Genomic DNA, 48951 nt, shown 5'->3' with positions numbered 1-48951 from the left:
TGATGCGAGTTTTAATTATAGCGCTGCCGCATATTGTGCAGATGCTATAGATCCAATCCCAACTATAACAGGTTTAACAGGCGGAACTTTCTCAAGTACAGTAGGTTTGTCGATTACCGCAGGCACTGGACTAATCGATGTATCGGCAAGTACACCTGGAACATATACAGTAACTTATACCACAGCAGGTATCTGTTCAAACACTAGTACCGCTAATGTTACGATTAATGCTTTACCAAATATACCAGTAATGACTACTAATAGTCCTGTATGTTCGGGTAGTGATGCAGTTTTCACAATTACAGGAACTCCAAACGATATAGTTACATATAATGGCTCAAGTGCAGGAAATGTTACTATTGGAGCTTTAGGAACGGTTACTATTACTATTAATAATATTACTGCAGCTGTTACAATAAATTTAGTAGATATAACAAACCCTAACTGTAATTTAAGTCTATCAATTAGTGAAACTATAGTAATCAGTTCAATTGACACTGATGGAGATGGTGTAATTGATTGTGATGAGGCAACTCCTTTAAATGGTGGAACACCAACCAATTCAAATGATTTTTGTAGCTATAATCCAGCTGATGTTACTCAAGTGCCAAGCATTGCATGGAATAATGCAGACTGTGATGGTGATGGTGTAACAAACGGCGATGAATTAACACCACCAGATGGAGAGAGTGCAACCGATCCACATGACCCATGTTCATACAGACCTTCAGATATTACCATAGCAGTAACAACTACAACAGATTGTACAGCTGAACTGGAGGTAACTAAATTAGCAGATGCACCAGATATAAAATTAGGTGATGAAATTAGATATACAATAGAAGTAGAAAATACAGGAAACGTGACTCTAACAAGTATAAACCTAGTAGACACCTTCACAGATATTAATGGTAGTCCATTAACCTTAACAGAAGAACCTGTGTTTGATGATGCCGATTTAGGAAGCGAAGAAGGTACCTTGTTAGTAGGAGAGATAGCCACTTATACGGCGACTTTTGAAATCACACAACAAGCTATCAATTCTGGAGGAGTTCGTAATAGTGTAGAAGCCTCAGGAATTAGTCCAAGCTTTGAGACTATAACAGATACAAGTGATGATGGGGATGATGTAGATGGTAACACGCTAGACGATCCAACGGAAACAGCCTTAGGATGTTTAATCGTTCTAAATGAATTCTCACCAAATGGCGATGGCGTTAATGATTTCTTAATCATAAACTGTATAGAGAACTATTCAAATAATAGATTAGAAATCTATAACCGTTGGGGTAACATTGTCTATAAGAAGACAGGGTATAACAATGAATTTGATGGAACTTCCAATGGTAGAACGACCATACAAGGGACAGATAAATTACCAGTTGGAACTTATTATTACGTATTAGATCTAGGTGAAGGCTCTAAGCCAAAAGTAGGTTGGATATATATAAACAGATAAAAAGTAAGTAAACAAATAACTAAAGAAATTAAAAATGATAGGACAATCATCATTAACAAGAAGTTTGATTTTAGTAGTGTTTGCTGCACTATTATCATTAGGGGCAAACGCCCAACAAGATCCTCAGTATACACAGTATATGTATAATACGATGAGTGTTAACTCTGCTTATGCAGGACAACGAGACGTGTTAAGTATCACAGGTTTATATAGGACGCAATGGGTAGGGATTGAAGGCGCACCAAAAACCATAACATTTGGTGCACATACCCCATTAAGAAACAAACGATTAGGATTGGGATTAAATATTGTAAGCGATCAATTAGGCCCTTCGAGTGAAACAAACTTAGATATTAATTTTTCGTATACTATTCCTATAAATGAAATTACCGATACCGAGTTATCGTTTGGTCTTAAAGGCGGATTTCATATACTAGACACCGATTGGAGTAAAGGCGTTTTTCAATACCCAGATCGTGTTTTTAATGACAATCTAAATTTGTTTTCTCCAACCATAGGAGCAGGTTTATATTTACATTCAGAAAAATGGTATGTAGGACTCTCTGTACCTAATTTTTTTACAACAGAGCACTACGATGGCATTCAAGAATCGATAGCAACCGAACGTTTACACTATTTTTTAATAGGAGGGTATGTGTTCGATATAAATGAAAACACGAAGTTAAAACCAGCTGCCCTAGTAAAAGGCGTATCTGGAGCCCCATTAATAGCAGACCTGTCTATAAATGCACTATTCAATGAGAAATTAACCTTAGGTTTTGGCTACAGATGGGACGATTCCATAAGTGGTTTAGCTGGATTTCAAATAAGCGATGGTCTATTTATTGGGTATGCTTACGATTTAACCACGACAGGATTGAATAATTATAATAGCGGATCTCACGAAATAATGTTAAGATTTGAATTGCAACAAATAGGAAGAATATTATCACCAAGATTCTTTTAAAAAGATAAAGGACATGAAAAAAAGAATATTACTACTACCGTTATTCACATTACTACTTGTAAATGTATCCTTTGCACAAAAGGGAGTAGCTAGAAAGGCAAAGAAGACATATAATAATTTATCATATGTAAAAACGACTGAAGAACTATTAGAAGTTGCAAATGAAGGGAATAGAGATCCAGAGTTATTAGAGAATTTAGCAAATTCCTTTTATTATAATGGGAAAATGGAAGAGGCCTCACAATGGTATGGAGAGTTAATAGCTCAAAAAGAGGAAACGATAAATCCTGAAAATTACTTTAGATACTCTCAAGCTTTAAAAGGTATAGGAGCTTATGATAAAGCAGATAAAATCTTAGAAGAATTTATAAGATTACAGCCAGAAGATTCCAGAAGTAAACTATTTCAAACAGACTATTTAGAAACGATTGAAAAACGTTCGGATGATTTTGAGATGAACAATCTAGAAATCAATACCCCATTATCAGATTTTGGAACTTCAATATATAAGGAACAATTAATATTTGCATCCTCAAGAGGAGAAGATGAAGAACTGTATAATTGGAACGAACAACCCTTTTTAGATATTTATGAATTAAATGCTAACGGAACAGCCACAGAGATAAAAGGTGATATAAATACTAAATACCACGAATCGTCGACTGCCTTTACAAAAGATGGCAAAACAGTATACTTTACAAGAAATAATTACTATAAAGGAGAATTCAAAAAGAATTCGAAGAGAATCCACGGCTTAAAAATATACAAAGCTGAATTGAAAGAAGAAGGTTGGACTAATATAGAACCATTACCATTTAATAGTGACGACTATAATGTAGCCCACCCAGCCCTTAATGTAGACGAGACAAAATTATATTTTGCATCCGACATGGAGGGAACTATTGGCGCATCCGATATTTATGTAGTAACAATAAATGAAGACGGTACTTATGGTGAACCAAAAAACTTAGGTTCTAAAATAAATACTGAAGGGAGAGAGAACTTTCCATATATAAGTAGCAACGGGACTTTATATTTCTCATCAGATGGTCACTCAGGTTTAGGAGGTTTAGATGTGTTCTTTTTTAAGAATATTGAAACAATAGCTAATTCAAATAATAAGACTATCAATATTGGGAAGCCAATCAACAGTTCGAAAGATGATTTTGAGTACATTATAAATGAAGCCAGCTATAAAGGGTATTTATCTTCAAATAGAAAAGGAGGAAAAGGGGATGATGATATTTATAGTTTTACAAGAAATCCATATCTGCAATACATAACAGGAACTGTAGTAGATAAAAACACAAACCAGGTTATAGTTGATGCAGATGTGTTAATTTATAATCACGCAAATGAATTAGTAAAAACATTAAAGTCAGATGCAAACGGTGAGTTTAGTTTGAAACTATCAGGAAGTCATAGTGATTACAAATCACAAGCAATAAAAGCAAACTATAAAGAAGGTGTAACAGCTTTTAATATCGACACAGATGAACTAGAGTTACAAATAATTATAAATTTAGAGCCAAATGAAGTCGATTTATTTAAATTATTAGATTTAAACCCTATCTATTTTGATTTTGATGAGTCGGTTATACGATCAGATGCAGAATTAGAGTTAGCTAAGGTTATAAATTACATGAAGGCGTATCCAAATACTAAAGTAGATATACGATCTCATACAGACTCAAGAGGAAATAAATCATATAACTTAGAGTTATCAAAAAGAAGAAATAAATCAACCATAGACTATCTTGTAAAAGAAGGCAGTATAGACGTGAGTAGATTAACAGGAGAAGGCTACGGTGAAAAAAGCCTAATAAATAAATGTACAACAGGTGTTAAATGTAGTGAAGAAGAACATCAAGCTAATAGAAGAAGTGAGTTTATATTAGTAGAAGACTAATAAAGGTCATTTAAATCTAAAAATTCTCCGACCCCTTGGGTCGGGGTTTCCAATTAACCTCTCCTTTGGAGAGGTCAGAACTGCAAAAAAAGGCAGTTCTGGGTGAGGCAAAATAACAAAATTCGATTTTTGTCTCTATAAAGGCAAAATGAAACTGGCGAAATACCCCTATGGCTTGCGGGGATAGTCAGTTTCAAGAATTTTTTTATTACAGATCTAACTAAAGAAGAAGCTGTCTAAAAAGTGTCATTCTGAATATTACCGAGAAACAAAATATATTTTGTTTCGAAGGTAGCAGCGAAGCTGTGAAGAATCTCTAAAAAAATAATAATAATGTTTTGTTTTTTAGATAAATAGGGTTCTTCGCTTTGCTCTGATGACAAAGTTCATCACTTTTTAGACAGCCTCTTTTGTTTTATAATTAAGCTTTCATTTTAAATTTCTAATTAGAATATGTTTTTTAATATTTACTTGGTATTTTTGCCTTTCTATGGAAGAAGAAAAAGTAATTCTTGTTAATGAAAGGGATGAACAAATTGGTTTGATGCCAAAAATGGAAGCTCATGAAAAAGCTTTGTTACATCGCGCATTTTCTGTTTTTATTTTTAATGATAAAAATGAGTTAATGTTACAACAACGGGCTTTAAATAAATACCATTCTCCTGGACTTTGGACTAATACTTGTTGTAGCCATCAACGTGATGGAGAAACGAATATTAAAGCAGGGCAAAGGCGTTTACAAGAAGAGATGGGATTTGCGGTAGATTTAGAAGAATCTATTTCCTTTATCTATAAAGCGCCATTTGATAATGGTTTAACAGAGTATGAGTACGACCATGTTTTATTGGGTAAATATAACGATGAACCAACTATTAATACAGACGAAGTAGCTAGTTGGAAATGGATGCCTATAGAGGATGTTAAGACCGATATATCAGTACAACCAGAATTATATACAGAGTGGTTTAAGGTTATTTTTGATAAATTCTACGAACATATAAATATTTCCAAATGAAAGTAACAGTTAGTAGAAAAGCACACTTTAATGCGGCACATCGTTTGTATAGAAAAGATTGGAGCTTTGAAAAAAATGATGCTGTTTTTGGAAAATGTAATAATCCTAACTTTCATGGTCACAATTACGAACTCATAGTTAGTGTTACAGGAGAGATTGATGTAGAAACAGGCTATGTTATAGATATGAAAATTTTAAAAGAAATTATTAAAATAGAGGTTGAAGATGCCTTTGACCATAAAAATTTGAATGTTGAAGTACCAGAGTTTAAAGACTTAAATCCAACAGCAGAAAATATAGTTGTGGTAATTTACAATAAAATGAGGTCAAAATTGGCATCACATTTAGAACTAGAGATCACACTTTTTGAAACACCACGTAATTTTGTAACCTATTCAGGAAAATAAATGAACAATACATTATACCCAATTAAATTTAACCCTATTTTAAAAGATAAAATATGGGGCGGACAAAAATTAAAAACCCTTCTCAATAAAAAAAGCGATTTACCAAATATTGGTGAAAGTTGGGAAGTTAGTGATGTAGAAGGAGATACATCTATAGTTTCAAATGGTAGTTTAGCAGGCCATTCGTTAAAAGATTTATTAGAAACTTTTAAAGGTCATTTGATAGGAGATAAAAACTATAAGACATTTGGAAACAAATTTCCATTACTTATTAAATTTATTGATGCTAAAGAAGATTTGTCTATTCAATTGCATCCTAATGATGAGTTAGCAGCTAAGAGACACAATTCTTTTGGGAAAACAGAAATGTGGTACACACTACAGGCAGATGAAGGTTCTAATTTAATTGTTGGCTTTAATGAAGACATGACCCCAGAAAAATATTTAAGCCATTTAGAAAATAAAACGCTTACAAAAATTTTAAATTTTGATAAAGTAAAAGTAGGTGATACTTATTTTATTGAAGTTGGTCGTATTCATGCTATAGGAGCGGGGGTAATGGTAGCCGAAATACAACAAACAAGCGATATTACTTATCGTGTTTACGATTGGGATCGCGTAGACGATGCTGGTAATGAAAGAGATTTGCATAATGATTTAGCAATTGATGCTTTCGATTTTAATATGCCTGATAATTTTAGAGTAGCATATTCTAAAACAGAAAACCAACCTAATGAAATGGTGAGTTGTCCATATTTTACAACAAACTATTTAAAAGTTACCGAAACACTTACAAAGAAAAATGACTATGATTCATTTTTAATATACATGTGTGTAGAGGGTGATGCAGAAATTTTGGTTAACGGTATTTCTGAATCTATAAAAAAAGGAGAAACCATATTAATTCCCGCAGCAATTACAAACTACGAAATTGCTTCTAAAAATGCGACACTATTGGAAGTTTATGTTTAATTTTGCAATCAAATAAAAATTACAGATTATGGCAAATGTTAGAGACCTAAAAAAAGACATTAATTATGTTTTAGGTGATATTATAGAAGCAGTTTACGTTTGGGAATACGCAAACACAGACAAAGACACAAAAAAGAGTGAAGCAATTATTGATGAAGCAATAGCTACTTTTGATGAATTAATAGTTAGGGTAAATACTAAAAGCGAAAATGCTAAAGCCCATTTTAAAGCAATTAATGCAGATTTAGAAGCTAAGGGTAGGGCTTTAATCGAAAAAGTCAATAATTTAGGATAATTTTTTAACGGACTTCTTGCAGGTATTAAATTAGATACTATATTTGCACCCGTTAAACAAGCCGATGTAGCTCAGCTGGCTAGAGCAGCTGATTTGTAATCAGCAGGTCGTGGGTTCGAGTCCCTCCATCGGCTCAAAATATAAAAGCGAAACAGGATTCAATTTTTTTGTAACAAAAAGCAATTTAATTGAAAAAGGATGAGAAGTTTATCCTGAGCGCAGTCGAAGGAAGTCCCTCCATCGGCTCTTAATAAAAACAAAAAAGACCTTTCATTTGAAAGGTCTTTTTTGTTTTTATATTATACTTCAGTTTTATTTTTCTGTAGCTTTTATATCATCAATAAACGATTGCAATTTTTTACCATATTTAGAATTTTTAACTTTTGGAGTTAAACTATTATTTATGGTGTCCAGGAAATTAATTCTGGCATTATAAATTTCTGTAAGGGCAAGATAAGGTGCTACTTCGCTATCCTTATTATTTAATGCAAAATTTACGGTATGTAGGTATTTTCTTTTTAATGCATTGTCAGACTCTTTTTCAATAGCTTTAATTTTTACTGTATCGTTGTTTTTTCGAGCCTCTAAGTGTTCTTTTATTAAATCTAAATTTCTATTATTTATTCTAGATATAATGGCTCTGTATTCTTCTAATGTTTTTTGTTGAGTAGAACCTTTAATTTTTGCATCATAAACAAAGTTTTTTAATGTTGTATTAATTTCTGTGATGCCTTTATCTGCAAAAAATGTAATTCTATCTTTTTCTGAGCTATTCTTGTCTAAATACAAGAAGAATATTTCTGGAGATTCTAAATTAGAATGTAACTCAAATTGAGAGTTACCATTTATTACTAAAGAATCAACTGTTACTAAAACAGTATCATTTGTTTTTTTAAGATAAATAATTCCCTTTTTTAAATCTTTAATATGTCCTTTAACTATTAAATCTGGCTGTTTTTCAGTACAAGAAATTATTAAAAGAGCTAAAAGTAAGTATGTGATTTTTTTCATGAATAGATTCGTTTTGTATATGGACAAATATCTTAATAATTATATTTTAAATACTAATTGCTTATAATTATTTTATATGGATCTTATTTTATGCTGTTTATATAAAAAAATAAGCTTTATTTTTTAGTTTGGCACGGATGTTGATGAGTATATAATAATTATATTTTACTTAAAAAGGTTTATTGAGTGGTTACTTTAGACTTAGAAATATAATTCATATTTTTGGTTAGTTAGTTAGTTAGTAAAAAAGCATTCCTTTTAGGAATGCTTTTTTTGTTTCTATTTAGTGATACTCGAGATTAAGCTCAAAAAATGTGTTTTGTACAAAATAAAGGCACAGAACTTTATTTTCTTTTGCCTTTTCACTAAATCAAAATGCGCTACTAATGTTGAGGAAATGATAAGTTTAAGAAGGTCTGCGGCGTTTTTCAAAATTATCTTCTGTAAAAACTTAAAGCTTATTTTATTTGCATATAACTTTAGTGAGATATCTAATATTTGAAACTCAAACCATGTATTTTGACGTTATATATGGTTATTTCATCAGTAAATGTTAAAATTTAGTGTATTTCATCGATTTTATGTGTGTTTTATCTTGTTTATTCGTTTTATAATTTTACTTTTGGAGTGTACTAAATAACACACTTTTTAGTTCAATGGATTAATTAATTAATATTTGCATTATGCTGTATGAAATAGGAAACTAAATCTAACTTCATAATAAAAAAAGCAAATTGAAAGAAAACCGAGTTTGAGGGAACTCGGTTTTTTTGTACCCTAATTTTTAATCCATAATAGATTTTTATATACATTAGCTTATAATTTAAAAAATGAAAAAATTATTTATATATCTATTTCTTTTCTATTGTGCTTTTTCTTTTGGGCAACTAGAAAAAGGGTTTGTATATGTTAGCGATATTATTCCAGATTTAGAAGTGGAGTTACGATATTACACTTCAAATAATTTTGTGGGAACACCTATTAACGGCTATCAATCAAATAAGCTTATATTAACAGAAGAAACTGCAAATAAGCTAAAACTGGTTCATGAGGAGTTGCAAGAACAGAATTTATGCTTAAAAGTTTATGATGGTTATAGACCACAGCAATCTGTAAATCATTTTATTCGTTGGGCTAAAGATTTAAATGATACCATAAATAAACACATATTTTATCCAGAAGTAAAAAAGAAGCATTTATTCAAAGAGCAATATATTGCTTCAAGGTCTGGACATAGTCGAGGTAGTACTGTCGATTTAACCATAATTGATGGTAATACAGGAGAGGTATTAGATATGGGAAGTGTTTATGATTTTTTTGGACAACAATCTTGGGTGAATTATAAAGACATTACAGATAAACAAAGAGCTAACAGGCAGTTACTACAAACTATGATGTTAAAACATGGTTTTAGAAACTACTCCAAGGAATGGTGGCATTTTACGTTGCGAGGAGAACCATATCCTAAGACTTATTTTGATTTTCCTATTAAATAAAAAAAACCTGCCTATTTGAAAAGCAGGTTTCATTTTTTGATTGATGAAAACTATATTATTCTTTATCTAGATTTTTAGTCATATTAAATCCTACAAATAACCCAATGCCAGCCATTAGGAAAATACTACCTACATAAAGCGGTTCTTCTTCCAGGCTTGTATAATTTTCTAGGATAGATGCAATGAATGTTCCCAATCCTACTCCCATTAATAATAAGGCTAGATTTAATATTAAAACTTTCCAAATAGGAGCCGTATAACTTTTGCTTTTTCCTTTAACAAAAATGGTGGCATCAGCTCCTTTTTCTATAAGAGCTAAACGCTCTTTGTTACGCGTTGAAAAATATAAATAAAATACTCCGAAGATCGCGCCAAATATTATTGGTACTATAATTAATTCTGATCCCATAATTGTTTATTTTTAATTGATTAATTTAAACGGTTCATAGCTTATGACGATAGGTTCTTAATTTTGGTTACACTTTTTTCAAAAAAAATATTTTTATTATAATGTAACCTTAAGGAATATATGGTCGTCTTAACTTAAAATGACCACCAACGACCAACACTATATCGATTTAATTATTGATGGCGACACGAATGCATTTGCTGTATTGGTAGAACGTTATAAGGATCTAGTATTCACTTTAACGCTTCGAATGCTTAAGAATAGGGAAGAGGCCGAAGAAGTAGCGCAAGACACCTTTATTAAAGTGTATAAATCATTAAATAGGTTTAAAGGAGATTCTAAGTTTTCAACTTGGATTTACAAAATTGCTTATAATACGAGTTTAGACAGATTAAAAAAGAACAAAAAACATTTTAATGATGTTGCTATTGATGAATTTACAGAGCATCAAATAAAAACAATAGATAATGCTTTAGATAATCTGGAGAATAAAGAAAGAGAACAAGCTATTCAAAATTGCATAGCTTTATTACCAGGTGATGATAGTTTTTTATTAACTTTATATTACTTTGAGGAGAGACCTCTAGAAGAAATTTCAAAAATTATTGGGTCAACGCTTAATAATGCGAAAGTTAAACTGTTTAGAAGCAGAAAAAAGTTAGCGACTATTTTAAAAGCGCGATTAGAACCTGAAATAATTGAACATTATGAACGAGAACGCAGATAAGTATTTAGAGGACTTAACTAAAAAAGTAATTAAAGAAACGCCTTTAGAGAATCCGTCTTTTAATTTTACTACTTCTGTTATGTCTCAAGTCACAGAAGAGTTAAGTAATAATAGTGTTACAGCGTATAAACCTCTAATATCTAAAATGGGATGGGGTATTATCTCTATAGTCTTTTTAGCTTTGATCGCATGTATGCTTTTCGATACTCAAGAAACGTCGACGCATTGGTTAAATTCTATAGATCTTAGCGTGTTGTACAATAATAAGGTAACAAGTGTGTTGTCTGGGTTTTCAATACCAAAAACACTTACTTATGCCGTTGTACTTTTTGGCTTGATGTTTTGTATCCAAATACCGTTATTAAAGAGTCACTTTAATCAAAGACTACAGAATTAAAGCCTTGTAAGAGCAGTAATGATATTTTTATGTTCAGGATATCTTGAAATAAGAATATCTCTTTTAGGGAGTTCAAAATCACTAAAATCGAAACCAGGAGAGACCGTACATCCTACCAAAGCATAGGCGTTTTCATCAATAACTTCTGCAGCAAACCAGTCTTTGGCTTTTACTACAAATTGAGGGTTTTGTCCTTTTTCGATATCATTTCCTATAATGGTGTTAGAATAAATACCAGCATCAGAGATTATATGAAGTTTTATTGGTGCCCCTTTATAAAAATGCCAGATTTCATCTTGTCTAATTCTGTGAAAGGCAGAAAAAGAATCAGAAGTTAAAAGAAAATAGATTGATGTAGCATAGTTTCTTTGTCCTGTAAAGCCTTCACCAAGATTTTCTTCGTTAATTAATCCGCCACTTCTATAAACTTCTTTAAAATAACCGCCTTCCGGGTGCGGTTGTAATTCTAATTTATCTACGATTTTTTGAATAGTATTCATGATTTAAACATTAGAGGTAGCGGTGGTGTTTAGTTTATCTTTTTTTGCTTGCTCTCGCATTTGTTTAATCGTTAATGTGCTTCCATCATGACTCCATCCTGGAGGGCCAAAAGCATACATAAACTTATCATATAAATTGGAACTCTTTTTCATATCATTCCAAATATCTTTATACTCATGCGTTAATATTATCAAGGGATTATAAGAATTTGGTGGTTTAGTAACCCCGTAAGCTATGTCAATATCATCATCTAATTCTTTCCAAGTACCAAATATTTTATCAAATATATTTAAAAACCCACCATGGTTTTTGTCCATATATTCTAAGTTTTTGGCATGATGCACTTGATGCATTGTATGGGTATTAAAAATTTTTTCGATAATCCCCAATTTAGGAACATATGTCGAGTGTAATTGAAATTGCCAAAGTGCTTCTATGCCTAAACAAACTATCACCATTTCTGGAGGAAAACCAATAACTGGTAACCACATATAGAATAAAGGTTTATATAAAATAGTGAACCAACCATTACGAACCGCGGTTCCAAGATTGAAGTTCTCAGAAGAGTGATGTACAATATGTGCTGCCCATAAAAAGCGAACCATATGATTTTGTCTGTGAAACCAATAATAGGTGAAATCATCTAAAAACTGACAGATTAGCCAAACGGGCCAAGTGTAACCAAAAGATTCCCATCCCATAATGTTGGTGCGTACACCATCAATTATTGGATTGCACAATTCGTATAGGTAATTAAAAATTATAATAGCAGAAATAGTTTTGATAAGAGGCGCTAACACTACCGATCCAATTCCCATGGTAAGGCTCGATGCTAAATCTTTCCATTTGTAAAGATCTTTCTTGTTGTGCGTTTTGCTATATGTAAGTTCGACTAAAATAAGCCCTAAAAAACAAGGAATGCCGTAAACTAAGGGATTTGTAAAATTCATTTATTTATGTTGAGAGACGGGTTTATAAAATTATAAAGTTAGTGTCGCTTTATTTTTTGTGAAGGTATTCATTATATAACGGAATTTTCAATAAATTAGTACCAACGTTTCTTTTTCTTTTTAGAAGCTTCGCTTTTACGTCCTTTTCTGTGTTTGCTACCTGTTTTTTTTGATTTATGAATCATTGGTTTTGCTTTTGGGTCTAAAGGGTAGGGATGCTCGTCAATAACGTCTATTTGAATCTGAATGAGTTGCTGTATTGTTTTTACGTAGCTTTTTTCATCTGCCGAGCAGAATGAGTAAGATGCCCCTGTATTTCCAGCTCTGGCAGTTCTTCCTATTCTGTGTACGTAAGTTTCTGGTACATTGGGTAAATCGAAATTTATAACAGCATCCAAATTGTTAATATCGATACCACGGGCAGCTACATCGGTTGCAATTAAAATGTTAACCTTGTTTGATTTGAAATTAATTAAAGCTTCTTGTCTTAGGTTCTGACTCTTATCACCGTGAATACTATCAACTTTATAACCATTTTTTAAAAGTGTTTGCTCTAATTTTTCAACACCATACTTTGTACGTCTAAAAATAAGAATACTACCTTTAATTGTGTTTCTTAATAAGTGTAAACACAGTTCAATTTTATTAGCCTTTGGTACATAATAAAGTAATTGGTTAATGTTTTTTGATGTTGATGAATTCGGAGCTACTTCAACACGTTTTGGTGCTTTTAGAATGGTGTTTGCTAACTGCTCTACTTTGTAGGGTATGGTAGCAGAAAATAATAGTATTTGTTTTTCTTTGGTACAAAGACGTTCAATTTTTTTTACGTCATCAATAAAGCCCATATCCAACATTAAGTCTGCTTCATCTAATACTAAAGTTTCTACATAATCTAAATTGGCAATGTCTTGTTTGTGTAAATCTAGTAAACGACCTGGGGTTGCAATTAAAATATCCACGCCTTTTTTCAGGGCATCCACTTGAGGTTCTATAGAAGCACCTCCATAAACCACTGTGCTTCTTAAGTTGGTATACGTGCTATAGTTTTTAAAGTTTTCTCCAATTTGTATGGCTAATTCCCGAGTTGGACTTACAATTAAAGCACGAATTTTTTTTCCTTTTTTTGATGCGTCTTGTTTATCATATAATAACTGCAAAATGGGCAGCGCAAAAGCAGCAGTTTTTCCTGTACCTGTTTGAGCAGAAACAATAACATCCTTTTTATTTAAAACTAAAGGAATTGTTTTTTCTTGAACAAGCGTTGGTTCATCATAACCAGTTTCTGCAATTGCTCTTAAAAGAGGGCGATTAAGTTGTAAGTCTTTAAATGACATAAAAGAATATTATGTCGCAAAGATACATCAAAATTAACTCTACTATTTTATGAGCTTTTTTATTTTCTCTCGTTTTCTTAAAGGTAGGGCTTCATTTTCTATGGCTAACTTGACTAATGCCTCGTTTTTGTTTTTTGAATACAGTAGATCGAAAAGCTGCCATGTGGTTAAACTATTTCTTGCTTGCTCGATTAGTTTGAGAGTATCTCCTTTTTTTACGAACCCTTCTTTTAAAATACGAACATAAGTGCCTGGGAAACCATGTGCTATAAATTCTTTTAACACATTTTGAGTTCCAAACTTAATACCGAATTTAAAACAAGGTTCACGAGGCTGTGTTACTTGTACTATAGTATCACCAACCTCATAAATATCGCCAATATAGATCTCCTTTTCGTTTAACCCAGAAACAGTCAGGTTTTCACCAAACATACCGTAATCCCAATCTAAACTTGGATATCGGTTTTTCCAATATGCGTAGTGTTCGTTTGAAAAGATATAACACGCTTTAAATATACCACCATGTACTTTTGTGTCTGATACTTCATCATCTTTTACATTTTCTTTCTCTAAGTAAATAGGTGAGTTTGTTGGTTTTTTGTAGATCCCAGTGGTTAATTCTTTTCCATTCCAAATAATGGATGTTGGTTTAGCAGTATTGGTAGAAAGGATTTTCATAGGTGTTTATATATATATATTGTTTTTACTTTTTGTTATAAGGGCAGGATTGAAAATAAGCTTGAAGATCAAATTTTCTATCTTCAAAGGTTTCTTGTAAAATTTTATAATGCTGGATTCTATCAATTCTAAAAGCGCGATAATCTTGTCGCAAGTGGCACCAAGCAATTAGGATCCATTTATATTGAGTAGAATACATGGCGTAGGGTTCTATTTTTCTGAAGGAAACATCGGTGTCATTCGCCTTACAGTAATTAATTTCTACATAATTAAAATTAGTGATAGCTAATTGTATTTCAGAAAGAGCATTACTAGAAATGTTTTCGTAAGTTGGATTAAAAACATGAATTTTACTTTGTAATAATTCACTTTTTTCTTGAATAGAGGTTCTAAAAACCGATTTAATTTTGGTTAGGGCTTCATTAAAATTTTCAACAAATGAAGCATCTTTAGATTGATTTACTAAAAGTTCTGCCGTAATTAAAGCATTGGCCTGTTTTTCGGTAAATTGTACTGGTGCCACAGAATAACCATCCATTAAAGAATAGCCTCTACCTTCAATTGTTGTAACAGGTACACCAGCTTCTTCAAGTTTTCTAATGTCTCTATAAATGGTTCTTATGCTAACATCAAACTTTTTAGCAAGCTCATTGGCTGTTAAAAGGCGTTTCGATTTTAACAGGGTTAGTATGGCTATGAGTCTGGATAGTTGAGACATAATAACAAAGATAGTGAACCGCTTTGCAATTCACTATCTTATACCATTTACCAATTGAATTTGATTACATTAAATTAATAACTGGTCGTTGTTTTTGATTGATTAAAAGATATATCACTTCCGCAATTTATTGGATTACATCATAGAATGTAACGCAATTCTATTGCCTTCGGTATCTATAAACTGCGCTATAAATCCATTCTCATTAATATTGGTTTTTGGCATTAGTATTTTACCACCATTAGGTTCTACCCTAGAAAGTGGTAAACCCAGATCGTCTCCACCATTTAAATATATGGTAGCTCCTTCAGTTGTTGGGGTTTGTCCTTCTCCTTGAATAATAGCACCTCCAACACCATTATTTTCCATATCGTAGTTGAAAATACCGTATTTAATAGTCTCGTCTGGCATGTGATGGTCTGTAATTTCTGTACCAATAACAGTAGCATAAAATTGTTTAGCTCTTTGATAATCTTTTACTGGAATTTCGAACCAGTTAACTGCATTTTTCATTTTTTAAATTGATTTATTTGTTAAACTTAATGCAAAGATATTTGGCTTAGTGACATAATATGTCAGGGGTGATTTTTTGTTAAATATTTTTTTTGGAGTTGATTTGAGCGGTTTATTTAACGGCTTGATATGGAGTCGATTTCATGTTTTAGTACTCTGTATTTACCTTAGTTTTTTATGTACCACTCTAGAGAATTCTTATAGAATAGGTTTTGTTGTTCAGGTTCTGTAAAGTTATTTTTTATAAGTTCTACATCTTTCATTGTAAATGGAATTTGCGCTCTTGTAGAGGGGAGGTCTGTTCCAAACATTAAAGATCTTGGATTAATGCTGTATATTTTTTTCATAATAGGAATAGGGTCAAAATCAATTCTCCCAAACCCAGTAGCCTTAATTTTTACTCCTCTTTCCGCCCAATAATATAATTCCTTTATGCCACTTTTTGATAATCCGAGGTGGTCGATAGAAAACTGTGGAATTTCCATTAGTATTGGCTTCAGCTCTTTTAAGTCTTTACTATCAACGTATAATTCTGTATGCCAGTTATATTTGTCGAAAAGAAGGTTCGATAGTTTGATTAAATTATCAATACCTTCAGAACCACCACGTTTAAGATTAAATCTAACAGCAACTATATTTGATCTGTTTAATCTGTCCAGATCTTTTTCTTCCATTTTTAATGGGATATTTGCCACTCCAAAATAATTATTTCCTAGTTTGCTAAGAGCGTCTATTAAATATTCTTGATGAAATTTTTGAAATGAACCAGAAACAATAGCGCCTCCAATAATTTCGATCTCTTTAGTTTTTTCTTGATAATCCTTAATAGTAAAATCGGGAGGCAGATAGCCATTATTTTTAAACAATGGGTATTTTGGGTTTATTATATGGAAGTGGGAATCAAATATTTTCATAAGTTAAACGAAGTTAAGATCTATTAAAGATAATTAATAGGGTCGAAGCTGCTTTTTTACTATATGTGTATATTTTTTAATTGAGCTATACCGTTCCAGCTACCTTTAGTGCTAAGTTTGCAGCTTTGCACATGCGTTGTAATTATATTATTCTAACGCATGTGCAAACTTTGCAAAAGCGGTTAAATTACTTTTGAGAGACAACCTGGTAGCAGAACGGATGATTTTACTCAACTAAGCAGCATTTGCTACGTTATTTGTTTTAATACATATTTCTATATTTTCAAGAACTGTTTTGGATGAAATTAATTCTCTATTGTTAAAATAAGTGGAAGGAAACAAAGCAAAGAACGCGTCAAATTTTTTTCTTGATAAAATATTTTTTCTGGAGTTGCAGTCTGGATTATTATAAATAATAGCAATAACCTTTAATCCTGTTTTGCAATGTTTTATAACGGCATTGTTTAGTCCAGATATACCTAGTAATGCAATTAATGTGGCTATAGTAGCGTAATGTGGCATTATAAGGTGGTGGTCTGGGGATGTATAGGCTTCTGTTTTTTTCATAGAATTAGATTTTACTTCTTTCTTTATTAGTGAGATAAACACTCGTTAAAGCCTGTAATGTGTGGAAACAAAAAAGGCGTGGAACTCAACTTATCGTATCAGAGGCACTAGTATACCGAGCAACAATAAGCGAGCCCACGCCTAAAGACGTGAGCATCTTACTTATCTTCTCGTTGCTTAAAAATTACTAGTTTTCTGATACGAGATTCAAAGCGATGACTTCAAATATTTTCTATACGAAGAATCGCAAATATAAAAATTACAGTTCAATACTAATAGAACTGATTAAAAAACAAATATAAAAATAATTATCATATTGTCAAATTTGACAATTATTATTTTGAAAAAAACCACAACTTCACAAAGTGAAGAAAACCAACAAAGCATATTACAAAGCGTTTGGAGAGCATCTGAAATTATTACTTGAAAAGTATAATAAAGATGTTATGACAGTTGCTTCAATAGGTAAAATAGAACCTAAGCAAGTTTATCGTGTGCTAAAAGGAGAGCATGGGGCTTCTATGAAAACAATCTTGTCTTTAGCTGAAGGCTTAGAAATCCATCCCAAAGAATTATTTGATTTTGAATTATAGAAAGATATTTAAATAGAATATTTTTTTAGCTTATTCTTACTCGGTACCAGTTGCAAACTGGCACTAGCAGGGTCATTGTTATACATAGTTTTCTTCAGTTAACCCGATAGCGCGGATTTGCAATCCGTGCCCATTTTTAAACTCAAAAAATATGTAATATGACAATATCAAGTTCGCTATCTAAACTAGCATAATTTCTTGCCGAACTAAAAACATAATCTTCCGGATTAGAAACAATTTTGTCATTCACAGGATTGTTATGAATATAATCTAATTTCTGCTTTATAAATTTATTTGACGAACATATTTCTGCATGGTAACCATCTTGCCAGACTTTATATTGTTGATTTCGTTTCAGATGGTCACATGCTTTGCTGAAATAATTAAGCATCCATTCTTTTCTACTTTCTGGGTAATTAATAATGGTATCTATAATTTTTTTAGAGGTGAATTTTTAAAAATCCCTCATAATATTTGATAGCAAGAAACCTTCTTTTGCTTTGCAGAGCATGTGTATATGACTAGGCATTATACAATAGGCATAAACTTCAAGACCTTTATGTTTTTGGCAATACCTAATGGCTTGAGTAATAACAAATTTTTGTTTAAGTCTGGTAAACACATCTATCCACCCTACAGTAGTTATGGTTATAAAATAACCAGTGTCGGTCATTGTTGCTTTATATTTTGTAGACATATTTTAATTTTTCTACAAAGTATAAAATTAATTGAATAAGTAGGGCACGGATTACAAATACACGCTATCGGGTCGAACATATTTCTGCATGGTAACCATCTTGTCAGACTTTATATTGTTGATTTCGTTTCAGATGGTCACATGCTTTGCTGAAATAATTAAGCATCCATTCTTTTCTACTTTCTGGGTAATTAATAATGGTATCTATAATTTTTTTAGAGGTGAATTTTTAAAAATCCCTCATAATATTTGATAGCAAGAAACCTTCTTTTGTTTTGCAGAGCACGTGTATATGACTAGGCATTATACAATAGGCATAAACTTCAAGACCTTTATGTTTTTGGCAATACCTAATGGCCTGAGTAATAACAAATTTTTGTTTAAGTCTGGTAAACATATCTATCCATCCTACAGTAGTTATGGTTATAAAATAACCAGCGTCGGTCATTGTTGCTTTATATTTTGTAGACATATTTTAATTTTTCGACAAAGTATAAAATTAATTGGATAAGTAGGGCACGGATTACAAATCCGCGCTATCGGGCTCTTTAGTTTTTTCTTGATAATCTTTAATAGTAAAATCGGGAGGCAGATAGCCATTATTTTTAAACAATGGGTATTTTGGATTTATTATATGGAAGTGGGAATCAAATATTTATCATAAGATAAACGAAGTTCGATGATTTTTTTGATTAATTCTAGTTTTATCAGAATAAAAAATCCATTCATAATTTGATAAAAAAATTAAGCAAATTTTTAATAGGAAGTCAACATTTATGCTATATTCGCACCATTCAAACCAAATCTCATTAATTATGAAAAAAAGTAAAACCTTAGTATTTTCAAGTTTAATTTTAACAATTTCTTTATTTATTTCTTGTGGAAGTCCTATAGAGGTTTCTCCTGAAATGCAGGGATTTATAACTGCAATTAGTGCTACAAAATCAATGGACGAATCTGCTGAAAAGTATGGATATTCGGCTGATGAAATTCCATTATCTTATTATGATCTAGGTAAAGCTACAGTTACAGCTTCTAATGTAGATGGAACTAAAACATGTTATGACTTAAGTGTTCAACATGGATTAATGAATAGTATTGTGATTGTTTGCTGGGAAAATGGAAAGATTGTTAGTGTTACTGATAAGGAATTGTAGTTAGTTTAAAAAACTCATTAAAAAAACCACATTGTGAAAACAGTGTGGTTTTTATATTATATATGCTAAAATTAGTTTAACGCATCAACTAGGGGGGGGAGCAGATGATTTTTAATAGAACCGAAGCTTCCTTTTTATTATATGTGTATAAATTATAGTTGAGCTATACTATTCTAGCTACCTTTAGCGCTAAGTTCGCAGCTTTGCATATGCGGACTTGTATCTTAAATCCGTGCTATCGGGGCAGTTACTGAGGACTAGCTTCGAATTGATAAAAAAACAGCACTTTTACAAACATGCCCCCGAAAAGTCTTTGTATCATTAGTTTCAAATCTCCCAAACTAATTATCAAGCAAGAGTTATTACTGTTTAATAAGTTTTCGGACAAGCTTAAAGTTCTCTCCAGATATCATAATGAAATAAACGCCATTTATAATTTGAGAATGACCAATTAATAAATTTTCAGCAGTACTTTTATTATCAAGTTCTAAAACTGATTGTCCAAAAACATCAACCAATTTAATACCGACCTTTTGATTAGATAATTGCGATGGAAATTGAATATTGAAATGATCAGTTGTTGGATTAGGAAAAACCTTAACATTAGATGCAATCCTTTGTAAATCATCAATCCCAGATAATTGAATATTTAAATAATCAGTTGTTGGATTATTAGGATGAACCTTAGTATTAGATGCAAGTCCAGGTAATGGGCAGTTGCTATCAGTCGGTGTTCCAGAAGCTTTCTTTATTGCAATAGCTCTTCTACCTTTTCCTGTTCTACCTTTTCCTCGAGATACCAATGCACAAACACTAAACCAATGTTCCTCATCTGGATCTAATCCTGTTACTTCAAAAGTATTAGTATTGGTAATTCCGACAATATCCATGTATTTTTCACCAAGCACACTTATTTCATACGCTGAAGCTTGATCTATCTCATCCCATCCTATTTTAATCGATTCAGGACATATTCTCAAAATCTCTATATTTTGTGGCACGTCTGCAATAGTTAAAGTCTTATCTGATTCACTACTATAACTACCTCTACTAATCTTTAATCTTATGTCGTTCGATAATATATTCGGCACAGTCCATTCATAACCAGGTGCAGTACTCGAAATTTCATCAGAAATACTGATATATGAATTCCCTCCATTAATCGAATACTCCAATTCGAAATCTCCAGAACCTGCAGAAGCATCCCATCTTATCCATTCTGATTCACCAGGAACAAATCCTTCTCCTCCAATAGGATAAGTAAGCTCTACGCCTTCGTAAATAAAATCGTAAAGTACATAATAAGTTTGTGGACCTTCTGGTATCGCATAACCAGATAAATTTACAGTGTAAATACCTGCTTGCGGGTTCTCTATAGTTACTTGCTCTACATTATTTAAATGATCTATTCCTTCAACTGCATCAGCATCCAAATTAGTTGCATTTGGCGTAGGATCCAAAACCCAAGGATTATGAGTAGCGTTACTAGGAGTAACCACTTCCATGTCGATATCATTTACTAAGCCTATACCAGAACTAGGACTACCTTTGACATCCGTCCAATAAGTCATAATCCTCACTTCACTAACATTGGAAGGAACTGTAATATTATGACTTTTATTTTCTCCTTGTTCAATATTATTTCTAATGTATCTTTTATCCTCAATAATTCTAACCGCTTTTAATGCATTGATTCTCCCCCAACCATACTTATAGTCAGGACCAGGGTTTCCTAAATCTTTAGCGGTATTCATAAGCGCAGCTTTCAATAAACCTGTTTCTGGTTCGACACCACCATTATTTTCTTTGTATGCTTGATATAGCTGGGTTACTACACCTGAAATTGCTGGAGCCGCAGCAGAAGTACCTCCTCCTACTTGATAGGTGTTATTTTTATCTGTTGTCCATGTACCATTACCTTGTGCACACATATCAGGTTTAATTCTTCCATCTGCTGCAGGTCCTCTACCGCTATTATAAACTATGACATCATCTTCATCAACATTCCCCACACAAATAACATTTTTACCAGCCTTATATCCTCCAGTAATATTACCCCATCCAGCACCTGCACCGTAGCCATGATCACTAGTACCTGCATTGCCTGCGGAAAAAACATGAATTATATTTTGGTTTTCATATAATTGCTGATCCCCAAATTCAGAAGAAAGAGTATAAACACCACCAGATCCTTGACTATAAGAAGTTGATGTAACCACTGTACCATAGGTTTCCATATTTTCTACGGCATTTACGATATGTTGATGAGATTCTATACTAGAGTTAGGTATATGTTTATAAATGTGAATATCTGAGCCTGGAGCAACCCCGCCCATTGTAGGATTTAAATTACCAGCACCTATTAAAATACCAGAAGTCATATCTGAATGGTCACCATCTTCTATATCAGTATGTTGTGTTACCCTTCCTTTAGTATCAATATGCGGCCCTATCATTCCTACATCACTTAAGGCAACAACAATTCCCGATCCATCATATTTTCTACCTCCATTATAACTTGTATTCAAAGTATTAGTACGAAAGGTGTTTTTAGAATCTTTCCCATCTGGAGTAGCTAGAGGCGTAATAGGCTCTATCCATTTAATCAATTGATTTTTTGCCAAATCATTGATACCATCAATACTATATTGAATTGTAAGCATATTAATTTTTTCCAATTGAAATGTCACTTTTCCATTTTTCATAGTAATACTTTCAATAAGACTTTCTTTATCCGTTTTTGAATAGTACTTCACATTTAACATTATATCATTACCCCTAATAGCCCATTCTGGCAGTTCACTTTTAGTGAGTTCGGGTGATAATTTGAATCGACCTTCTATAGTAAGTAAACTTCTAATATTTAATCCTTCAAAATGTAATGCAGAAACATTTTTTTGAATTTTAGCAATGAAAGCTTTATTTGGGATATAACTTAATAATTCTATTCCTGCATGCTTTATTAATTGTTTTTCAGCATTATTTGGAATGGTATAGAATTGAATAAGCCTATAAATGAATCCTTGATTTTTTTCTGTTGATTGTGGTATGATGGCTTTACCAAAATTAGTAGTTACCTTTGGAGTAAATTTTTCTGATTTAAATATGATTTCATATCCTGAACTGGAATTAGCAGATAATGACGTTACGCTAAAAAATAATAAATTGAAAAAGAGTAGATAGTTTTTCATGAGGGTATTTTTTGGGTTATAAAATATAATACTGATATATCGCTGTCGGTTTTTTGAATTTTTCATTCAATAAAAACAGAAAAGCGAGTATTACAAAAGTATACAATAATGTAGGTGAGAGACTTACCAGAAAAGGAGTGAAAATTGTCTACGAAGGATTAATTGCTAAAAATGACTTAATATAAATTGGTACAGCACAAATTGTAATATACCAGTTATTAGGTAGGTGTAGATTGTTTTTCTCACAAAAAAACCACCTTGCTTTCACAAAGTGGTTTTAATATCCATATTAACATTTAAGATAGTTTCATGAGATTCCCTCGAAGGAGGGAATAATGAACTATTTAATCATCTCGTAACTACGCTTAATAAAGTTTGTTAATTCTTCACCTTTTAAGAGGCCTTGAGATAAACGTGCCAAATCTAAACTTTGGTTAATTAAACGCTCTTGTTTCTTTTTGGTTTTGGTTTCTAAAATCTCACTTACTAAAGCAGAATTTGTATTAACCACCAAGTTGTACATTTCTGGCATGTTACCCATACCAAACATACCACCGCCGCCGCCAGTAGCTTGCATTTCTTTCATACGTCGCATAAATTCTGGTTGCGTAATAATAAACGGTGATGCATCGCTATCCATAGCTTCTAGTTGTACCATGAATTTTTCAGAAGGAATAACTTCTTTTAATAATTCATCTAAAACCTTTTTCTGGTCTTCGTCTAATTTAGAAATTGTTGTTTCGTCCTTCTTGATTAAATTATCAATATGATCGCCATCAACACGTGCAAACGTTATATTTTCTTTAGTAGATTCTAGTTTTTGTATTAAGTGTGATATAATAGGAGAGTCTAACAATAATACTTCGTAACCTTTAGCTTTTGCAGACTCGATGTAGCTGTGTTGTGCATCTTTATCTGAAGCGTAAAGGATTACTAACTTATCATCCTTATCGGTTTGGTTTGCTTTAATTTTGTTGAATAACTCTTCGTATGTATAAAACGAACCATCAACAGTTGGATATAAGGCAAAAGCATCTGCTTTTTCAAAGAATTTTTCTTCGGAAAGCATACCGTATTCAATCACGATTTTAATATCGTTCCATTTAGCTTCAAAATCTTCGCGGCTATTATTAAATAACGATTTTAATTTATCGGCTACTTTTCTGGTAATGTAAGATGAAATCTTTTTTACAGCACCATCTGCTTGTAAATAACTACGAGATACATTTAATGGAATGTCTGGAGAATCAATAACACCACGAAGCATGGTTAAAAACTCTGGAACAATACCTTCAACATTATCGGTTACAAAAACTTGATTTTGATATAGTTGAATTTTATCTTTTTGAATGTTTAAATCCTGTCCCATTTTTGGGAAATATAAAATCCCAGTTAGATTGAACGGATAATCTACATTTAAGTGAATGTTGAATAAAGGCTCTTCAAATTGCATAGGGTACAATTCGCGATAAAAGTCTTTATAATTTTGATCTTCTAATTCTGCAGGCTGTTTAGTCCACGCAGGATTCGGGTTGTTGATGATATTATCTACAGTAATTTGTTTATGAGGCTCGGTAGTTTCTTTACCGTCTTCATCTTTTGTCGTTTTAGGAGTAAAGTCTGGATCGTTAACTTCTTTAGTTCCAAATTTAATTGGAATAGGCATAAACTTGTTATACTTTTCTAGTAAGCTAGTAATACGTCCATCTTCTAAAAACTCTGTAGAATCTTCGGCAATATGAAGAATGATTTCTGTACCTCTATCTGTTTTATCCGAACCTTCTAATGTGAATTCAGGACTTCCGTCGCAAGTCCAATGTGCAGCAGGGGCATCTGTATGAGATTTTGTGATGATTTCAACTTTTTCAGCCACCATAAAAGCAGAATAAAAACCAAGACCAAAATGTCCTATGATTCCAGAATCTTTAGCAGAGTCTTTATATTTATCTAAAAACTCTTCAGCTCCAGAAAAGGCTACTTGGTTGATGTATTTTTCAACTTCATCAGCAGTCATACCTAAACCTTGATCTATAATATGAAGTTTTTTACCGTCTTTGTCAATCTTAATTTCAATTTGCGGATTACCATATTCGACTTTGGCATCACCAACATTAGTTAAGTGCTTTAGTTTTAAAGTAGCATCAGTAGCATTACTAATTAACTCACGTAAAAAGATTTCGTGATCACTGTATAAGAATTTTTTAATGAGAGGAAAGATATTCTCTACCGAAACATTAATATTTCCTTTTGTCATAATAAATAGTTTATTTGTTATTCCCGCTAAGCAGAAATCTGATTAATTTTAATTTGTTTTACTTTAGGAGTTAAGACAAAAAAAGTACCAAGAGTTAAAAAGTGACAAACTGACACAATTTTTTTGTTGAAAAAAATTAAGCTCTAAACTCCAAAATTCAAGTGTTTGTTGGATTCACTTTTATGATTTGGTTTTTTTATAATTGGAATTTAAGAGCACTTATTGTACTTTGTATTGCTTAAAGAGAATGATTTTATGTATAATTCGAAAATAATAGGTTTAGGAAAGTATCTTCCGAATAACGTTGTGACGAATGATGACTTGTCTAAATTAATGGACACTAACGATGAATGGATTCAAGAACGCACAGGTATAAAGGAGCGTAGATGGATTAAAGCAGGTACTAATGATACATCTGCAATTATGGGAGCCAAGGCTGCTAGAATTGCTATTGAGCGCTCAGGACTAACAAAGGATGCTATTGATTTTATTGTATTTGCTACCTTAAGTCCAGATTACTATTTTCCTGGCTGTGGTGTACAAATTCAAGATCTGTTAGAGATGCCTACTATTGGCGCTTTAGATGTGAGAAATCAATGTTCTGGATTTATATATGCCATATCTGTTGCCGATCAGTTTATTAAAACGGGCATGTATAAAAATATTCTTGTTATAGGTTCAGAATACCATAGTAATGGATTAGATAAAACAACCAGAGGTAGAGGGGTGTCGGTTATTTTTGGAGATGGAGCAGGGGCTTGTGTATTGTCTCGCGAAGAAGATAATACGAAAGGTATCTTGTCTACACACTTGCATAGCGAAGGAAAATATGCTGATAAATTAATGGTAGCTTCTCCTAGTATAGCACATTGGGTACCCGAAATTTTAGCATCTGAAGAAGAAGATACATCTTATTTTCCCTATATGGATGGTACGTTTGTTTTTAAACATGCTGTTGTGCGTTTTAGTGAAGTGATTATGGAAGGTTTAATTAAGAATGGTTTGCAAAAAGAAGCTATAGATTTGTTGATTCCGCATCAGGCCAATTTACGAATAGCTCAATTTATTCAGAAAAAGTTTGCTTTAAGGGACGATCAAGTGTTTAATAATATAATGAAGTATGGTAATACTACAGCTGCATCTGTTATTATTGCTTTAACAGAAGCTTGGGAAGAAGATAAAATAAAAGAAGGAGATCATGTTGTGCTAGCGGCTTTTGGTAGCGGATTTACTTGGGCTAGTGCTATTATTAAATGGTGATGAGGTTATCTTAAAACGCATTCAATATTTCATAGTTTAAACATAAAAAACCCGAAACTAAATTAGTTTCGGGTTTTTCTAGCTATTAATCAACCTCAACTAACACTAATGTGAAGATTGTTAATATATAAGACGTGTAAAACTTTATAAAATTGCATGAGCCTTTAATATTTAACTTTTTTTAACATATAATATAAAAAAAAACTCGAAATATAAAATCACGAGTTTTTAATTATACAAGTCTTTTGTTACGAATTTTTGTGTATTGTAGACGACTAACTCTAAAATAATTATTTTTCGTGTTGGCTAGATTGTATATTACGTTAAACGCAAGGGTATTGTATTTATTGTGAACCGATATATTTTTTTTAGTGAAACTCAATTTTTAGAAGTAAGTTAAACTAATCCTATTTTAATAAGGTCTAGAGTTTAATACTACTTATTTGGTGAAAAAACGAAAATCCAAAGCTTATTGCTTTGGATTTTCTTATTTAATAACCTAAAATAACACTAACCATCAACTATTATACAGGTTATTAATTTTTTAAAAACCACCACCAGATTTCTCATTATTATCTCTATGTTTACGTGATTTAGCACGATATTTTCCATCGCCAAATCTGTATGAAAGATTTGCAGAAACGGTTCTAAACTCTGGAGAAAACTCAGCTGTTTGTAAAAAAGGTCTTTCGCTAACAACATTGATTTTTTGAGTATCAAAGACGTCATTAAAACTCAAACTAAATGTGGCTTTGTTGTTCTCCAAAAACGAATACCTAGCACCTAGGTTTACAAAATACATAGGGTCTACTTCAAAGTTAAGCCCAGACTCTTGTCCGCGGTACATAGCAAAAGCTGTAAAAGTTAATTTCTTGCTAGCTTTAAAATTATTGAATATTCTAAAGTTCCAAATAACATTATCTACTTCAACGTTTTCAGAAATAATATCATTTTCTGTTGGGTTAATAAGCGTAGGGTCTATGCGCTCGGCAATACCTTTTTGAGTTTGTGAATATAAATCGAAGCTTGTATTTAAACTCCACCATTTTGTTGGTTTGTAATTACTTGATAATTCAAATCCGTAAGCCGAAGTGTTTTCGAAATTATCATGGGTTAAGATGATTCTATTCGATGCTAAGTCAGATCTGTCTACATAAACAGCTCTGTTAATTTCATCTTCAATAATTCTATAAAATACACCACCAGTAATATTCCCTTTTTCAAGATTTCTTGTGTAATTTACTTCTATTGAGTTTGTAAACTGTGGTTCTAGTTCGTGATTTCCAAAATCAGATATAAGCGGTGTGTTCCATTGTGGAATAGGGTTTACTTGTCTAATTCCAGGTCTGTCAACTCTTCTGCTATAACTTAATTGATACGAGTTTTTTTCAGACGGACTGTATGTAAAGAAAACAGAAGGATAGACTTGAAAATAATCATTATTAAATGGAATGGTTGTATCTAAATTATTGGTTAAATCTGTTTCGTTGGCAATGGCATCTACATGAACACTTTCACCTCTTAAGCCTAATTGATATGTCCATTTTTCAAACTTTTTAGAGAAATTGGCGTATGCCGAAAAAATATTTCTTTTGTAATCAAAATCAGTAATTGTTGAAATATAATCACCACTTTGGTTTCTTACGCTACCATCAGATTCGTAAATAATTTCATTATCAAACAATCTTGCTTGTAACCCAAGTTCTAATTTAGCCTTATCTGATATAGGGTTTATATAATCAAGATTTATAGTTGTGTTATTTCTATCTGTATTTGTAAGTTCAAGATAACTTGGTCTGATGTTTAGACCACTTAATATATTATCAGTTTCTATGGTGTTATCAAAAATATTATAATCGATTTCTAGTTCAATATGGTGTCCTTTTTTATCAAAATCCAGTTTATAATCAAAATTGTATTGTGACGAGCTATTTTCTCTAAGACCATCATTAATTTGATTTTGATTATTTAACATGTTCTCATTGAATATGAAATTGGAAGTGGACATATTTTTACCATCAAAAATATTTTGGTTTGTAAATACCGAAATAGTGTTTTTGTCATTCAAATAAAAATCGACACCAACTTTATAAAGGTGAGATTTATTGTTATCAAATATGCTGATGGTTTGAAATGAATTGTTTGCTATTTGAGATATAAGTCCATTGTTTTGTCTTTTTTGAATGTTATTTCCGTAATTCCCATAAATATTAAATTTTCCATTTCTATAGTTCAGGTTTATAGAACTATTAAACTTTGCTTCTCTTTGATTTTTTATGCCAATATCAAAACCGCCATTAAAACCAATCATAGTGTTTTTATGAAGGACTATATTTATAATACCACTCATCCCTTCTGGATTATATTTTGCAGAGGGGTTCGTAATTAATTCTACTTGTTTTATGGATGTAGATGGTATTTGCCGTAATAATTGAGCTGTAGGAATGTTTGAAAATTTACCATCTACCATAACGCGAACATTTTGATTTCCGCGTAAGCTAATATCTCCTGTTTGTGCATCTACATTTACAGAAGGAACCGCTGTTATTAATTCCGATGCAGTTCCTAAAGCCGCTAAATCTTTTCCAACATTTATAATTTTTCTATCTACTTTTTGCTGTATTGTTGATACTTCGGCAATTATAGTAATTTCATCCAGGTCTTCGGTAGATTCTTCTAGAAAAATATGACCTAAATTAACTCTGTAATTACCTTTGCCAATATTTACTTTTTTGTTGAATGTTTTGTATCCTATATATTGGATACTTACAAGAATGTCGCCTTCTGTAACTTTTTCGATTTTAAAAGTACCGTCGTCTAACGAGATGCCTCCAGTTAAGGTTTCTCCTTTGGTGTTTTTAATAATGATGTTAACGTAAGGTAAGGGTTGATTTAGTTTAGCGTCTAAAACTTTTCCTGATATAGTGCCAGTTTTGTCAGCATTTTTTTTGGGATCTGTTATAGATGCATTTGCCGATATTGTAAACAATAAAAGGTATACTAATAATAGTTTGTACATTGTTGATTTGATTATTTTTGATTGATGAATTGATGATGTAATTAATTAATAGACGTTTCTATTTAATTGCTGTTACCTTATTTTTTTGTATTAACATTTTTTTAACATATGAAAAAGAAAACATTAGTGCTTGGAGCCTCTTTAAAACCGAATAGATATTCTAATTATGCCATACAAAGATTAGTTGCAAATAAGGTTGAGGTGGTTGCTTTTGGTTTGAAAAAAGGAGTGGTCTCTGGAATAGAGATTGTTACTGAGTTATTGCCATACAAAAATTTGCATACAGTAACATTATATCTAAACTCTAAGAGACAGAAAGATTATTACAATTATATAGTATCGTTAAAACCAGAGCGTGTTATTTTTAATCCAGGAACAGAGAATCCGGAATTTTATAAACTATTAAAAGAAAATGATATTCCTTTTGAAGCAGCTTGTACGTTAGTTTTACTTTCTACGAATCAATATTAGCCCCAGAAACGTTATCAGCCCATTAATTATTAAAAGCTCGTAGCCAATAACATAGCCTCCAATTTGGTCTGCTGGAATTTTTCCAATTAAAAAGGAAAGTATTACAGATATTAATGTAACAAGCCAAACGTATTTGTCTATAATTTTAAATTTGGTGAAAATCCCAAAAGCAAATAACCCAAGTAGTGGTCCATAAGTATAACCAGCAACTTTTAAAAGATTGTCAATAACATTACTATCCAAAATGTATTTAAAAGCTACAATAACAAAAATTAGTACAATGCTCATTAAAACATGAATTCGTTTTCGTAATCCCTTTTGCTTGGATTTATCTATTTTTTCGATTCCTAAAAAATCTACGCAAAAAGATGTGGTTAAAGATGTTAGGGCGCTATCTGCACTACTATATGCAGCGGCGATTAATCCTAATAAAAATACCACGGCTAATGAAACACTTAAGCCACCGTTTAATGCTATTTCTGGGAATAGTAAATCCGTTTTTAATTTTCCGTCTAGCATAGGGGTTGCAATATTAAATTTATCAGCATAAATAAATAGAAGCGCTCCGAGCAATAAGAAAATAAAATTGACAACAACTAAAACTAAACTGAAAGACACCATGTTTTTTTGAGCGTCTTTAAGCGTTTTACAAGTTAGGTTTTTTTGCATCATGTCTTGATCTAAGCCTGTCATGCAAATAGCAATAAACATACCACCAAGAAAAGACTTTACAAGGTGGTTTTTTGCTAAAAAGGATTCAGTAAAAAAAGTTTTATTATATGTTGCCAATTCATCAGAAGCTAAAAAATCTGAAAAACTCCAACCTAATTTATCAGTAATTAAAACAATAGCTATAATAACAGCAACAAGCATAAACAAGGTTTGCAAAGTATCCGTCCAAACAATCGTTTTAATACCTCCCTTATAAGTATACAACCATATTAATAAGATTGAAATAGTTACAGTTCCCCAAAATGGAAAACCATAAGCATCAAAAACAAATTTTTGTAAAACAATAGCAACCAGATATAATCGAAAAGAAGCCCCTAAAACCCTTGATATAAAAAAGAAAAAAGCACCAGTTTTATAGCTAACTATACCAAAGCGGTTTTCCAAATATTGATATATTGAAATAACATTAAGTTTATAATATATAGGAAGCAATATATAAGCTATAACAAAATACCCAGCTAAATACCCAAAAACAACTTGCATATAACTAAATTGAGACGCTTCTACCCAGCCTGGAACAGAAATAAACGTGACTCCAGAAAGCGACGCACCTATCATTCCAAAAGCTACAACAAACCAAGGAGACTGTCTTTTGGCTTTAAAGAAATTTTCATTAGAATCTTCTTTACCTGTTAAGTATGATATAAGAATAAGTACTCCAAAATAAGCTGCTATAAGTAGCATGATTTGTGTTGCAGACATTGACTAAAATTTAAATGTTGAAATTACAAATATTAAATCTCAAATTCCAAATGAAGTCTATGAATTTAAAAGAGTTGACGAAAATTGTTGATTTTCTGGCCTAAAATAGTAAATTCGCAGGAATGGAATTTTCTTCTAAACTATTACAACGAGCTGTAAATGAAATGTCTCAATTACCAGGAATTGGTAAGCGAACTGCTTTGCGTTTAGTATTACATATGTTAAGACAGCCTAAGGAACAAACCATGATGCTTTCTGAGGCTTTACAAGCCATGCGTAATGATGTTAAATTCTGTGGATCGTGCCATAATATAAGTGATAAAAACCTTTGCGAAATATGTGCTAATCCAAATAGAAACGAAAGTATTATTTGTATAGTTGAGGATATTAAAGATGTGATGGCTATAGAAAACACCAGTTCATTTAAAGGATTATATCATGTTTTAGGTGGTAAAATCTCACCTATGGATGGCATCGGTCCACACGACTTAAATATTGAGTCTTTGGTAAATAAAATAAAAGAAGGCAAGGTTAAAGAACTTATTTTTGCATTAAGTTCTACAATGGAAGGGGATACCACTAATTTTTATATTTATAAACAAATTCAAGAATATCAAATATTTACATCTACTATTGCAAGAGGAATTGCGGTTGGAGATGAGTTGGAGTATGCAGATGAAATTACATTAGGAAGAAGTATTGTAAATAGAATACCATTTGAAAATTCTTTAAAATTATAATAGTTATTTGAAGCTCTCAATAGTTATATTAAATTATAATGTTCGCTACTTTTTAGAACTTTGTCTAAAAAGTGTACAAGCAGCTATATCGGATATTGATGCAGAAATTATTGTTGTTGATAACAATTCAGAAGACGGTAGCTGTAACATGGTAAAAGAATTATTTCCAGATATTAATCTTATAGAAAACGAGGTGAATTTAGGCTTCTCTATAGGTAATAATATAGGTGTTTCACAAGCCGAAGGTGAGTACGTTTGTATTTTAAATCCAGATACAGTAGTTGCCGAAGATACATTCTCTAAACTTTTAAAGTTTTCAGAAGATAAAGAAAAATTGGGTATTGTTGGTTGCAAATTAATTAATGGCGCTGGATCATTTTTACCAGAAAGTAAACGTAATGTCCCTTATGTAGAAGCCGCATTTAAAAAAATGTTTGGAAACTCTAAAGACTATTATGCAAATCACTTAGAAGAGAATGAAGTGGGTAAAGTAGATGTGTTAGTTGGTGCCTTTATGTTTTTAAAACGAGATATTTATAAAGCGATTGGAGGATTTGATGAAGACTACTTTATGTACGGCGAGGATATCGATTTATCTTATAGAGTTTTTAAAGCAGGTTATAATAATTATTATTACGGTGCCTCTAGCGTTATTCATTTTAAGGGAGAAAGCACATTAAAAGATAAGTATTATGCGCGTCGTTTTTATGGCGCTATGCAGATATTTTATAAAAAACATTTTAAGAAAAATATACTATTAGATATGTTCGTTTGGTTTGGTATTAGACTGGCTTATATGTTTCGAAAAACAGCAGTCAATCAACCAAAAAGGATTAGTCAATATATTTTTATTGCTGATGCAATAAATGAAAAACTAAAAACCGTTTTGTCAAAAAATATCATCTTAAAAGAAAACTTATATACAGTTAAAAAACAAGCTGAAGTTATCTTTGATGCCAACAGTTATAGTTATAAAGATATTATTAGGATGATTGATGATCATAAAGATCAAACAAATACTTTTAAAATATTGCCTAAAAATTCTAATTTTGTACTAGGAAGTGATAATGCAATATCTAGAGGAGAAGTTATTATTTTTGAATAGTTTTTATTGTAAATAATTTAAAAAAATTGATGTTTTTTCATTAATTTTGCAAACGAAATTAAAAAAAGAAGCATTACATTATTGATATGGCAAAGTTTGAGCTTAAATTACCAAAGATGGGAGAAAGTGTTGCAGAAGCGACAATTACATCTTGGTTAAAGGAGATTGGAGATACTATTGAAATGGATGAACCTGTTTTAGAAATAGCGACAGATAAGGTTGATAGTGAGGTTCCCAGTGAAGTAGATGGTGTTTTAATTGAGACATTTTTTAAGGTGGATGATGTCGTTCAAGTTGGTCAGGTTATAGCTGTTATTGAAATAGAAGGCGATGTAGATTCGGGATCAGATTCTCTAAGCGAAGATAAACAGCATCAAGAAGAGGCTATTGAACAAGTAACAGAAACTATTGTTATAGCTAAAGAAACGGTTGCCTCTATAACTTCAAATGGAGAACGTTTTTATTCTCCACTTGTTAAAAATATAGCAAAACAAGAAGGTGTTAGCCAGGAAGAACTGGATGTTATTTCAGGAAGTGGAAAAGATGGGCGTGTTACTAAAAATGATATCCTAGGGTATATAAAAAATAGAACGGGAGGTAACCAGGAAGTTATTACACAGAACGTAGTGGTTCCTGTGGCACAACCTAAGTCTACAGAGCAAGTAAAAATAGCAACGGCTCCAGTCATTTTAAACGGAGAAGACGAGGTTGTAGAAATGACTAGGATGGGCAAACTTATTGCGCATCATATGGTTGAATCTGTACAAACATCTGCGCATGTGCAAAGTTTTATTGAGGCCGATGTTACCAAAATATGGAATTGGAGAAAGAAAGTTAAAGACGGGTTTATGAAACGTGAAGGAGAGAATTTAACCTTTACCCCGATTTTTATGGAAGCCATTGCTAAGGCACTTCGTGATTTTCCAATGATGAATATCTCGCTTCAAGGCAATACCATTGTAAAAAAGAAAAATATTAATTTAGGCATGGCTGCGGCTTTACCAGATGGTAATTTGATTGTGCCTGTTATAAAAAATGCCGATCAGCTTAATTTAGTAGGCATGACGAAACAGGTTAATGATTTGGCCAATAGAGCACGATTAAATAAATTAAAACCAGACGATATTCAAGATGGTACGTATACAGTTACTAATGTAGGTACATTTGGTAGTATAATGGGAACGCCTATAATAAATCAACCACAAGTAGGGATCTTGGCGCTTGGAGCCATTAGAAAAGTACCTGCAGTTATAGAAACTCCAGAAGGTGATTTTATAGGAATTCGTTATAGAATGTTCTTATCTCACTCATACGACCATCGTGTTGTTAACGGGGCACTTGGCGGACAGTTTGTAAAAGCCGTAAAAGATTATCTAGAAGCTTGGGATAGTGATAGAGAAATATAACTTTAAGAATCTGTTTAAGATTTTGTGATTAGAATTTTTATAGGCTATTTTTTCTGCCTGTCGGCAGACAGGGATGCAGTATAAGGCGGGATTTTTAAACATAGCCCAGTTACGGTTCAAAATTTTAACGAAATAATGCGTAAAAAGAGGCATAAAAAAATAATTGACGAAATTTTAAACAGACTCTAAGAAATAATGATATTTAAAACCAACTTTAAAACAGTTGGTTTTTTTGTTTCAACACTTTAGCAATTTAGTATCTTTACAACTTTATAAAAATAAAATTAGATGCAGCTTAATCTTACCAAGCCCATTTGCTTCTTCGATTTAGAAACAACAGGTATAAATATATCAAAAGATCGTATTGTAGAGATCTCTATTCTTAAGGTTTTTCCAAATGGAAAAGAAGAAAGTAAAACGTGGTTGGTAAATCCAGAAATGACTATTCCAGAAGATGTTATAGAAATTCATGGTATTAGCAATGAAAAAGTTGCAAACGAACCAACGTTTAAAGCGCTCGCTAAAGAGATTTATAATATGATTAAAGATTCCGATTTAGGAGGATTTAATTCTAATAGATTTGATATTCCTTTATTAGCAGAGGAAATGTTGCGTGCAGATATTGATTTCGACATGAAAAACTGTTTAGCAGTTGATGTACAGACTATTTTTCATAAAATGGAACAACGCACATTAAGCGCAGCATATAAATTTTATTGCAATAAAAATCTTGAAGGTGCGCATGGTGCAGAAGCAGATACTAATGCTACTTACGAGGTTTTAAAAGCGCAGATTGCTAAATATGACGAGGTAGAAAATAATACTAAATTTTTAGCTGAGTTTAGTTCAAGAAAAAAGTTTGCAGATTTCGCAGGCTTTATAGCATATAATAAAGAAGGCGCAGAATGTTTTTCTTTCGGAAAACATAAAGGTAAGCTAGTTACAGAGGTCTTAGAAAAAGAACCTGGATACTTTGGGTGGTTACTAAATGCTGATTTTCCTTTGTACACAAAAAAAGTACTAACAAGTATTAAACTTAGAAGTTTGAATAATAAACTTTAAAAGGAAGAGGGGAAGAAAAAAGAACCAAGAATAAAGGCAAAAGGCTCTTTTTGTAAGTCTTGTTTCTAGAAATGAAATGGTCTGTATTCTCTTAATATAAAAGAAAATGAAGCTTATATGCATTGGTAGAAATTATACCGAACACATAAAAGAATTAGAAAACGAAAAACCGACAGATCCTGTTGTTTTTTTGAAACCTGATACTTCAATCTTATTAAAAAAACAACCTTTTTTTATTCCAGATTTTTCAAATGATGTACATTATGAGGTTGAGGTTTTAATAAAGATCAATAGAGTAGGGAAGCATATTGATAGAAAATTTGCCCATAAATACTATAAAGAAATTGGGTTGGGGATCGATTTTACAGCACGCGATTTACAAAGTGAATTAAAAACAAAAGGTCTGCCATGGGAAAAAGCTAAAGCTTTTGACGGAGCCGCAGTAGTAGGAAAATGGCTAGCAGTGAGCGAATTTGAGGATGTTAATAATATTAATTTCTCATTATTGCAAAATGAAAACACTGTTCAAAGTGGTAATACAGGTCTTATGTTATGGAAAATGGATGAATTAATAGAATATGTGTCAAAATATTTTACTTTAAAGATTGGAGATATTATATTTACAGGCACGCCAGCAGGAGTTGGCAAAGTATTTGCAAACGATAAATTAAAAGGTTTTATAGAAGACAAAGAAATGTTTTCAATAATAGTAAAATAAATGGAGCAACATTATAAATTATTTAGAGTACGAGAATTAGCCGATAATGATGAGGATTTTATAAAAGCTTTGGCCGAAACTTTTTTAGTAGAAGTACCAGAAGATGTGGAGCGGTTAAAAAAAGCAGTAGCTGAAGAAGATTACTATAACGCGTATCAAGCAGCTCATAAAATGAAACCAACAATAGATTTGTTCGAATTAGGTGTGCTTGACATCTTAATTGAGGTTCAAGATTGGGGTAAATTTGAAAAAAGAGACTTAGATATCACAACTCAATTAAACACTGTGATCTCAGCGGTAGAGTATGCTATTTCTGAAATAAGATCAGATTTCAATTTATAATGCTAGCCGAAATAATTACTATTGGCGATGAACTTCTTATCGGTCAAGTAACAGATACCAATTCAGTATTTATAGCAAAACAACTTAATAAAATTGGTATATCAGTTTATCAAATAACCTCTATTCAAGATGATAAATCACATATTCTAAAAGCTTTAAGGGATGCAGAAAACAATGTAGATATTGTTATTCTTACAGGAGGTTTAGGTCCCACAAAAGATGATATTACTAAAAAAACCATTGTTGAATATTTTAATGATACTTTAGTTAAAAATGCTTCTGTTTTAAAGAATATTGAATATATCTGGAAGCATTATGTTGGAGGCGCTCTTTTACAGGCAAATAAAGATCAGGCTCTAGTACCATCAAAAGCACAGATATTAATGAATAAACTAGGAACAGCTCCTGGTATGTGGTTAGAGAAAGATGATAAGGTTTTTGTATCGCTTCCTGGTGTGCCTTATGAAATGAATGCATTGATTGAAAACCAAGTTATACCCAAGTTAAAAGATAAGTATAATTGCCCCTTTATTTTGCATAAAACCTTATTAGTATATGGCTTAGGAGAAAGTGCATTAGCAGATAGAATAGCATCTTGGGAAGATGCTTTACCAAAACATATTAAACTAGCATATTTACCAAATTTAGGTAAAATGAGATTGCGATTATCTGCGAAAGGGGACGAAAAGGAACAAGTTGAAGAAGATGTTCAAAAAGAGATAGACAAAGTATTGCCTTTAATTAAAGAGGAGTTTTTTGGTTTTGAAGATGAAGAAGGCTCAGTTGAAATAATCATAGCTAAACATCTAACTAAAATTGGGAAAACATTAGCGATTGCTGAAAGTTGTACAGGAGGAACAGTGGCAGAACGCTTCACTGTAAATTCTGGAGCTTCTGCCTATTTTAATGGAGGTGTCGTAACATATTCTACAGAATCTAAAATAAACGTTTTAAACGTTTTAAGAGAGGATATCGAAACATACTCGGTGGTAAGTTCACAAGTGGTAGAATCTATGGCAAAAAATGCGTTACAATTGTTTCAATCAGATTTTGCAATAGCAACAACAGGAAATGCAGGTCCAACCAAAGGAGATTCTGATGCCGAAGTAGGTACCGTTTTTATAGCCATTGCTACGAAAACAGGCGTGTATTCCGAGAAATTTAACTTTGGAAATCATCGCGTAAAAGTGATTAGTAAGGCAGTAAATAAAGCACTGGAAATACTACTAAAAGAAATTTTTAAAAATTGATTAGAATTAGGTTGCTGTAAGTCAAAGAATTTGTATATTTGCACCTCGATTTTAAGCAACAAAAAAATTAAAGTTATATATCATGTCAAGAGTTTGTGAACTTACAGGAAAGAAGGCAATGGTTGGAAACAACGTTTCTCATGCATTAAACAGAACAAAGCGTAAATTTAATGCGAACTTGTTAAAGAAACGTTTTTACATTCCAGAAGAAGACAGTTGGGTAACTTTAAAAGTTTCTGCAGCTGCTTTAAAAACGATTAATAAAATAGGTATATCTGCAGCAATTAAGGAAGCAAAATCTAAAGGATTTTATAAATAATAGCTGCATTTAATAAGTAAAGAAATGGCAAAGAAAGGTAACAGAATACAAGTAATTTTAGAATGCACAGAGCATAAAGAATCTGGTAAAGCAGGAACTTCAAGATACATTACTACTAAAAATAAAAAGAATACGCCAGATAGAATGGAGATTAAGAAATTTAATCCTATCCTTAAACGTATGACACTTCATAAAGAGATAAAATAATAAGTTATGGCAAAGAAATCAGTAGCATCATTACAAACTGGATCTAAAAGATTAACAAAAGCTATCAAAATGGTGAAGTCGCCAAAAACTGGTGCTTACATGTTTGTTGAATCCATTATGAATCCAGACCAAGTTAACGACTTTTTTAGTAAAAACTAAAATAAGTACGTTTCAAGATATTATAAGCTGCTTTCTTTTTAAGAAGGCAGCTTTTTTATGTTTATATTTGATAGATTTTCTGACATAATTGCAGAAAAAAACTTGTGGTGCGAAAATTGACATGAGTAATAACTAAAATAAACAAGAAAAGAATAAACTTAAAATATGAGTTTTTTTAAAAAAATATTTACATCAGAAAAAAAGGAAACCTTAGATAAGGGGTTAGAAAAATCTAAATCCAGTTTTTTTGGTAAACTGAGTAAGGCTGTAGCAGGAAAATCTAAGGTAGATGATGAGGTTTTAGATGATCTTGAAGAAATTTTAGTCTCTAGTGATGTGGGAGTGAATACGACACTTAAAGTTATAGAGCGAATTGAAGCGCGTGTTTCAAAGGATAAGTACATTGGAACTGAAGAGCTGAATGTTATTCTTCGCGAAGAAATTGCGGGTTTATTAAGTGAAACAAATTTAGGAGAAGAAACAGAGTTTATTGTTCCGCAGGACAAAAAACCTTATGTTATGATGGTAGTAGGGGTTAACGGAGTAGGTAAAACAACTACTATTGGTAAGTTAGCCTATCAATTTAAAAAACAAGGATTAAAAGTGGTACTTGGTGCAGCTGATACTTTTAGAGCAGCAGCAATAGATCAACTTCAAGTTTGGGCAGATAGAGTAGATATCCCTTTAGTAAAACAATCTATGGGTAGTGATCCTGCATCTGTAGCTTTCGATACCTTAGAAAGTGCCGTTACACAAGATGCTGATGTTGTGATTATAGATACCGCTGGACGTTTACATAATAAAGTAAACTTAATGAATGAGCTTACTAAAGTAAAACGGGTTATGCAAAAAGTGGTAGCCGACACACCTAATGATGTATTATTAGTATTAGATGGATCTACTGGTCAAAATGCATTCGAGCAGGCAAAACAGTTTACTGCAGCCACAGAAGTAACGTCATTGGCAGTTACAAAGTTAGACGGAACAGCAAAAGGAGGCGTGGTAATTGGAATCTCAGATCAATTTAAAATTCCAGTAAAATATATTGGCGTAGGTGAAGGTATTGAAGACCTTCAAGTGTTTAATAAGTTTGAATTTGTAGATTCTTTTTTTAAGTAAATGTGAAACGTATTTTCTCTCAAAGAAATTTAAGAGTATTATCCGTTTTTACATTAGTTTATGCTGTGTTGGTTGTTATAAATCGATTTTTTTCAATAGCCATGTCTTATTTTGATTTCAATAGAAATCCTTTAATCCCAGATTATTTAGTAAAGTATATTGCATTTCCAGGATATTTTATAATTCCATTTTTTGTTGCTATTATTATTTTAATATATTGAGAATTAAAAACTCAAAAGATGAGTATATATATTATTATTTTATGCTTTTCTTTATCTGTTTTATATTATTTCTTTTGGGGAGAAATAGAACTATTTATTCATTCTTTTAACCCCTATCGGAAATAAAATTGTAAATTTATAGGTATATGAGTTTTAATATCTACCATAACCTCTTAATTAAAGCTTCTTTAAAAGAAGTTTTTGATACCGTTTCACAGCCTGAGCATCTAAATAATTGGTGGACATTAAAAAGTTCGGGATCACCTAAACTAGATTCCGAATACAATTTAAATTTTACAGAGGCTTACAATTGGTTTGGTAAAGTGTGCAAAGTAAAAAACAATGAGTCTTTCCACTTAAAAATGATACAATCTGATAAAGATTGGAATTCAACGACTTTAGGTTTTGATTTAGAAATTAAAGATACTAGTACTTTAGTTAAATTTAGTCATGTTAATTGGACAGTAGATAATCATCATTATAGGCATTCTTCATTTTGCTGGGCGATGTTACTTAATGGTTTAAAAAACTACTTAGAAAAAGATATTATTATTCCTTTTGATAAACGAAACTAATCGTTAAACATTAATCCTTGCCTTATATTACTTAATCTGGGTTTAAACACTCTGCTTTTTCGTTAAAAAACCTATTAAAGTGAGTTCGATGCTTTTTGTATTGTATTGACTATTATATAATTGTAAAGTCGATTGCAGTCGAAACCTATTTAATTTGAAGTCATTTAAGGATCCCTCAATTATGCTTAAAGATACAGGTCTCTAATTATTAGTTAGTTACCAGTTAAAATCGTGATTGCTATCATACAACAAATTAGGTTATTATTAATATATGTAATCCTTTACATGAATATAATGTTTTATTAACCGTCAGATTATACTGTATTTGACTATATTTTTTTTAATTTAATAGCACCTTAAATTCAAAAAAATATGAAACGTATTTATTCTAAAAGAAAGCATATTGTTGTTATAGCAATTACCTTTTTATGCGCTTTAGTTATGAACTCACAAGTTGTTATTACTGGCGTTTTCGATGGCTCTTTGCCTGGAGGTTTACCAAAAGGAGTAGAGCTATATGTTACAGAGAATATATCAGATTTAAGCATTTATAGTATTGGATCAGCTAATAACGGAGGCGGTAGTGATGGCGAAGAATTTACTTTCCCAGCTGTTTCTGCAAATGCAGGAGATTTTATTTATGTAGCATCTGAAGCAGTTGAATTTTTAAACTTTTTTAATTTTCCACCAGATTACACTACAGCTGCATCTAATATTAATGGAGATGATGCCATTGAGTTATTTAAATCTGGTGTGGTTATTGATGTTTTTGGAGCTATTGATGTAGATGGGACTGGTCAATTATGGGAATATTTAGATGGTTGGGCATATAGAAATAATACAACAGGACCAGACGGAAGCTCTTTTGTAATAACTAATTGGTCTTTTAGTGGAATTAATGCTTTAGATGGAGAAACATCAAATGCTAGTGCAGCAATTCCTTTTCCTGTAAGAAGTTATGGAGGAGGGGGAACCGTAGATGGTGAGGGACCTTCAACACCTGCAAGTTTAATAGCTTCTAATACAACATCTACAACTACAGATTTATCCTGGGTTGCTTCAACAGACAATGTTGCCGTAATAGCTTATCAAATTTTTGATGGAGTAACTTTAATAGCGTCTTCGGTAGGAACAACATATAGCGTTATAAATTTAACACCAAATACAAATTATACATTTACAGTAAAGGCTATTGATGCAGCTGGTAATGTATCTTTAGCAAGTAATGATGTAAACGTAACGACCTTAGAAGATACTACACCACCTACAACATCAGATCTAATAATATCAGGTGTTATTGATGGACCTCTTTCAGGAGGTGTGCCAAAAGCTATAGAACTTTATGTCGTTAATGATATAGCAGATTTAAGTCTGTATGGTTTTGGTTCGGCCAATAATGGTGGTGGTACAGATGGGCAGGAATTTACACTTTCTGGTTCTGCAAATGCTGGAGATTTTATATACATAGCTTCAGAAGAAACAGGATTTACAAACTTTTTTGGTTTTGCACCAAATTTCACAAATAGTGCTGCCAATATAAATGGTGACGACGCCATTGAATTGTTTTTCAATAATAATGTGGTAGATGTTTTTGGAGATATTAATGTTGATGGTTCGGGGCAAGCATGGGATTATGTAGATGGTTGGGCGTATAGAAATGATGATACAGGGCCAGATGGAACTACTTTTGTGATTAGTAATTGGTCATTTAGTACACCAAATGCTTTAGATGGTGCCATGTCCAACACATCTGCTGTAACACCTTTTCCTTTGGGTGGTTATGGACCAGATTTAATAATAACAGGTGTGATAGATGGACCACTTTCGGGAGGTGTGCCAAAAGCTATTGAGTTTTATGCGAAACAAAATATTCCAGATTTGAGTATATATAGTTTTGGATCTGCAAATAATGGGGGTGGTTCAGATGGAGAAGAGTTTGCGTTTTCTGGTTCTGCAAACGCAGGCGATTTTATATATGTGGCTTCAGAAGAAACAGGATTCACAAGTTTCTTTGGATTTGCACCAACATTTACCTCTGGTACTGCTAATATAAATGGCGATGATGCTATCGAATTATTTTTTAATGGAGACGTTATAGATGTTTTTGGAGATATAAATACAGATGGTTCTGGTGAAACGTGGGACTATCTAGATGGCTGGGCTTATAGAAAAGATGATACAGGTCCTGATGGTAGTACATTTGTTGTAACTAATTGGGAGTTTAGTGGTACTAATGCTTTAGATGGAACAACAGTAAATACTACGTTTCCTGTTGGGACTTATGGCGGTGGCGGTGTAAGCGAACCTATAGAACTCGTATCAATACTAAATGCCAGAGCTTTAGATAAGCTAGGAACGTTAGTAAAAGTAACAGGAGTTCTTACAGTAGCAGACGAGTTTTCAGGATCAGCCTATTTGCAAGATACTACTGGTGGGATCGCCATTTTTGATCAAATGGTTCATGGGGATGGTATTTTTAAAATTGGAGATTCAATAACTGTAACGGGAACAAGAAGTGTATTTAATGATCAGATCCAAATAAGCCCAGTTACAGAAGTAGAGCATCATGGGCTTCCAAATGTATCCATAGAACCATTGGTTATCACATTAGAAGAATTGTCTAATCACCCAGCAGAATTGGTTAAAATTTTAAACCCTAGTTTTCCAAAACCAGGAGATATTCTTTTTGGAAACTCCAATTATGTTTTAACCGATTTGAGTGGATCTGGAGAGTTAAGAATTGATAATGATGTAGAGACCATAGTAGGTTTAGAACAACCAGAAAGCTGTGATGAAATTATAGGTGTTGTGGGACGTTTTTTTGAATTGTATCAATTGCTTCCTAGAATGAGCGCTGATATTAGTTGTGCTGGAACATATATCCCTCCTGCACTTCCTATAGAGATTCCAAAGGAGAAAACTTTAGATGTTGTAACATGGAATATTGAATGGTTTGGTGATGAAGCAAATTCTCCTGCTGCAGGAAATCCGATGTCTGATGCTATTCAAAAAGATAGTGTTAAGGTGGTAATTAATAAATTGAAAGCAGATGTATTGGCTGTTCAAGAGATTTCAGATGATGCGCTGTTTGCGCAGTTAGTAAGTGAAATTCCAGGATATGATTATATACTTTCACCAGCAGTATCAAGACCTAATGATCCTGGAGTTAAGCAAAAAGTTGGATTTATTTATAATACGGCTACCGTAAATGTTACAAATACTAGGGTATTGTTAGAATCTATTCACCCTTTGTATAATGGTGGTGATGATTCAGCTCTTGTTAATTACCCAAGTACTACAGATCGTTTTTATGCCAGCGGACGTTTACCATTTTTAATGACTGCGGATGTTAATATTGATGGTGAAACTGAGCAATATAATTTTATTGCTTTGCATGCTAGAGCGAATAGTAGTTCAGATCCTCAGAGTAGATACGATATGAGGAAATATGATGTTGAGGTATTGAAGGATAGTTTGGATGTTCAATACCCAACGGCAAATATTGTTTTGTTGGGAGATTATAATGACGATGTAGATGTTACTGTAGCAGACGTTACTACAACCTTAACAAGTTATGATGATTATGTAACAGATACTACTAATTATAATATAATAACCAGTGCTTTAAGTGCCGCAGGATTCAGATCTTTTGTCTCAAGAGAGAATATGATTGATCATATTGCTATTTCTAATGAGTTGAACGATAATTATATAAATGAATCTGAGCGTGTTCATTATGAGTTTTATGATAGTGATTATACCAGAACTGCATCAGATCATTTTCCTGTATCTGCCAGATTACAATTAAAGTCATTAGATATAAATGAGCTTGTGTATACAGACGTCACTTGCTTTGGAGCGTCAGATGGTACGGCAACACTAACAGTTTCTGGTGGTATTGCTCCTTATAGTTATAAATGGGATGATAGTGCTATTTCTTCAAATAGCATTAATGGCTTAGATAGTGGAAATCATATAGTAACAATAACAGATGCTTTAGGGAACGCCCTTACCGAAGCATTTAATATTTTAGAATCACCTGAATTAGAAGTAACTACTACCAGTAATACAATAGTGTACTATGGTTATGCATCACAAGCTTGTACCTTATTAGAAGTTACAAGCGTAACAGGAGGTGTGGCACCATATACTTATAAATGGAGCACTGGAGAAACTCAGGAAACCCTAGAGGTTTGTCCTGAAGAGACAACAACATATAGTGTTACAGTTACCGATGCTAATGGTTGTACAAAAATAGCGACTATAGAAGTTGCTGTAGTAGATGTTGCTTGTAAATCAAGAACAGACCAATATAATGGGGGATCCCAGAAATATAAAAAACCTAAAACGCAAGTTTGTTATAAAAGGAAAACTTTATGTGTAAGCCAGTATGCTGTCGAAGCTCTTTTAGCAAGAGGCGCTTATCTAGGGGCTTGTAGTGATGATAATACATTGCCCAAAGTTACGTTTAAAGTATTTTCAAACCCTTTTGTTAATGACACTCATGTTGTATTAAATAGTACTATTAAAGCAGATGTAGAATTAAAGATTTACGATTTCTATGGACAGCTTTTAAAAGCTTCTTATCACCAAATTAGTGCAGGTAAATCTAATATCAAATTACAGTTAAGTGATTTAAGATGTGGTTTTTATTATTTAAAGACCAAGATTAATGGAAAAAAAGCTAAATCTAAAATTTTAATAAAACGTTATCGGTATTAGTAATTAATGTCATAATATTAAAGAAGTTGTCTAAAAAGTGTTATTCTATGTAAAAGATTGGTCATTCAGAGCATTCCGACAATTGTCGGAGTCGAAGAATCTTTATAATTAATCTCTAAAGATTCTTCAGTCGTACCTTCTTCTGAATGACACCCCAATTACGTCATTTCACCCGCTTGCTAAAATTTTAGCAGATGTCTCTAAATGACAAAGTTCATTACTTTTTAGACAGTTTCTTTTATTTATAAACAGGCTTTAATCAGTCAAAGCATTTATTTTTTCCCATAAATCATTATCAAAAGTTGAGAGTCCAAAGGTTGAATCGTTAGCAGCATTACCCATTCTTACAATAACTAATTTTTTACTAGGAACGACATAAATCTTTTGATCATTTTTACCTAAAGCGGCATACAAGTCTGATGGAGCGTTTGGTATTAATTCACCATCAAACTCAAATTGTAAGGAAGGTAAATGATAGGAGTCTTTTCCGTTTAACCACCATAAATAGCCATAAGATTTATTGATGTCTTGAGACGTGTTGGTGGCATCATTTAAAAAACTTTCAGAAATAATTTGTGTGTTTTCCCATTTACCCTTAGCATAAATAAGTAAGCCAAAACGCGCCATACTTCTTGTATCACTCCAATATACATTTACGTTGTTTGATGCGAGCCAACCATTAGGAAATCCAGACATACCAATTTTATCTCTTAGTTTCGTGTTAAAATAGCTATTCCAAGTTTGGTTACTAGCTACAGTAACTACATCTTGCATTTTCACATATACATTATGATAAGCCCATCTGGTGCCTGCATCAGCTATATATTGAAGATTTTCGGGTGATACATCGTTGCCTAAGCTATCATCTAAACCAGAAGTCATAGATAATAAATGTTTGCAAGTAATTAGGTTTTCTTTATCGAGTGACGCACTGGTCCATCCGGTTCCTAAATAATCTGATACTTCATCATTTATATCTAATAAACCTTCATCTTGTGCAATTCCAGAAATGGTTGATGTTAATGTTTTTCCAGCACTTGCCCAATACCAAAGTGAAGTCTCTTCATGGTCATTCATATAGCTTTCAACTACAATTTTACCTTCATGTAGTATCATAAAACTTTTAGTATTTTGACTTTCTAAGAAGTCTAAAAGTGGTTGCAGTTGATTTTCATTCCAACTTAAATCTGTAATAGATTTTGTTTCCCAAACATTAGAATTTATCGGAGGAAAATAAAGAGCATCACTTATAGAGTCTTGATTAGAAGTATCGTCGTTTGAAGAACAATTAAAAAATAAAATAAAGGCTATTGGAAAAAAATAGGGAAGCTTTTTCATAACGTATAATTTTGTTTAAGACGGATAAATATATAAAAGGTTTAATAAAGGCAAAAAACCGAAATTAAAAATCGTGTATCATTCCGTATCTTTGCACACTAAATTGAGTATCGTTATTAATTAATAAGAGCTCCACTAGAGTGGGAAAATAGTATGCGCACAAAAACGCTTAAAAAAAATAAGATTAATGTAATAACACTTGGCTGTAGTAAAAATGTTTACGATAGTGAAGTGTTAATGGGACAACTTAAGGCTAGTGGTAAAGATGTTGTACATGAAGAAGAAGGCAATATTGTAGTTATAAATACTTGCGGATTTATTAATAATGCCAAGGAAGAAAGTGTGAATACGATCTTAGAATTCATGCAAAAAAAAGAAGCTGGTGCTGTTGATAAGGTTTTTGTCACTGGATGCCTTAGTGAGCGTTATAAACCAGACTTGGAAAAAGAGATTCCGAATGTAGATGCGTATTTTGGAACGACAGAGTTACCAGGATTATTAAAAGCTTTGGGAGCTGATTATAAACATGAATTGATAGGTGAACGTTTAACAACCACACCTAAGAATTATGCCTATTTAAAGATTGCAGAAGGGTGCGATAGACCTTGTAGTTTTTGTGCGATCCCCATTATGAGAGGAAAGCACAGAAGTACACCTATTGAAGAGATTGTTATTGAAGCTGAAAAATTAGCAGCAAATGGCGTTAAGGAATTAATACTTATTGCTCAAGATTTAACGTATTACGGTTTAGATTTATACAAAAAAAGAAATTTAGCGGAGTTACTTGAGGCTTTAGTAAAAGTTGATGGTGTAGAATGGATTCGATTGCATTATGCGTTTCCAACAGGTTTTCCAATGGACGTATTAGAGGTGATGAATCGTGAACCTAAAGTTTGTAATTACTTAGATATTCCATTACAACATATTTCTGATTCTATATTAAAAAGTATGCGTCGTGGTACTACTAAGGAGAAGACTACCAAATTACTTAAAGAATTTAGAGTAGCTGTTCCAGATATGACTATCAGGACAACGCTTATTGTTGGATATCCTGGAGAAACTGAGGAAGATTTTCAAACATTGAAACAATGGGTTACAGATATGCGCTTTGAACGTTTAGGCTGTTTTACTTATTCTCATGAAGAAAACACACATGCTTACAATTTGGAAGATGATGTGCCAGAAGAGGTAAAGATTGAGCGTGCTAACCAGATTATGGAAATACAATCACAGATTTCGTGGGAACTCAATCAAGAAAAAATAGGTAAAACTTTTAAAGTAGTTATCGACAGAAAAGAAGGAAATTATTTTATTGGGCGTACTGAGTATGATTCACCAGATGTTGATAACGAAGTGCTGATTGACGCTACTAAAACCTATTTAAAAACGGGAGAATTTACTACAGTGAAAATCATTGAAGCCGAAGATTTCGATCTTTATGGCGAAGCGATTGTTTAAAGTTGATAGGAGCTATAGACAAAAAAATGCTTTAGAGTTGTTTTGCAAATTCAAATTTTAAATATGTGCCTGTTTCACAGGCTAAAAATATGTCAAAAATACTTGTTTTTTGTATTTAAATAAACATAATCGACTGATTTTTAGATATATTTTATTAATTATTATTGAAAAAACCATAGATTCACTCAAAAGTCAGAGCCTTGGTGTTCAAAGCATATAGCGTTGGCCTATCGGCACGCCATATGCTTAGTTATTACCCAACGTTTTTATTTTCAGACTAAATTAATTCCAGCTTTCGTAAAAATATCTTGCAATTCTTTTTCAATCGGAAATGGCTTTAAAGGCGGAACATTCGCTCCTCCAGGATTTCCAACTGGAATTTTTCCAACAAAGGATTTTACACCTCCAAAAATCAGACGTGGAATTTGTCCGATTATTTCTTTTCCGCTTTTGATTTTAATTCCGAATTGGAACATTTTCCAATGCACAAAAGTATGAGTATACGGATATTTTTGTCCGATTATATGAGCTCTTTCCAAATGATTCCACGCACATTTTAAATTTCCATTTGAGTATTCAGTTCGGTATTTTTCCAATTCCGCTTTATAGTATGGCTTTAGACTTTTGGGTATCGAAGTGTAAAATTTCATATCCGTTTTTTAAAGTTTTCTGTTCGGTTTAAATTCTAACGCTTTGTTTTTGAAATGTTCGTTAACGTTGAGTATATGAAGCGTAGCCTGCCGATAGGCGGCTATGATTTCATATATAGTGTGTGTGCCCAGCATGGGCATCTTTTAATTACCGAAAGGTAAATAAATAATCTAGAGGGTGCAAGTCCCTTATGCGCAGGAGTAACGTCTTGAAGCATTAGTAAGTCGCAAGGGTGAAAATC

The 48951-nt window shown here is 32.3% G+C and carries 44 protein-coding genes, 1 tRNA gene and 2 pseudogenes; 29 read left to right on the top strand and 18 right to left on the bottom strand.

Annotated features, from left to right (window positions below; all coding sequences use genetic code 11):
- The 8 genes from Q4Q40_RS23770 to Q4Q40_RS23735 form a co-directional block, all read left to right on the top strand.
- Positions 1 to 1459 (top strand): T9SS type B sorting domain-containing protein (locus tag Q4Q40_RS23770; protein WP_303304553.1); only part of this gene is annotated, 1459 nt, incomplete at its 5' end.
- 34 nt (positions 1460 to 1493) lie between these two features.
- Positions 1494 to 2426 (top strand): PorP/SprF family type IX secretion system membrane protein, encoded by a 933-nt coding sequence (locus Q4Q40_RS23765; protein WP_303304552.1) that lies wholly within the window; start codon positions 1494 to 1496, stop codon positions 2424 to 2426.
- Positions 2427 to 2439: 13 nt separating this feature from the next.
- Complete coding sequence (locus Q4Q40_RS23760; protein ID WP_303304551.1) at positions 2440 to 4335, top strand: OmpA family protein; 1896 nt, start codon at positions 2440 to 2442, stop codon at positions 4333 to 4335.
- Positions 4336 to 4825: 490 nt separating this feature from the next.
- A complete protein-coding gene (gene idi / locus Q4Q40_RS23755) occupies positions 4826 to 5350 on the top strand; it encodes an isopentenyl-diphosphate Delta-isomerase (RefSeq protein WP_303304550.1) in 525 nt (174 codons plus the stop codon).
- Positions 5347 to 5757 (top strand): 6-pyruvoyl trahydropterin synthase family protein, encoded by a 411-nt coding sequence (locus tag Q4Q40_RS23750; RefSeq protein ID WP_303304549.1) that lies wholly within the window; start codon positions 5347 to 5349, stop codon positions 5755 to 5757. The genes idi and Q4Q40_RS23750 overlap by 4 nt, the downstream gene beginning before the upstream one ends.
- Positions 5758 to 6729, top strand: coding sequence for a type I phosphomannose isomerase catalytic subunit (locus Q4Q40_RS23745; RefSeq protein ID WP_303304548.1), 972 nt, complete (start codon positions 5758 to 5760; stop codon positions 6727 to 6729).
- A gap of 28 nt (positions 6730 to 6757) precedes the next feature.
- The gene (locus Q4Q40_RS23740; RefSeq protein WP_303304547.1) at positions 6758 to 7024 is read left to right on the top strand and encodes a hypothetical protein; all 267 of its coding nucleotides are present in this window, start codon (positions 6758 to 6760) and stop codon (positions 7022 to 7024) included.
- A gap of 60 nt (positions 7025 to 7084) precedes the next feature.
- Positions 7085 to 7158: transfer RNA gene (locus tag Q4Q40_RS23735), tRNA-Thr, on the top strand.
- 178 nt (positions 7159 to 7336) lie between these two features.
- On the opposite strand, the gene Q4Q40_RS23730 is transcribed toward Q4Q40_RS23735, so the two are convergent.
- Positions 7337 to 8035, bottom strand: coding sequence for a DUF4369 domain-containing protein (locus tag Q4Q40_RS23730; protein WP_303304546.1), 699 nt, complete (start codon positions 8033 to 8035; stop codon positions 7337 to 7339).
- Between the two features lie 830 nt (positions 8036 to 8865).
- Here Q4Q40_RS23730 and Q4Q40_RS23725 point away from each other — a divergent pair.
- Positions 8866 to 9531 (top strand): M15 family metallopeptidase, encoded by a 666-nt coding sequence (locus Q4Q40_RS23725; RefSeq protein WP_303304545.1) that lies wholly within the window; start codon positions 8866 to 8868, stop codon positions 9529 to 9531.
- Between the two features lie 55 nt (positions 9532 to 9586).
- Here Q4Q40_RS23725 and Q4Q40_RS23720 read toward each other — a convergent pair whose 3' ends face one another.
- The gene (locus Q4Q40_RS23720; protein ID WP_303304544.1) at positions 9587 to 9940 is read right to left on the bottom strand and encodes a DUF6249 domain-containing protein; all 354 of its coding nucleotides are present in this window, start codon (positions 9938 to 9940) and stop codon (positions 9587 to 9589) included.
- Positions 9941 to 10079: 139 nt separating this feature from the next.
- Between Q4Q40_RS23720 and Q4Q40_RS23715 the strand changes: the two genes are divergently transcribed.
- Both Q4Q40_RS23715 and Q4Q40_RS23710 read left to right on the top strand, forming a co-directional pair.
- Positions 10080 to 10667 carry an RNA polymerase sigma factor gene (locus Q4Q40_RS23715; protein WP_303304543.1) on the top strand — a complete coding sequence of 196 codons (588 nt, stop codon included), beginning with the start codon at positions 10080 to 10082 and terminating at the stop codon, positions 10665 to 10667.
- Entirely contained in the window at positions 10648 to 11064 is a 417-nt protein-coding gene (locus Q4Q40_RS23710; protein WP_303304542.1) for a hypothetical protein, read from the top strand. Before Q4Q40_RS23715 ends, Q4Q40_RS23710 begins: the two co-directional genes overlap by 20 nt.
- Here Q4Q40_RS23710 and Q4Q40_RS23705 read toward each other — a convergent pair.
- The 8 genes from Q4Q40_RS23705 to Q4Q40_RS23670 form a co-directional block, all read right to left on the bottom strand.
- A complete protein-coding gene (locus Q4Q40_RS23705; RefSeq protein ID WP_303304541.1) occupies positions 11061 to 11564 on the bottom strand; it encodes a cupin domain-containing protein in 504 nt (167 codons plus the stop codon). The genes Q4Q40_RS23710 and Q4Q40_RS23705 overlap by 4 nt on opposite strands.
- Before the next feature lie 3 nt (positions 11565 to 11567).
- Entirely contained in the window at positions 11568 to 12515 is a 948-nt protein-coding gene (locus tag Q4Q40_RS23700) for a sterol desaturase family protein (protein ID WP_303304540.1), read from the bottom strand.
- Positions 12516 to 12610: 95 nt separating this feature from the next.
- A complete protein-coding gene (locus Q4Q40_RS23695) occupies positions 12611 to 13852 on the bottom strand; it encodes a DEAD/DEAH box helicase (protein WP_303304539.1) in 1242 nt (413 codons plus the stop codon).
- Positions 13853 to 13894: 42 nt separating this feature from the next.
- Complete coding sequence (locus tag Q4Q40_RS23690; protein WP_303304538.1) at positions 13895 to 14530, bottom strand: MOSC domain-containing protein; 636 nt, start codon at positions 14528 to 14530, stop codon at positions 13895 to 13897.
- A 25-nt stretch (positions 14531 to 14555) separates the two neighbouring features.
- The gene (locus Q4Q40_RS23685; protein ID WP_303304537.1) at positions 14556 to 15248 is read right to left on the bottom strand and encodes a helix-turn-helix transcriptional regulator; all 693 of its coding nucleotides are present in this window, start codon (positions 15246 to 15248) and stop codon (positions 14556 to 14558) included.
- A gap of 135 nt (positions 15249 to 15383) precedes the next feature.
- On the bottom strand, positions 15384 to 15761 hold the full coding sequence (locus tag Q4Q40_RS23680; RefSeq protein WP_303304536.1) for a VOC family protein: 378 nt from the start codon (positions 15759 to 15761) through the stop codon (positions 15384 to 15386).
- Between the two features lie 167 nt (positions 15762 to 15928).
- Positions 15929 to 16675 carry an amidohydrolase family protein gene (locus Q4Q40_RS23675; RefSeq protein ID WP_303304535.1) on the bottom strand — a complete coding sequence of 249 codons (747 nt, stop codon included), beginning with the start codon at positions 16673 to 16675 and terminating at the stop codon, positions 15929 to 15931.
- 234 nt (positions 16676 to 16909) lie between these two features.
- Entirely contained in the window at positions 16910 to 17242 is a 333-nt protein-coding gene (locus Q4Q40_RS23670; protein WP_303304534.1) for a hypothetical protein, read from the bottom strand.
- Positions 17243 to 17607: 365 nt separating this feature from the next.
- On the opposite strand from Q4Q40_RS23670, the gene Q4Q40_RS23665 reads away from it, so the two are divergent.
- A complete protein-coding gene (locus Q4Q40_RS23665; protein WP_303284300.1) occupies positions 17608 to 17835 on the top strand; it encodes a hypothetical protein in 228 nt (75 codons plus the stop codon).
- 142 nt (positions 17836 to 17977) lie between these two features.
- On the opposite strand, the pseudogene Q4Q40_RS24230 reads toward Q4Q40_RS23665, so the two are convergent.
- Together Q4Q40_RS24230 and Q4Q40_RS23655 are read right to left on the bottom strand one after the other, a co-directional pair.
- Positions 17978 to 18532, bottom strand: a pseudogene (locus tag Q4Q40_RS24230) (REP-associated tyrosine transposase).
- A 106-nt stretch (positions 18533 to 18638) separates the two neighbouring features.
- Positions 18639 to 19004, bottom strand: a pseudogene (locus Q4Q40_RS23655) (transposase); the annotation flags it as partial.
- Positions 19005 to 19347: 343 nt separating this feature from the next.
- Here Q4Q40_RS23655 and Q4Q40_RS23650 point away from each other — a divergent pair.
- Complete coding sequence (locus tag Q4Q40_RS23650; RefSeq protein WP_303304533.1) at positions 19348 to 19689, top strand: hypothetical protein; 342 nt, start codon at positions 19348 to 19350, stop codon at positions 19687 to 19689.
- A 362-nt stretch (positions 19690 to 20051) separates the two neighbouring features.
- Here the strand turns inward: Q4Q40_RS23650 and Q4Q40_RS23645 are convergent, their stop codons facing one another.
- The gene (locus tag Q4Q40_RS23645) at positions 20052 to 22880 is read right to left on the bottom strand and encodes a S8 family serine peptidase (protein WP_303304532.1); all 2829 of its coding nucleotides are present in this window, start codon (positions 22878 to 22880) and stop codon (positions 20052 to 20054) included.
- A gap of 340 nt (positions 22881 to 23220) precedes the next feature.
- Entirely contained in the window at positions 23221 to 25134 is a 1914-nt protein-coding gene (htpG, locus tag Q4Q40_RS23640) for a molecular chaperone HtpG (protein ID WP_303304531.1), read from the bottom strand.
- A 255-nt stretch (positions 25135 to 25389) separates the two neighbouring features.
- On the opposite strand from htpG, the gene Q4Q40_RS23635 reads away from it, so the two are divergent.
- Entirely contained in the window at positions 25390 to 26394 is a 1005-nt protein-coding gene (locus Q4Q40_RS23635; RefSeq protein WP_303304530.1) for a 3-oxoacyl-ACP synthase III family protein, read from the top strand.
- A 544-nt stretch (positions 26395 to 26938) separates the two neighbouring features.
- Here Q4Q40_RS23635 and Q4Q40_RS23630 read toward each other — a convergent pair.
- Positions 26939 to 29413, bottom strand: coding sequence for a TonB-dependent receptor (locus Q4Q40_RS23630; protein ID WP_303304529.1), 2475 nt, complete (start codon positions 29411 to 29413; stop codon positions 26939 to 26941).
- 108 nt (positions 29414 to 29521) lie between these two features.
- Between Q4Q40_RS23630 and Q4Q40_RS23625 the strand changes: the two genes are divergently transcribed.
- On the top strand, positions 29522 to 29884 hold the full coding sequence (locus Q4Q40_RS23625; RefSeq protein ID WP_303304528.1) for a CoA-binding protein: 363 nt from the start codon (positions 29522 to 29524) through the stop codon (positions 29882 to 29884).
- Here Q4Q40_RS23625 and Q4Q40_RS23620 read toward each other — a convergent pair.
- On the bottom strand, positions 29861 to 31318 hold the full coding sequence (locus Q4Q40_RS23620; protein WP_303304527.1) for a sodium:solute symporter: 1458 nt from the start codon (positions 31316 to 31318) through the stop codon (positions 29861 to 29863). The two genes, Q4Q40_RS23625 and Q4Q40_RS23620, sit on opposite strands and share 24 nt — an antisense overlap.
- 122 nt (positions 31319 to 31440) lie before the next feature.
- Here Q4Q40_RS23620 and recR point away from each other — a divergent pair, with 122 nt between their 5' ends.
- From recR to Q4Q40_RS23555, 13 genes are all read left to right on the top strand, one after another.
- On the top strand, positions 31441 to 32058 hold the full coding sequence (gene recR, locus Q4Q40_RS23615; protein WP_303304526.1) for a recombination mediator RecR: 618 nt from the start codon (positions 31441 to 31443) through the stop codon (positions 32056 to 32058).
- A 7-nt stretch (positions 32059 to 32065) separates the two neighbouring features.
- Positions 32066 to 33163: a glycosyltransferase family 2 protein gene (locus Q4Q40_RS23610; RefSeq protein WP_303304525.1), complete on the top strand. Its 1098-nt coding sequence runs from the start codon at positions 32066 to 32068 to the stop codon at positions 33161 to 33163.
- 86 nt (positions 33164 to 33249) lie between these two features.
- Complete coding sequence (locus tag Q4Q40_RS23605; protein ID WP_303304524.1) at positions 33250 to 34569, top strand: dihydrolipoamide acetyltransferase family protein; 1320 nt, start codon at positions 33250 to 33252, stop codon at positions 34567 to 34569.
- Between the two features lie 288 nt (positions 34570 to 34857).
- The gene (locus Q4Q40_RS23600; RefSeq protein ID WP_303304523.1) at positions 34858 to 35631 is read left to right on the top strand and encodes a 3'-5' exonuclease; all 774 of its coding nucleotides are present in this window, start codon (positions 34858 to 34860) and stop codon (positions 35629 to 35631) included.
- A gap of 106 nt (positions 35632 to 35737) precedes the next feature.
- Positions 35738 to 36349 (top strand): fumarylacetoacetate hydrolase family protein, encoded by a 612-nt coding sequence (locus tag Q4Q40_RS23595; protein WP_303304522.1) that lies wholly within the window; start codon positions 35738 to 35740, stop codon positions 36347 to 36349.
- Positions 36350 to 36691 carry an Hpt domain-containing protein gene (locus Q4Q40_RS23590; protein WP_303304521.1) on the top strand — a complete coding sequence of 114 codons (342 nt, stop codon included), beginning with the start codon at positions 36350 to 36352 and terminating at the stop codon, positions 36689 to 36691.
- Positions 36691 to 37941, top strand: coding sequence for a competence/damage-inducible protein A (locus Q4Q40_RS23585; protein WP_303304520.1), 1251 nt, complete (start codon positions 36691 to 36693; stop codon positions 37939 to 37941). Before Q4Q40_RS23590 ends, Q4Q40_RS23585 begins: the two co-directional genes overlap by 1 nt.
- Before the next feature lie 82 nt (positions 37942 to 38023).
- On the top strand, positions 38024 to 38260 hold the full coding sequence (gene rpmB / locus Q4Q40_RS23580; RefSeq protein WP_303304519.1) for a 50S ribosomal protein L28: 237 nt from the start codon (positions 38024 to 38026) through the stop codon (positions 38258 to 38260).
- 24 nt (positions 38261 to 38284) lie between these two features.
- Entirely contained in the window at positions 38285 to 38467 is a 183-nt protein-coding gene (rpmG, locus tag Q4Q40_RS23575) for a 50S ribosomal protein L33 (RefSeq protein WP_303304518.1), read from the top strand.
- 6 nt (positions 38468 to 38473) lie between these two features.
- Positions 38474 to 38626 carry a DUF4295 domain-containing protein gene (locus tag Q4Q40_RS23570; protein WP_303304517.1) on the top strand — a complete coding sequence of 51 codons (153 nt, stop codon included), beginning with the start codon at positions 38474 to 38476 and terminating at the stop codon, positions 38624 to 38626.
- Positions 38627 to 38791: 165 nt separating this feature from the next.
- On the top strand, positions 38792 to 39745 hold the full coding sequence (gene ftsY, locus Q4Q40_RS23565) for a signal recognition particle-docking protein FtsY (RefSeq protein ID WP_303304516.1): 954 nt from the start codon (positions 38792 to 38794) through the stop codon (positions 39743 to 39745).
- A gap of 367 nt (positions 39746 to 40112) precedes the next feature.
- Positions 40113 to 40541 carry an SRPBCC family protein gene (locus Q4Q40_RS23560; RefSeq protein WP_303304515.1) on the top strand — a complete coding sequence of 143 codons (429 nt, stop codon included), beginning with the start codon at positions 40113 to 40115 and terminating at the stop codon, positions 40539 to 40541.
- A gap of 372 nt (positions 40542 to 40913) precedes the next feature.
- Positions 40914 to 45263 carry a T9SS type A sorting domain-containing protein gene (locus Q4Q40_RS23555; RefSeq protein WP_303304514.1) on the top strand — a complete coding sequence of 1450 codons (4350 nt, stop codon included), beginning with the start codon at positions 40914 to 40916 and terminating at the stop codon, positions 45261 to 45263.
- Positions 45264 to 45518: 255 nt separating this feature from the next.
- Here Q4Q40_RS23555 and Q4Q40_RS23550 read toward each other — a convergent pair whose 3' ends face one another.
- Entirely contained in the window at positions 45519 to 46601 is a 1083-nt protein-coding gene (locus tag Q4Q40_RS23550) for a serine hydrolase domain-containing protein (RefSeq protein WP_303304513.1), read from the bottom strand.
- Positions 46602 to 46754: 153 nt separating this feature from the next.
- Between Q4Q40_RS23550 and rimO the strand changes: the two genes are divergently transcribed.
- Positions 46755 to 48059 (top strand): 30S ribosomal protein S12 methylthiotransferase RimO, encoded by a 1305-nt coding sequence (gene rimO / locus Q4Q40_RS23545; protein WP_303304512.1) that lies wholly within the window; start codon positions 46755 to 46757, stop codon positions 48057 to 48059.
- Positions 48060 to 48331: 272 nt separating this feature from the next.
- Here rimO and Q4Q40_RS23540 read toward each other — a convergent pair whose 3' ends face one another.
- Positions 48332 to 48709, bottom strand: a complete 378-nt coding sequence (locus Q4Q40_RS23540) for a DUF3703 domain-containing protein (protein ID WP_303277261.1) — start codon at positions 48707 to 48709, stop codon at positions 48332 to 48334.
- Between the last annotated feature and the right edge of the window lie 242 nt (positions 48710 to 48951).

The organism is Flavivirga jejuensis, from assembly GCF_030540765.1.
GTDB classification, from domain to species: Bacteria; Bacteroidota; Bacteroidia; order Flavobacteriales; family Flavobacteriaceae; genus Flavivirga; species Flavivirga jejuensis.
This window is presented reverse-complemented; position numbering and strand designations above follow the sequence as displayed.

What these genes read in the sequence shown, in the direction of transcription:
- htpG (WP_303304531.1), bottom strand. Translation starts at nt 25,134, where the DNA reads ATGACAAAAGGAAATATTAATGTTTCGGTAGAGAATATCTTTCCTCTC.
- Q4Q40_RS23585 (WP_303304520.1), top strand. Translation starts at nt 36,691, where the DNA reads ATGCTAGCCGAAATAATTACTATTGGCGATGAACTTCTTATCGGTCAA.
- Q4Q40_RS23555 (WP_303304514.1), top strand. Translation starts at nt 40,914, where the DNA reads ATGAAACGTATTTATTCTAAAAGAAAGCATATTGTTGTTATAGCAATT.
- Q4Q40_RS23695 (WP_303304539.1), bottom strand. Translation starts at nt 13,852, where the DNA reads ATGTCATTTAAAGACTTACAACTTAATCGCCCTCTTTTAAGAGCAATT.
- Q4Q40_RS23765 (WP_303304552.1), top strand. Translation starts at nt 1,494, where the DNA reads ATGATAGGACAATCATCATTAACAAGAAGTTTGATTTTAGTAGTGTTT.
- Q4Q40_RS23590 (WP_303304521.1), top strand. Translation starts at nt 36,350, where the DNA reads ATGGAGCAACATTATAAATTATTTAGAGTACGAGAATTAGCCGATAAT.
- Q4Q40_RS23600 (WP_303304523.1), top strand. Translation starts at nt 34,858, where the DNA reads ATGCAGCTTAATCTTACCAAGCCCATTTGCTTCTTCGATTTAGAAACA.
- Q4Q40_RS23745 (WP_303304548.1), top strand. Translation starts at nt 5,758, where the DNA reads ATGAACAATACATTATACCCAATTAAATTTAACCCTATTTTAAAAGAT.
- Q4Q40_RS23670 (WP_303304534.1), bottom strand. Translation starts at nt 17,242, where the DNA reads ATGAAAAAAACAGAAGCCTATACATCCCCAGACCACCACCTTATAATG.
- Q4Q40_RS23650 (WP_303304533.1), top strand. Translation starts at nt 19,348, where the DNA reads ATGAAAAAAAGTAAAACCTTAGTATTTTCAAGTTTAATTTTAACAATT.
- Q4Q40_RS23715 (WP_303304543.1), top strand. Translation starts at nt 10,080, where the DNA reads ATGACCACCAACGACCAACACTATATCGATTTAATTATTGATGGCGAC.
- ftsY (WP_303304516.1), top strand. Translation starts at nt 38,792, where the DNA reads ATGAGTTTTTTTAAAAAAATATTTACATCAGAAAAAAAGGAAACCTTA.
- Q4Q40_RS23685 (WP_303304537.1), bottom strand. Translation starts at nt 15,248, where the DNA reads ATGTCTCAACTATCCAGACTCATAGCCATACTAACCCTGTTAAAATCG.
- Q4Q40_RS23625 (WP_303304528.1), top strand. Translation starts at nt 29,522, where the DNA reads ATGAAAAAGAAAACATTAGTGCTTGGAGCCTCTTTAAAACCGAATAGA.
- Q4Q40_RS23750 (WP_303304549.1), top strand. Translation starts at nt 5,347, where the DNA reads ATGAAAGTAACAGTTAGTAGAAAAGCACACTTTAATGCGGCACATCGT.
- rimO (WP_303304512.1), top strand. Translation starts at nt 46,755, where the DNA reads ATGCGCACAAAAACGCTTAAAAAAAATAAGATTAATGTAATAACACTT.
- Q4Q40_RS23550 (WP_303304513.1), bottom strand. Translation starts at nt 46,601, where the DNA reads ATGAAAAAGCTTCCCTATTTTTTTCCAATAGCCTTTATTTTATTTTTT.
- Q4Q40_RS23720 (WP_303304544.1), bottom strand. Translation starts at nt 9,940, where the DNA reads ATGGGATCAGAATTAATTATAGTACCAATAATATTTGGCGCGATCTTC.
- Q4Q40_RS23630 (WP_303304529.1), bottom strand. Translation starts at nt 29,413, where the DNA reads ATGTACAAACTATTATTAGTATACCTTTTATTGTTTACAATATCGGCA.
- Q4Q40_RS23645 (WP_303304532.1), bottom strand. Translation starts at nt 22,880, where the DNA reads ATGAAAAACTATCTACTCTTTTTCAATTTATTATTTTTTAGCGTAACG.
- Q4Q40_RS23740 (WP_303304547.1), top strand. Translation starts at nt 6,758, where the DNA reads ATGGCAAATGTTAGAGACCTAAAAAAAGACATTAATTATGTTTTAGGT.
- Q4Q40_RS23570 (WP_303304517.1), top strand. Translation starts at nt 38,474, where the DNA reads ATGGCAAAGAAATCAGTAGCATCATTACAAACTGGATCTAAAAGATTA.
- Q4Q40_RS23705 (WP_303304541.1), bottom strand. Translation starts at nt 11,564, where the DNA reads ATGAATACTATTCAAAAAATCGTAGATAAATTAGAATTACAACCGCAC.
- Q4Q40_RS23710 (WP_303304542.1), top strand. Translation starts at nt 10,648, where the DNA reads ATGAACGAGAACGCAGATAAGTATTTAGAGGACTTAACTAAAAAAGTA.
- Q4Q40_RS23680 (WP_303304536.1), bottom strand. Translation starts at nt 15,761, where the DNA reads ATGAAAAATGCAGTTAACTGGTTCGAAATTCCAGTAAAAGATTATCAA.
- Q4Q40_RS23700 (WP_303304540.1), bottom strand. Translation starts at nt 12,515, where the DNA reads ATGAATTTTACAAATCCCTTAGTTTACGGCATTCCTTGTTTTTTAGGG.
- Q4Q40_RS23635 (WP_303304530.1), top strand. Translation starts at nt 25,390, where the DNA reads ATGTATAATTCGAAAATAATAGGTTTAGGAAAGTATCTTCCGAATAAC.
- Q4Q40_RS23725 (WP_303304545.1), top strand. Translation starts at nt 8,866, where the DNA reads ATGAAAAAATTATTTATATATCTATTTCTTTTCTATTGTGCTTTTTCT.
- rpmG (WP_303304518.1), top strand. Translation starts at nt 38,285, where the DNA reads ATGGCAAAGAAAGGTAACAGAATACAAGTAATTTTAGAATGCACAGAG.
- Q4Q40_RS23730 (WP_303304546.1), bottom strand. Translation starts at nt 8,035, where the DNA reads ATGAAAAAAATCACATACTTACTTTTAGCTCTTTTAATAATTTCTTGT.
- Q4Q40_RS23760 (WP_303304551.1), top strand. Translation starts at nt 2,440, where the DNA reads ATGAAAAAAAGAATATTACTACTACCGTTATTCACATTACTACTTGTA.
- recR (WP_303304526.1), top strand. Translation starts at nt 31,441, where the DNA reads ATGGAATTTTCTTCTAAACTATTACAACGAGCTGTAAATGAAATGTCT.
- Q4Q40_RS23560 (WP_303304515.1), top strand. Translation starts at nt 40,113, where the DNA reads ATGAGTTTTAATATCTACCATAACCTCTTAATTAAAGCTTCTTTAAAA.
- Q4Q40_RS23595 (WP_303304522.1), top strand. Translation starts at nt 35,738, where the DNA reads ATGAAGCTTATATGCATTGGTAGAAATTATACCGAACACATAAAAGAA.
- Q4Q40_RS23675 (WP_303304535.1), bottom strand. Translation starts at nt 16,675, where the DNA reads ATGAAAATATTTGATTCCCACTTCCATATAATAAACCCAAAATACCCA.
- idi (WP_303304550.1), top strand. Translation starts at nt 4,826, where the DNA reads ATGGAAGAAGAAAAAGTAATTCTTGTTAATGAAAGGGATGAACAAATT.
- Q4Q40_RS23620 (WP_303304527.1), bottom strand. Translation starts at nt 31,318, where the DNA reads ATGTCTGCAACACAAATCATGCTACTTATAGCAGCTTATTTTGGAGTA.
- Q4Q40_RS23690 (WP_303304538.1), bottom strand. Translation starts at nt 14,530, where the DNA reads ATGAAAATCCTTTCTACCAATACTGCTAAACCAACATCCATTATTTGG.
- rpmB (WP_303304519.1), top strand. Translation starts at nt 38,024, where the DNA reads ATGTCAAGAGTTTGTGAACTTACAGGAAAGAAGGCAATGGTTGGAAAC.
- Q4Q40_RS23540 (WP_303277261.1), bottom strand. Translation starts at nt 48,709, where the DNA reads ATGAAATTTTACACTTCGATACCCAAAAGTCTAAAGCCATACTATAAA.
- Q4Q40_RS23605 (WP_303304524.1), top strand. Translation starts at nt 33,250, where the DNA reads ATGGCAAAGTTTGAGCTTAAATTACCAAAGATGGGAGAAAGTGTTGCA.